This is a genomic window from Duganella flavida (assembly GCF_009857445.1).
GTDB classification, from domain to species: Bacteria; Pseudomonadota; Gammaproteobacteria; order Burkholderiales; family Burkholderiaceae_D; genus Rugamonas; species Rugamonas flavida.
This window is the reverse complement of sequence record NZ_WWCN01000001.1, coordinates 342,821-400,491: the sequence shown is the minus strand read 5'-3', so window position 1 is coordinate 400,491 and position 57,671 is coordinate 342,821. Positions and strand designations below refer to the sequence as shown.

44 protein-coding genes and 1 pseudogene (2 of these 45 running past the window's edge) are annotated in these 57,671 nt (G+C 62.0%); 29 read left to right on the top strand and 16 right to left on the bottom strand.

The window, feature by feature from the left end:
* Nucleotides 1–839: the 5' portion of a response regulator gene (locus GTP46_RS01740; protein WP_161004893.1), read on the bottom strand. It extends 313 nt beyond the left edge of the window; 839 of the gene's 1,152 nt are visible here — the first part of the coding sequence; the start codon lies at nucleotides 837–839; its stop codon lies beyond the left edge, outside the window.
* A 60-nt stretch (nucleotides 840–899) separates the two neighbouring features.
* Complete coding sequence (locus tag GTP46_RS01735) at nucleotides 900–1,517, bottom strand: Crp/Fnr family transcriptional regulator (protein ID WP_229258755.1); 618 nt, start codon at nucleotides 1,515–1,517, stop codon at nucleotides 900–902.
* A 251-nt stretch (nucleotides 1,518–1,768) separates the two neighbouring features.
* Here GTP46_RS01735 and GTP46_RS01730 point away from each other — a divergent pair, with 251 nt between their 5' ends.
* From GTP46_RS01730 to GTP46_RS01660, 15 genes and pseudogenes are all read left to right on the top strand, one after another.
* Nucleotides 1,769–3,376, top strand: coding sequence for a methyl-accepting chemotaxis protein (locus tag GTP46_RS01730; RefSeq protein WP_161004892.1), 1,608 nt, complete (start codon nucleotides 1,769–1,771; stop codon nucleotides 3,374–3,376).
* A gap of 261 nt (nucleotides 3,377–3,637) precedes the next feature.
* Nucleotides 3,638–4,771 carry a methyl-accepting chemotaxis protein gene (locus GTP46_RS01725; RefSeq protein WP_161004891.1) on the top strand — a complete coding sequence of 378 codons (1,134 nt, stop codon included), beginning with the start codon at nucleotides 3,638–3,640 and terminating at the stop codon, nucleotides 4,769–4,771.
* Nucleotides 4,772–4,785: 14 nt separating this feature from the next.
* The gene (locus tag GTP46_RS01720; protein ID WP_092281478.1) at nucleotides 4,786–5,154 is read left to right on the top strand and encodes a response regulator; all 369 of its coding nucleotides are present in this window, start codon (nucleotides 4,786–4,788) and stop codon (nucleotides 5,152–5,154) included.
* A gap of 15 nt (nucleotides 5,155–5,169) precedes the next feature.
* Nucleotides 5,170–5,466 carry an STAS domain-containing protein gene (locus tag GTP46_RS01715; protein WP_161004890.1) on the top strand — a complete coding sequence of 99 codons (297 nt, stop codon included), beginning with the start codon at nucleotides 5,170–5,172 and terminating at the stop codon, nucleotides 5,464–5,466.
* 11 nt (nucleotides 5,467–5,477) lie between these two features.
* Nucleotides 5,478–7,631 (top strand): chemotaxis protein CheA, encoded by a 2,154-nt coding sequence (locus tag GTP46_RS01710; RefSeq protein WP_161004889.1) that lies wholly within the window; start codon nucleotides 5,478–5,480, stop codon nucleotides 7,629–7,631.
* Nucleotides 7,632–7,641: 10 nt separating this feature from the next.
* Complete coding sequence (locus GTP46_RS01705) at nucleotides 7,642–8,199, top strand: chemotaxis protein CheW (RefSeq protein WP_161004888.1); 558 nt, start codon at nucleotides 7,642–7,644, stop codon at nucleotides 8,197–8,199.
* 13 nt (nucleotides 8,200–8,212) lie between these two features.
* Nucleotides 8,213–9,022: a CheR family methyltransferase gene (locus tag GTP46_RS01700; protein WP_161004887.1), complete on the top strand. Its 810-nt coding sequence runs from the start codon at nucleotides 8,213–8,215 to the stop codon at nucleotides 9,020–9,022.
* On the top strand, nucleotides 9,019–9,534 hold the full coding sequence (locus GTP46_RS01695) for a chemotaxis protein CheD (protein ID WP_202414091.1): 516 nt from the start codon (nucleotides 9,019–9,021) through the stop codon (nucleotides 9,532–9,534). Before GTP46_RS01700 ends, GTP46_RS01695 begins: the two co-directional genes overlap by 4 nt.
* Nucleotides 9,531–10,604 (top strand): protein-glutamate methylesterase/protein-glutamine glutaminase, encoded by a 1,074-nt coding sequence (locus GTP46_RS01690; RefSeq protein WP_161004886.1) that lies wholly within the window; start codon nucleotides 9,531–9,533, stop codon nucleotides 10,602–10,604. Before GTP46_RS01695 ends, GTP46_RS01690 begins: the two co-directional genes overlap by 4 nt.
* A gap of 2 nt (nucleotides 10,605–10,606) precedes the next feature.
* A complete protein-coding gene (locus GTP46_RS01685; protein ID WP_161004885.1) occupies nucleotides 10,607–11,875 on the top strand; it encodes an EAL domain-containing response regulator in 1,269 nt (422 codons plus the stop codon).
* 27 nt (nucleotides 11,876–11,902) lie between these two features.
* Nucleotides 11,903–13,585: a HAMP domain-containing methyl-accepting chemotaxis protein gene (locus tag GTP46_RS01680; protein WP_161004884.1), complete on the top strand. Its 1,683-nt coding sequence runs from the start codon at nucleotides 11,903–11,905 to the stop codon at nucleotides 13,583–13,585.
* A gap of 12 nt (nucleotides 13,586–13,597) precedes the next feature.
* Nucleotides 13,598–14,095 carry a chemotaxis protein CheW gene (locus tag GTP46_RS01675; protein WP_161004883.1) on the top strand — a complete coding sequence of 166 codons (498 nt, stop codon included), beginning with the start codon at nucleotides 13,598–13,600 and terminating at the stop codon, nucleotides 14,093–14,095.
* Between the two features lie 8 nt (nucleotides 14,096–14,103).
* Nucleotides 14,104–15,792 (top strand): methyl-accepting chemotaxis protein, encoded by a 1,689-nt coding sequence (locus GTP46_RS01670; protein ID WP_161004882.1) that lies wholly within the window; start codon nucleotides 14,104–14,106, stop codon nucleotides 15,790–15,792.
* Between the two features lie 92 nt (nucleotides 15,793–15,884).
* Complete coding sequence (locus GTP46_RS01665; RefSeq protein WP_161004881.1) at nucleotides 15,885–16,487, top strand: hypothetical protein; 603 nt, start codon at nucleotides 15,885–15,887, stop codon at nucleotides 16,485–16,487.
* Between the two features lie 43 nt (nucleotides 16,488–16,530).
* A pseudogene (locus tag GTP46_RS01660) lies at nucleotides 16,531–17,343 on the top strand (methyl-accepting chemotaxis protein); the annotation flags it as partial.
* Nucleotides 17,344–17,346: 3 nt separating this feature from the next.
* On the opposite strand, the gene GTP46_RS01655 reads toward GTP46_RS01660, so the two are convergent.
* Entirely contained in the window at nucleotides 17,347–18,165 is an 819-nt protein-coding gene (locus tag GTP46_RS01655; protein ID WP_161004880.1) for a class I SAM-dependent methyltransferase, read from the bottom strand.
* 310 nt (nucleotides 18,166–18,475) lie between these two features.
* Between GTP46_RS01655 and GTP46_RS01650 the strand changes: the two genes are divergently transcribed.
* From GTP46_RS01650 to GTP46_RS01605, 10 genes are read left to right on the top strand one after another with little or no spacing between them, the layout of a single operon-like run.
* Nucleotides 18,476–20,113 carry a TldD/PmbA family protein gene (locus tag GTP46_RS01650; protein WP_161004879.1) on the top strand — a complete coding sequence of 546 codons (1,638 nt, stop codon included), beginning with the start codon at nucleotides 18,476–18,478 and terminating at the stop codon, nucleotides 20,111–20,113.
* An 18-nt stretch (nucleotides 20,114–20,131) separates the two neighbouring features.
* Nucleotides 20,132–21,469: a TldD/PmbA family protein gene (locus GTP46_RS01645; protein WP_161004878.1), complete on the top strand. Its 1,338-nt coding sequence runs from the start codon at nucleotides 20,132–20,134 to the stop codon at nucleotides 21,467–21,469.
* Between the two features lie 2 nt (nucleotides 21,470–21,471).
* Nucleotides 21,472–23,109 (top strand): TldD/PmbA family protein, encoded by a 1,638-nt coding sequence (locus GTP46_RS01640; protein ID WP_161004877.1) that lies wholly within the window; start codon nucleotides 21,472–21,474, stop codon nucleotides 23,107–23,109.
* 3 nt (nucleotides 23,110–23,112) lie between these two features.
* On the top strand, nucleotides 23,113–24,450 hold the full coding sequence (locus GTP46_RS01635) for a TldD/PmbA family protein (RefSeq protein ID WP_161004876.1): 1,338 nt from the start codon (nucleotides 23,113–23,115) through the stop codon (nucleotides 24,448–24,450).
* 4 nt (nucleotides 24,451–24,454) lie between these two features.
* Nucleotides 24,455–25,078, top strand: a complete 624-nt coding sequence (locus GTP46_RS01630) for a DUF4159 domain-containing protein (protein ID WP_161004875.1) — start codon at nucleotides 24,455–24,457, stop codon at nucleotides 25,076–25,078.
* A 5-nt stretch (nucleotides 25,079–25,083) separates the two neighbouring features.
* Entirely contained in the window at nucleotides 25,084–26,085 is a 1,002-nt protein-coding gene (locus GTP46_RS01625) for an AAA family ATPase (RefSeq protein ID WP_161004874.1), read from the top strand.
* Nucleotides 26,085–26,984 carry a DUF58 domain-containing protein gene (locus GTP46_RS01620; RefSeq protein WP_229258754.1) on the top strand — a complete coding sequence of 300 codons (900 nt, stop codon included), beginning with the start codon at nucleotides 26,085–26,087 and terminating at the stop codon, nucleotides 26,982–26,984. Before GTP46_RS01625 ends, GTP46_RS01620 begins: the two co-directional genes overlap by 1 nt.
* A complete protein-coding gene (locus GTP46_RS01615) occupies nucleotides 26,981–28,138 on the top strand; it encodes a BatA domain-containing protein (protein ID WP_229258753.1) in 1,158 nt (385 codons plus the stop codon). The genes GTP46_RS01620 and GTP46_RS01615 overlap by 4 nt, the downstream gene beginning before the upstream one ends.
* Nucleotides 28,122–30,152: a DUF4175 family protein gene (locus tag GTP46_RS01610; RefSeq protein ID WP_161004873.1), complete on the top strand. Its 2,031-nt coding sequence runs from the start codon at nucleotides 28,122–28,124 to the stop codon at nucleotides 30,150–30,152. The genes GTP46_RS01615 and GTP46_RS01610 overlap by 17 nt, the downstream gene beginning before the upstream one ends.
* Nucleotides 30,149–31,843, top strand: coding sequence for a hypothetical protein (locus GTP46_RS01605; protein ID WP_229258752.1), 1,695 nt, complete (start codon nucleotides 30,149–30,151; stop codon nucleotides 31,841–31,843). The genes GTP46_RS01610 and GTP46_RS01605 overlap by 4 nt, the downstream gene beginning before the upstream one ends.
* A gap of 38 nt (nucleotides 31,844–31,881) precedes the next feature.
* On the opposite strand, the gene GTP46_RS01600 is transcribed toward GTP46_RS01605, so the two are convergent.
* Both GTP46_RS01600 and GTP46_RS01595 read right to left on the bottom strand, forming a co-directional pair.
* A complete protein-coding gene (locus GTP46_RS01600; protein ID WP_161004872.1) occupies nucleotides 31,882–34,611 on the bottom strand; it encodes a TonB-dependent receptor in 2,730 nt (909 codons plus the stop codon).
* A gap of 175 nt (nucleotides 34,612–34,786) precedes the next feature.
* Nucleotides 34,787–35,422 carry a pyridoxamine 5'-phosphate oxidase family protein gene (locus GTP46_RS01595; protein ID WP_161004871.1) on the bottom strand — a complete coding sequence of 212 codons (636 nt, stop codon included), beginning with the start codon at nucleotides 35,420–35,422 and terminating at the stop codon, nucleotides 34,787–34,789.
* An 84-nt stretch (nucleotides 35,423–35,506) separates the two neighbouring features.
* Between GTP46_RS01595 and pdxR the strand changes: the two genes are divergently transcribed.
* A complete protein-coding gene (gene pdxR, locus GTP46_RS01590) occupies nucleotides 35,507–37,054 on the top strand; it encodes a MocR-like pyridoxine biosynthesis transcription factor PdxR (protein ID WP_161004870.1) in 1,548 nt (515 codons plus the stop codon).
* Here pdxR and GTP46_RS01585 read toward each other — a convergent pair.
* From GTP46_RS01585 to GTP46_RS01540, 10 genes are all read right to left on the bottom strand, one after another.
* A complete protein-coding gene (locus GTP46_RS01585; RefSeq protein ID WP_161004869.1) occupies nucleotides 37,002–39,437 on the bottom strand; it encodes a TonB-dependent receptor plug domain-containing protein in 2,436 nt (811 codons plus the stop codon). The two genes, pdxR and GTP46_RS01585, sit on opposite strands and share 53 nt — an antisense overlap.
* A gap of 269 nt (nucleotides 39,438–39,706) precedes the next feature.
* Nucleotides 39,707–40,483, bottom strand: coding sequence for a spermine/spermidine synthase domain-containing protein (locus GTP46_RS01580; protein WP_161004868.1), 777 nt, complete (start codon nucleotides 40,481–40,483; stop codon nucleotides 39,707–39,709).
* Nucleotides 40,484–40,495: 12 nt separating this feature from the next.
* Complete coding sequence (locus tag GTP46_RS01575; RefSeq protein WP_161005002.1) at nucleotides 40,496–41,818, bottom strand: sensor histidine kinase; 1,323 nt, start codon at nucleotides 41,816–41,818, stop codon at nucleotides 40,496–40,498.
* Nucleotides 41,818–43,182 carry a sigma-54-dependent transcriptional regulator gene (locus GTP46_RS01570; protein WP_161004867.1) on the bottom strand — a complete coding sequence of 455 codons (1,365 nt, stop codon included), beginning with the start codon at nucleotides 43,180–43,182 and terminating at the stop codon, nucleotides 41,818–41,820. The genes GTP46_RS01575 and GTP46_RS01570 overlap by 1 nt, the downstream gene beginning before the upstream one ends.
* Before the next feature lie 38 nt (nucleotides 43,183–43,220).
* Nucleotides 43,221–44,456, bottom strand: coding sequence for an ABC transporter permease (locus tag GTP46_RS01565; protein ID WP_161004866.1), 1,236 nt, complete (start codon nucleotides 44,454–44,456; stop codon nucleotides 43,221–43,223).
* Nucleotides 44,457–44,468: 12 nt separating this feature from the next.
* Nucleotides 44,469–45,785 (bottom strand): ABC transporter permease, encoded by a 1,317-nt coding sequence (locus GTP46_RS01560; RefSeq protein ID WP_161004865.1) that lies wholly within the window; start codon nucleotides 45,783–45,785, stop codon nucleotides 44,469–44,471.
* Between the two features lie 15 nt (nucleotides 45,786–45,800).
* The gene (locus GTP46_RS01555) at nucleotides 45,801–46,499 is read right to left on the bottom strand and encodes an ABC transporter ATP-binding protein (RefSeq protein WP_161004864.1); all 699 of its coding nucleotides are present in this window, start codon (nucleotides 46,497–46,499) and stop codon (nucleotides 45,801–45,803) included.
* Nucleotides 46,500–46,522: 23 nt separating this feature from the next.
* Nucleotides 46,523–47,791, bottom strand: a complete 1,269-nt coding sequence (locus tag GTP46_RS01550; protein WP_161004863.1) for an efflux RND transporter periplasmic adaptor subunit — start codon at nucleotides 47,789–47,791, stop codon at nucleotides 46,523–46,525.
* Nucleotides 47,792–47,929: 138 nt separating this feature from the next.
* Nucleotides 47,930–52,708, bottom strand: a complete 4,779-nt coding sequence (locus GTP46_RS01545; RefSeq protein ID WP_161004862.1) for a chemotaxis protein CheB — start codon at nucleotides 52,706–52,708, stop codon at nucleotides 47,930–47,932.
* Between the two features lie 74 nt (nucleotides 52,709–52,782).
* A complete protein-coding gene (locus tag GTP46_RS01540) occupies nucleotides 52,783–53,178 on the bottom strand; it encodes a response regulator (protein WP_161004861.1) in 396 nt (131 codons plus the stop codon).
* Nucleotides 53,179–53,349: 171 nt separating this feature from the next.
* Between GTP46_RS01540 and GTP46_RS01535 the strand changes: the two genes are divergently transcribed.
* Complete coding sequence (locus tag GTP46_RS01535; protein ID WP_229258751.1) at nucleotides 53,350–54,792, top strand: MutS-related protein; 1,443 nt, start codon at nucleotides 53,350–53,352, stop codon at nucleotides 54,790–54,792.
* Here the strand turns inward: GTP46_RS01535 and GTP46_RS01530 are convergent.
* Nucleotides 54,789–55,430, bottom strand: coding sequence for a TIGR02466 family protein (locus tag GTP46_RS01530; protein WP_161004859.1), 642 nt, complete (start codon nucleotides 55,428–55,430; stop codon nucleotides 54,789–54,791). The two genes, GTP46_RS01535 and GTP46_RS01530, sit on opposite strands and share 4 nt — an antisense overlap.
* Before the next feature lie 112 nt (nucleotides 55,431–55,542).
* On the opposite strand from GTP46_RS01530, the gene GTP46_RS30270 reads away from it, so the two are divergent.
* Nucleotides 55,543–57,141 carry a methyl-accepting chemotaxis protein gene (locus GTP46_RS30270; RefSeq protein ID WP_161004858.1) on the top strand — a complete coding sequence of 533 codons (1,599 nt, stop codon included), beginning with the start codon at nucleotides 55,543–55,545 and terminating at the stop codon, nucleotides 57,139–57,141.
* Nucleotides 57,142–57,238: 97 nt separating this feature from the next.
* Nucleotides 57,239–57,671, top strand: the 5' portion of a protein-coding gene (locus GTP46_RS01520) for a GbsR/MarR family transcriptional regulator (protein ID WP_161004857.1). 95 nt of this gene lie beyond the right edge of the window; only the first 433 of its 528 coding nucleotides appear in the window; its start codon is at nucleotides 57,239–57,241; its stop codon lies off the right edge, out of view.

Sequence of the window (57,671 nt, the reverse complement as noted above, 5' to 3'; positions counted from 1 at the left end):
CTGTAGGCGATCTGCTTGGCCAGCGTGAGGAAATCCACGTCCATGCCCAGCTGCTGCTCGGCATGGGCGATGGCGTCGCGGCCCAGCGTGGTATGGGTCTTCATGATCTCGAATTCTTCCGGCGTGAAGCGGCCCGGCTTGAGCAGAATGGCGTCCGGGATGCCGACCTTGCCGATGTCGTGCAGCGGCGCCGACTTGAACAGCAGCGTGATGTTGGCGTCGTCGAGGAAGTGGCGGAAGCGCGGATGCTCACGCAAGTGCTCGGCCAGCACTTTCACATAGTGCTGGGTGCGGCGGATGTGGTTGCCGGTTTCGTTGTCGCGCGTTTCGGCCAGCGAGGCCATGGCGTGGATGGTGACGTCCTGGATCGCGCCCAGCTCGCGCGTGCGGCGCTGCACTTCGCGTTCCAGGTAGTCGTTCTGGTCGCGCAGGAAATCGGCCGCGTCCTTGACCTTGAGCTGGGTGCGCACGCGCGCCAGCACCACGGGCGGGCTGATCGGTTTAGTGATGTAGTCGGCTGCGCCCAATTCCAGGCCGCGCGTCTCGTCGTCGCTGGAGGACATCGCGGTTAGGAAAATGATAGGGATGCCGCGCGTGCCCGGTTCGGCTTGTAGCGCTTGCGCCACTTCATGGCCGTTCATGCCGGGCATCATGACGTCCAGCAGGATCAGGTCGGGCGGCGGGGTGTCGCGCGCAATGCGCAATGCCTTTTCGCCGTTGTTGGCGGCCTTGACGGTGTAGCTATCTTTCAGCAAGTTAGCCATCAGCAGCAGGTTGTCGGGTGTATCGTCGACCACCAGGATGATGGGTTTGCTGGGCAAGTCGGAAGAAGGATTCATGCCGGCGCTCCAGATAATCTTGTTCAGACTATATCTGAAAGCGCGGCATAAGGGAAAAACTTACTTGCTGCCGTCCTGGCGCAGCAGCTGCGACATGTACTGCGGCGTGATGCCGAGGAAGGACGCCACTACTTTTTGCGAGATGCGCTGTTCCAGGCCCGGGTACTCGCGGCGGAAAGCGGTCAGGCGGCCCTGTGCCGGCGAGGCGTTCAGGTATAGCCGGCGGCTCTGCTCGATGATGCTGTTCTGCGCTGCGGCCAGGTAGTAGTCGCGCAGCTGGCTGTTCTGCTGGTAAGCCTCGCTGACTTGCGCCCAGTCCAGGCGGTAGCCGTGGATGGCGGTTTCGGCTACAACAAAATTCATCGCTGGATGCGCGTCGCGCGAGCGCAGCAAGTCATCGTGCGCCGCGACCGGTTCGCCGTCGGTCTGGAAGTGCAGCGTGACTTCATTGCCGGACTCGGTGATGAAGCCGGTGCGCGCCACACCGCTGTGCAGCCAGTGCACATATTGTGCCGGCGTGCCGATGCGTTGCAGGTACTCGCCCTTGCGCAGGCTGAAGGGCGTGGCGAGCGGCGCCAGCAGGCGCGAAGCTTCGTCGTACAGTTCTGGCGTGACGCCGTAGCGGCGTGACACGACTTCGCGGTATTTCGCGCGGTGTTCTAGGAATGCGTTGCTCATGACTCAGTGGTTTAGGAGTGCGGGATGGCCGAACCAGCAATGTTGTATTTTAAATCCTGCTATGTAAACGGCCGTACAAATTGAAGTTGAAAGTGTAAACGTTTTCACAGCCTATGGTGCAAGATTTGTTGCAGATTAGAATGGAAATTAAAATATATTTCAAACTTCAAGCAGTTGAACAGATGTTGAAGATCTCGCCGTAGCTGCTGGATCGCGTTACTATTGAAGAACAATTCGATAAGGAGACCGGCATGAAAATATCTGATCTCAGCATAGGCAGGCGGATGTCGTTTGGCTTCACTGTCATCCTTGCCATCCTTGTCCTGAACACGGGGCTAGGCATTTATCGATTGCAGGGCGTGGCCGAATCCACACGCGAGATGATGGCGCTGCCTTTGGCCAAGGAACGCCTGATTTCAGACTGGTATCGCACCGTCTACGCCGGCATCCGCCGCACCACGGCCGTGGCCAAGAGCGCTGACCCGTCGCTGGCCACCTTCTTTGCCGAAGAAGCCAAGTCTGGCACCGCCTTCTCGCAAGGCCTGATCAAGAAAATCGAAGAGCTGTCCAGCGACAGCGACAAGCAGCTGATGGGCGAGCTGGTGGAAACCCGCAAGACCTATGTCAGCTCGCGCGACGGCCTGATGAAGGCCAAGGCAGCGGGCGATGCGGACGAAGCCACACGGCTGCTGGAACAAGTCTACCTGCCGTCCTCCAAAGTGTACGAGAGCATGCTGCAACGCATACTCGATCACCAGCGCAAGGAGATCGACGCCGCCGCCGAGAAAATCGAAGAGGTGGCGGTCAGCAGCCGCAACCAGCTGGCCTTGCTGGCAGTGCTGGTGGTGGGCTTTGGCATCAGCTTCGCGTGGTGGCTGACCACCGGCATTACGCGTCCCATTAATGAAGCGGTGGCATTGGCCGAGTGCGTCGCCAGCGGCGACCTGGTCGACCACAGCCACCGCAGCGCCGAGGACTTCAGCAAGGACGAACCGGGCCAGCTGCTGCATGCACTCAACCGCATGTCGTCCAGCCTGGTGACCATCGTTGGTGACGTGCGCAAGGGTACGGACACTATCGCTACCGCCTCGTCGCAAATCGCCGCCGGCAATCTCGACCTGTCGTCGCGCACCGAGGAGCAAGCCAGCTCGCTGGAGGAAACCGCCTCCTCAATGGAGGAGCTGACCAGCACCGTCAAGCAGAACGCCGAGAACGCACGCCAGGCCAACCAGCTGGCGGCCAACGCTGCCGAGGTGGCGCAGCGCGGCGGCGCCGTGGTGTCGGACGTGGTGCAAACCATGGCCTCGATCGATGCTTCATCGAAGAAGATTGTCGACATCATCGGCGTGATCGACGGCATCGCTTTCCAGACCAATATCCTGGCGCTGAACGCCGCCGTGGAAGCAGCGCGCGCTGGCGAGCAGGGGCGCGGCTTCGCAGTGGTAGCGTCGGAAGTGCGCAGCCTGGCGCAACGCTCGGCCAGCGCCGCCAAGGAAATCAAGGTGCTGATCGATGACTCGGTCGGCAAGGTGGAAGCGGGCACGCGGCTGGTGGGGCAGGCCGGCAGCACCATGGAGGAGGTGGTGTCCAGCATCCGCCGCGTTACCGCCATCGTCGGCGAGATCAGCAATGCCAGTGTGGAGCAGACCCACGGCATCGAGCAAATCAATCTCGCCATCTCGCAGATGGACCACGTGACGCAGCAAAACGCGGCACTGGTGGAGCAGGCCGCCGCCGCCGCCGGCTCCATGCAAGAGCAAGCTGGCAAGCTTGCCGAAGCAGTCAGCATTTTTAAACTGGAAGAAGTAGTGCCGCTGCGGCGTCCGGTGGCGTCGTCATCGCGTGCACTGCTAGCGTAGCAACTGCAGCAATGAACTTGATGCGGTTGCGCAACAAGTTACTAGCAATTTGCATCTCGTTGAAAATAAAGGAGTCCTTTGGCGATAAGGCTCGCTGCGATTCGTCTTCACATTTTTTAACTCGCAGCGTGGGCATTTGTGGCCGCTGGGGCATGAAACTACAGCTACAATGGATTTCCCCACCCGCAGTGGTGAGGGGAATATTGGTAGACAAAAACGGAGTGGCATCCAGTGAATAAACAAAGCATTGCAAATAGCAAAATGCTAGTGCCCTTCGGCTTAGCCGGCGCGGGCGCATTGGGCACCGTGGTGGCAGGTTGGGGCAGCTACGGATGGTACACACTGGTCTGGGCAGCGCTGTTGCTGGGCGCCGCCGCATGGCTGACGCGCGACACCGGCTTCGGTACGGTTAGCGCTACCGGTGACAACGCCATGATCGACGACTACCTCGCCGCACGCGAACGCTTCGGCGATACGGTGATGCCGGTGTGGTGCCGCCACATCGAAAACTCGCGCACCCAGATGGAGGAAGCGGTCTCCGACCTGGCCTCGCGCTTCTCCAACATCGTCGACAAGCTCGACAACGCAGTGCACGTCTCCAGTGCCGATTGCGCCGGCGGCGCTTCCATCACCGATGTGTTCAGCCATAGCGAAAAACGGCTTGGTTCGGTGGTGACGTCGATGAAGTCGGCCATGTCCTCCAAGCAGGCCATGCTGGCACAGATCAAAGACCTGGAACGCTTTACGCGCGAGCTGCGCGGCATGGCCGAAGGCGTGGCCAGCATCGCCGCCCAGACCAATCTGCTGGCGCTGAACGCGGCGATTGAAGCGGCGCGCGCCGGTCCTGCCGGACGCGGCTTCGCGGTGGTGGCGCAGGAAGTGCGCCAGCTGTCGATGCGCTCGGCCGAAACCGGCAAGGAAATCACTAACCGCGTGGGCTTGATCAGCAGCGCCATTTTGGCTGCCAGCCAGGCTGCCGACCAGTCGAGCGAAGCGGAAGATAAATCCATGCAGTCGGCCGAAGGCATGATCGACGCGGTGCTCAGCGAGTTCCGCCAGATCACCGATGCGCTGGTGGGGCAATCCGAGCAGCTCAAGCAGAACAGCGTCGGCATCCAGGGCGAAGTGGGCGAGGCGCTGGTGCAGCTGCAGTTCCAGGACCGCGTCAGCCAGGTGATGGCGCACGTGCGCGAGAACATGGAGCAGCTGCCGGCGGTGCTGCGCGAGAACCGTGACATCTACGTGGCCGGCGGCAGGCTGGAAGCGCTCGATCCGGACCGCCTGATGCACGACCTGCAAAAGACCTATGCAATGGCGGAAGAACACGCAGTGCACAGTGGCGCCAAGCTCGCGGCGCCAGCTGCGGCGGAAGCCGACGAGATTACTTTTTTCTGAAGGTAGGTTAGAACATGGCAAAAACCATTATGGTGGTCGACGACTCGGCCTCCTTGCGTCAAGTGGTCGGCATTGCGTTGAAGGGCGCGGGCTACGATGTGATCGAAGGACGCGACGGCATGGACGCACTGTCCAAATGCACTGGCCAGAAAATCCACCTGGTGGTGTGCGATGTGAATATGCCGAATATGGACGGCATCACCTTCGTCAAAGAATTCAAGCAGCTGCCGCTGTACAAATTCACGCCGGTGATCATGCTGACCACCGAGTCGGCGGAAGGCAAGAAGGAAGAAGGCAAGGCAGCCGGCGCCAAGGCGTGGGTGGTCAAGCCCTTCAAGCCGGAAGTGCTGCTGGGCGCCGTCGCCAAACTGGTACTGCCATAATCCACGGAGGCTGCGATGGCTGATGATGTCACCCGGATTGCGATCGACGGCGAGATGACCATTTACCGCGCCGCTGATTTGAAAGTCACCGTACTCGATGCGCTGCGCAAGACGCGCGTGCTGGAGATCGACCTGTCCGGCGTGACGGAGCTGGACACCGCCGGCCTGCAAGTGCTGATGCTGGCCAAGCAGACCGCCGCCGTCGACCAGCGCGAACTGCGCCTGCTGCAGCACAGCCCTGCCGTGGTGGAGATTTTCGAGATGCTCGATTTAGTCGCCTTCTTCGGCGACGCCGTGTTGATACACGCCTGAGGGAGTGCCCCATGAATCTGGACGAAGCGCTACAGACATTCATCGCCGAGAGCCGCGAGCTGCTGGAAGAAATGGAAAACGCGCTGCTCAACGTCGACCTTGCGGGCGACCAGGACGAGGCGATTAACGCCATCTTCCGCGCCGCCCACACCATCAAGGGTTCGGCGGGCTTGTTCAGCCTTGACCACATGGTCGGCTTCACCCACGTGGTGGAAAGCTTGCTGGACAAGGTGCGCGACGGCAGCGTGACGCTGAACGACGAAATGGTGGTGCTGCTGCTGTCCTGCTGCGACTACCTGACCGGCATGGTGAACGGCCTGGCCGCTGGCCAGCACGAACAAGATCCCGATACCGCGCCGGAAGGCGAGATGCTGCAGCAGCAGCTGCGCCGCCACATGGATGGCGAGGCTGCGCCGGCGGCGGTGCCAGTGCTGCACGTGGAACCGAGCGTGGAGCGCATCGACAACGAGCGTGGCGACAGCGACTACTGGCATATCTCGCTGCGCTTCGGCCGTATCGTGCTGCAGAACGGGATGGACCCTATCGCCTTCCTGCGCTACCTGTCCAAGCTGGGGCGCGTGGTCGGCATTGCCACCATTCCGGACGCGCTGCCGCCCGCCGATGAAATGGATGCAGAGCTGTGCTACCTCGGTTTTGAAATCGCCTTCGACAGCACGGCCGACCGCGACGCCATCGCCGGCGTGTTCGAGTTCGTGCAGGAAGACTGCGAGATCCGCATCATCCCGCCGCACAGCAAGGTGTCCGAGTATGTGAATTTGATCCGCGCCTTGCCGGAGCAGGCCGCGCGCCTTGGGGAAATTTTAGTTCGCTGCGGTAGCGTGACCCAGCAGGAGCTGGACGGCGCGTTGCAGCAGCAATCGCACAAAGAGGAAGATGCGCCCGCACAGCAGCTGGGCAGCATCCTGGTTGGCGGCGGCAATGTGCCGCCGGTAGTGGTGGAAGCCGCGCTGGCCAAGCAAAAGCAGGTCAGCGACCAGAAGGCGCAGGAGAGCCGTTCCATCCGCGTCGATTCCGACAAGCTGGATCGACTGATTGACCTGGTGGGGGAACTGATTATCGCCGGCGCCCGCGCCAGCCTGATCGGCCAGAAGATCCACAATGCCGAACTGCTGGAGTGCACCTCCACCTTGACCGGGTTGGTAGAAGATGTGCGCGACGCCGCGCTGGAGCTGCGCATGGTGAAAATCGGCGCCACCTTCAACCGCTTCCAGCGCGTGGTGCACGACGTGGCGCGTGAACTGGGCAAGGACATCGGCCTGATCGTCGACGGCGAAGATTCGGAGCTGGACAAAACTGTGGTGGAGAAAATCGGCGATCCGCTGATGCACCTGGTGCGCAACGCGATGGACCACGGCATTGAACCGGCCGAGGTGCGGCTGGCGGCCGGCAAGTCGGCCAAGGGCATGATCAAGCTGAATGCCTTCCATGAATCGGGCAGCATCGTGATTGAAGTGAGCGACGATGGTGGCGGTTTGCGCAAGGAGAAAATTCTCGCCAAGGCGGTCGAGCGCGGGCTGGTGGACGCCGACCGCAAGCTGACCGACAGCGAAATCTACAACCTGATTTTCGAAGCCGGTTTCTCGACGGCGGAGAAGATCACCAACCTGTCTGGGCGCGGCGTCGGCATGGACGTGGTGAAGCGGAATATCCAGGCGCTGCGCGGCAGCGTGGACGTCAGCAGCAAGGAAGGGCAGGGCACCACCGTCACCGTGCGCCTGCCGCTGACGCTGGCCATCATCGACGGCTTCCTGGTGCAGATTGGATCGTCGGTGTTCGTGATCCCGCTCGACATGATCGAAGAGTGTATCGAGTACGCCACCGAACCGGGACAGGACTACACCAACCTGCGTGGACAAGTGCTGCCGCTGGTGCGCCTGCGCGAGTTGTTCCGCGTCGGCGGTGCGGCCACGCGGCGCGAGAGCATCGTGGTGCTGAAGTTCGGCAACCACCGCGCCGGGCTGGTGGTCGACACCCTGCTGGGCGAATTCCAGACCGTGATCAAGCCACTGAGCCCGATGTTCAGCGAAGTTAAATGCATCAGCGGTTCCACCATCCTGGGCAGCGGCGAAGTGGCGCTGATCCTCGATGTGGCGGCATTGATGAACACTGTGAGCGGCAAGGGCGCCGTGGCGCTGGCCGCATAGAGAGGAAAACATGAGTGCCGCAATCGACGCCAATGTAGTCACCTACGGGAGCAGCGCCATCGTCGCACTGCAAAGCGGTGCTGCGCTGCCTAGCCAGTTCCTGACCTTCATGCTGGGCGAGGAGCAGTACGCGGTCGGCATCTTGCACATCAAGGAAATCATCGAATACGGCAGCCTGGCCACGGTCCCGATGATGCCGGACTGCGTGCGCGGCGTGATCAACCTGCGCGGCGCGGTGGTGCCGGTGATGGATTTGTCGGCCCGCTTTGGCCGCGCGCCAAGCACCATCGGCAAACGTAGCTGCATCGTCATCGTCGAAACCGAGGGCGAAGAGGGCGATTGCAAGCAGGTGCTGGGCATGCTGGTGGACGCGGTCAACGCGGTGGTGGAAATCGCCGCTGCCGATATCGAACCGCCGCCGTCATTCGGCACCCGCATCCGGCCTGATTTCATCGCCGGCATGGGTAAATACAACGGCCGCTTCGTGATCCTGCTCGACATCGAGCACGTGCTGTCGAGCGAGGAAATCGTTGAAATGGCGCGCGGCACCGCCGCCGTCGCGGCCTGAGAGGCGGGATGCTATGCCAGTGGCGATGATCACCGATCGCGAGTTCGTGCAGTTCCAGCGTTTCATCTACGATGCGGCAGGCATCACTATGGCCAATGGCAAGCAGGCGCTGGTCAGCGGCCGTTTGGCCAAACGGCTGGCGCATTACCAGCTCGATAGCTACGGCGACTACCTGCGACTGCTGGAAAGCCGTGCGCAGCCGGCCGAACTGCAAATGGCAGTCGACCTGCTGACCACCAACGAGACATACTTCTTCCGCGAGCCTAAGCACTTCGCGCTGCTGCGCGAACTGGCGCAGGAGGCGCGCGACAAGAACCGCACCTTGCGCGTGTGGAGCGCCGCCAGTTCCAGCGGCGAGGAAGCGTACAGTATCTCGATGGTGCTGGCCGACGTGATCGGCGAGGACGCCGCGTGGGAAGTGCTGGGCACCGACATCAGCACCCGCGTGCTGCAAAGCGCACGCCGCGGCCACTATCCGATGGAGCGCGCCTCGCAGATGCCGCCGGCTTACCTGAAGCGTTTCTGCCTGAAAGGGCAGGGCAGCGAAGCGGGCACCATGCTGATCGAGCGCGGGCTGCGCCAGCGGGTGCAGTTCCAGCATTTGAACCTGAATGCACCGCTGCCCAAGGTCGGCACGTTTGACGTGATCTTCCTGCGCAACGTGATGATCTACTTTAACCTGGAGACCAAGCGCCAGGTGGTGGCGCGCCTGCTGGCGCAGCTGCGTCCGGGCGGCTATTTCCTGATCGGGCATTCGGAGACGCTGAACGATATCAACGACAGCATGACAGCAGTCGCACCTTCGATTTACCGCAAGCCATGAGTGACAAGTTGATCGACATTTTCCTGATGCCGGGCGAGTACTTCGTCGGCGATGCGCAGTATCGCGTGCGCACGCTGCTCGGCTCTTGTGTGTCGATCACCCTGTGGCATCCGGCGCTGCGTATCGGCGCCATGTCGCATTTTTTACTGCCGGGCCATGGCCGCCGTAAAGCCGACCGTCCATCCGACAAGCCGGGCATGTACGGCGCCGACGCCATGCAGCTGCTGGTGGAGGGCATGGCGCAGAACGGCGTGCCGCTGGCGCAGTGCCAAGGCAAGATCTTCGGCGGCGGCGCCATGTTTCCGCGTACCGACAAGGTGCGCGACATCGGCACCCAGAACGGCGATTACGCGCGCAGCATGTTGCAGCAGCACGGCATACACGTGGTGTCCGAGAGCCTGTTTGGCGAAGGACACCGTCATTTGATCTTTACCATCCGCAGTGGCGAGGTGTTGAGCCGTCAGGTTCCACCGGAGCCGGGATGGGGTAGCGCAGGAGCTAAGACCGCATGAGTGAAATCAAGGTCATGATCGTCGACGATTCCGCCGTGGTGCGGCAGGTGCTGAGCGGCCTGCTGAACGCGGCGCCCGGGATTACCGTTACCCATGCGGTGGCCAACCCGCTGCTGGCGATGGAGCGCATGAAGGTGCAGTGGCCGGACGTGATTGTGCTGGACGTGGAAATGCCGAAGATGGATGGCATCACTTTCCTGCGCAAGCTGATGAACGAGCACCCGACGCCGGTGGTGATCTGCTCCACGCTGACCGAGAAGGGCGCGCAGACGTCAGTGGAAGCGCTGACTGCCGGCGCGGTGGCCATCATCACCAAGCCGCGCCTGGACCTGAAGCAGTTCCTGCACGATAGCGCCGATGAACTGGTGTCGGCGGTGCGCGCCGCTTCCGGCGCCCATGTCGGCAAGCTGGCCAACCGTCCGGCGCCGCCGCCGGTGACGGCCAAGCTGAATGCGGACGCCGTCCTGCCGCCGGAGAACGTGCGGCCGATGACCGCCACCACCGAACGGGTGGTCGCCATCGGCACCTCCACCGGTGGCACGCAGGCGCTGGAAGAAGTGCTGACGGCGCTGCCGCGCGTTTCGCCTGGCATCGTGGTGGTGCAGCACATGCCGGAAAAATTCACGGCCGCTTTTGCCGCGCGGCTGGACAGCGTGTGCGAAGTGCGGGTCAAGGAAGCGGCCAATAACGACCGCGTGCTGCAAGGGCAGGTGCTGATTGCGCCCGGCGGAAAACACATGCTGTTGCGCCGCACCGGCGCCCAGTACTTCGTCGAGGTGGTGGACGGCCCGCTGGTGAATCGCCATCGGCCATCGGTCGATGTGCTGTTCCGCTCCGCCGCGCGCGCTGCCGGCGCCAACGCGCTGGGCGTGATCATGACCGGCATGGGCGACGATGGTGCTGCCGGCTTGCTGGAAATGCTCAAGGCAGGGGCGCGCACTGTGGCGCAGGATGAAGCCAGCTGCGTGGTGTACGGCATGCCCAAGGAAGCGGTGAAGAAGGGCGCGGTCGAGCGCTCGGTGCCGCTGAATGCGATCTATCGCGAAATCCTCCAACAACTGCAGTATTGAACATGATGACTACCTCGCCAGATACCGTAGCCGCTGCTGCTCCCGCGTGGAGCGGCCGCCGCGTGCTGGTGGTGGAAGACAGCGTGGTGCAGCGCGGCTATCTGGTCGGCTTGCTGCGCCAACTGAATTTCGGCGAGATCCTGGAGGCGGGCGACGGCAACGAAGCCTTGCGCGTTCTGGAGCAGTTGGCGGCGCCGCCGTTCCTGGTGCTGACCGATCTTGAAATGCCGGGCATGGACGGCATCGAACTGACTTGCCAATTGCGAGAGCGGCGGCTGGCGGAAAACCTGATCGTGATCAGCGCGCGCGATCCGCGCTTGCTGGAGATCATCGAGAGCATGGCCTGCGAAGATGCCTCCATCGGCCTGCTGGGCACTTTGCTCAAGCCGGTGCAGCTGGATTCGCTGACGCAGCTGCTGTGCAAGGCCACCGACCGCGCCGGCGATTGCGCGCCTGTGGCCTACTCTGCGCCGCCGCAAGCGACGCTGGAAGAACTGGCGCAGGCGTTGACGCGGCGCGAATTCGTGCCTTACTTCCAGCCCAAGATCGCCATGCAAAACGGCCACCTGAAAGGCGTGGAAGCGCTGGCGCGCTGGAAGCATCCGCAGCGCGGAATACTGTCGCCGGCCCACTTCATCGATACGCTGGAAGGCCATCCGCTGATGGCCGACTTCACGCTGGAGCTGGTGCAGCAGGTGCTGGAACGTATCCTCGATTGGCAGAAGCACGGCCTGCCGCCGCTGACGGTGTCGATCAACCTGTCGGCCGATAATCTGGCCGAACGTGGCTTCATCGACCGCCTGATGGCGCAGGTGTCCGCATCCGGCGTGACGCCATCGGCACTGGTGTGGGAAGTGACCGAGACCAGCGTAATGCGCCAGCTGTCGCAGGCCTTGACCAATATGGGCCGCCTGCGCCTGGCCGGCTACGGACTGGCGATGGACGATTTCGGCATCGGCTATTCGTCCATGCAGCAGTTTGCGCGCTGCCCGTTCACGGAGTTGAAAATCGACCGCGCCTTCGTCAACGGTGCGGCGCAATGGCCGAACCGCCACATGGTGTTGAAAAGTGCGCTGGACCTGGGCCAGAGCCTGGGCGTGGCAACGGTGGCCGAAGGCGTTGAGACAGTCGAAGACTGGAAGCTGTTGCGCGACCTCGGTTGCGACATGGCGCAAGGGTACTTACTGGCCAAACCTATGCCGGCCGAAGAGCTGGTGGGCTGGATCAGGCAAGACAGGCGCAGATTGCGTGCGCTGGCAGGTGAAGAATAAACATAACCAAAGCTGGAGGGGATTTTAATGCTGTCGACATTACAGGTACGGACCAAGATTTTGATTTTGCTGGGCGTGGCGGTTGCCGCGCTGCTCACGGTGGTACTGATCGCCTTCTCGGGTATGAAGACGCAGGGCCAGATGCTGAGCGAGATCGGCACCAACCGCATGCCCTCGGTGCAGACGCTGTTGACGATTAACGAGGCGCAGACGGCGATCCGCTCGGCCAGCCGCGCCATCGATGCGATGTCGGTGTCGCCGGACGATGTCGCCGCCATCGCCCATGAACTCAAGCGCAAGCAGGAAGGCTGGGCGCGCGCCGAGAAGGCGTGGAAGATCTACGATCCGCTGCCGCAGGAGCCGGAAGAGGAAAAGGTCTGGAATATCTTCGTCAAGCAGTGGGAGGCATGGAAGCAGCGCGATGCGATGATCAGCGACATCGCCAACCAGATCATGCGCGCCGAGCCGGCCAAGCGCAAGGAACTGTTCCAGACCTTGCACGCCACGCTGAAGGAAAACAGCGGTCCATTCCGCGATGCCGAAGAAAGCCTGAATAAGCTGGTGGAGCTGAACATCGGCTACGCCAACGACGGCGTCAAACACGCGGACGAAGCATCAGCCAAGGCGCTCAACACCATGTATCTGGCTTCCGGCGTGTCGCTGGCCTTGCTGGTGGCGATCGGCCTGGTGATCCTGGCCGGCATCATGAAGCAGCTGGGCGGCGATCCAGGCTACGCAGCCGACATCGTGCGCCAGGTGGCGGATGGCGATTTGCGCGTCGACGTGGAGCTGAAAGCCGGCGACACTACCAGCCTGCTGGCGGCGATGAAGAGCATGATCGAAAAACTGTCCTACGTGGTGCAGGAAGTGAACAACGGCGCCGAAGCGCTGGCATCGGCCTCGGAAGAAGTCAGCGCCACCGCGCAGTCGCTATCGCAGGCGGCCAGCGAGCAAGCCGCCGGCACGGAAGAAACCAGCGCCTCGGTCGAGCAGATGACGGCGTCGATCGCGCAGAACACCGAGAACGCCAAAGTCACCGACGGCATTGCCAGCAAGGCGGCGGTGGAAGCGGCGGAAGGCGGCGAGGCGGTCAAGTCGACCGTAGCGGCGATGCAGCAGATCGCCAAGAAGATCAGCATCATCGACGACATCGCGTATCAAACCAACCTGCTCGCATTGAATGCAGCGATTGAGGCGGCGCGCGCGGGCGAGCATGGCAAAGGCTTTGCCGTGGTGGCGGCCGAGGTACGCAAACTGGCGGAACGCAGCCAGGTGGCGGCACAGGAAATTGAACAAGTGGCGTCCAGCAGCGTCGAACTGGCGGAGAAGGCCGGCAACCTGCTGAATGAAATGGTGCCGAACATCCGCCGCACCTCCAACCTGGTGCAGGAAATTACGGCGGCCTCGGAAGAGCAGTCGGCCGGCGTGGGCCAGATCAACGCGGCCGTGACGCAACTGAGCCAGACTACCCAGCAGAACGCCTCCAGCTCGGAAGAACTGGCGGCGACGGCGGAAGAGATGAGTGGCCAGGCGGAGCAGCTGCAGCAGACCATGGCCTTCTTCAAGCTGGCCGGTGCAGGCCATGTGGTGCGCCCGCCGATCGCGATGAAAAAGCCGCCGCGCGGCGGGCGTGCACCAAGCTTGCAGTCGTCGGTACGGCGCATGAATGAAATGAGTGAGCCGGACGAATCGCACTTCGTTAAATTCTAGCGAAAGCGTGCCATGAACACCTTGACCGTAGCTGAACCGCCGCAACTGGCCTCGTCCCAGTACCTGAGCTTCATGCTGGGACAGGACATGTTCGCGATGGGTATCTTGGCGGTGCGCGAAATCCTGGAGTATGCCGGGGTGACGCCGGTGCCGCAGATGCCGCCGTCGATCTGCGGCGTGATCAACCTGCGCGGCACGGCGGTGCCGGTGCTGGACCTGGCGCGGCGGCTGGAACGCGAGCCGTCGGCGATCAGCAAGCGCACCTGCATCATCGTGGTCGAAGCGGAGGGCGAGGAGGGGCCGCTGGTCATCGGCATCCTGGTGGACGCGGTGAACGCGGTGCTGGATATTCCCGGCGCCGACATCGAGCCGGCGCCGCGCTTTGGCGCGGTCAAGGCGGACCTGTTACACGGCATCGGCAAGGTGAGCGGACGCTTCATCTTGCTGCTCAATGTGCAGCATCTGGTATCGACCTTGCACTTGCAGGAGTTCGTCGCGCATATCCCCTAGGAGACATCATGTTCGCAAATATTACCGTCCGCACCAAGATCCTGACGCTGATCGGCGTCGCCGTGCTGGCGCTGTTAATGACCATCCTGATTGCCTTCCAGGGCCTGAAAAAAGAAAGCGAGATGCTGGCCGAAATCGGCAAGAACCGCCTGCCGTCGGTGCAGGCGCTGATGAGCATCAACGAAGCCAAAACCGGCATCCGCTCCGCCAACCGCGCGGCCGACGCCACCGCCATGTATCCGGAAAACGTCGCCGACATCACGCAGCAGATCAAGCGCCGCGCCGAGTTGTCCGGACAGGCCGAGCAAGCATGGAAAATCTACGAGTCGCTGCCGCAGTCTAATGAGGAAGCGGCGGTGTGGAAAGTCTTCGTCAAGGCCTGGGATGCGTGGAAGGCAAAGGACGCCGAGTTTGGCAACCTGCTATCGCAGATCCAGAGTGCGGAGCTGGGCAAGCGCAAGGAGCTGTTCGTCGCGCTGCGTAATAACCTGAGCGACAACCGCACCAACTTCCATGACGTCGAGTCCAACCTGGACAAGCTGGTGGAAATGAACGTCCAGTATGGCGACGACGCGGTCAAGGAAGCCGATGCCGCGTCGACTGCCGCTACTTCGCGCATGTACACCGCATCGGCGATAGCGCTGGTGGTGCTGGTGGCGCTTGGCCTGCTAGTCCTGCACGACATCATGAAGCAGTTGGGCGGCGACCCGGCCTACGCGGCTGGCATTGTGCGCAAGGTAGCGGAGGGCGATTTACGCGTCGACGTCGCGCTCAAGGCCGGCGATACCAGCAGCCTGCTGGCGGCGATGAAGGGCATGATCGACAAGCTGTCGCAGGTGGTGGATGAGGTGAACAATGGCGCCGAATCTTTAGCCTCGGCATCGGAGGAAGTCAGCGCCACCGCGCAGTCCTTGTCGCAGGCCGCCAGCGAGCAGGCGGCCGGCACCGAGCAGACCAGCGCTTCGGTGGAGCAGATGACGGCGTCGATTGCGCAGAATACTGAAAACGCCAAGGTCACCGACGGTATCGCCAGCAAGGCGGCGGTGGAGGCTGCGGAAGGCGGTGAGGCAGTCAAGTCCACCGTGGCGGCGATGCAGCAAATCGCCAAGAAGATCAGCATCATCGACGACATCGCATATCAAACCAATTTGCTGGCGCTGAACGCGGCGATTGAGGCGGCGCGCGCGGGCGAGCATGGCAAGGGCTTCGCTGTGGTGGCAGCCGAGGTGCGCAAGCTGGCGGAACGCAGCCAGGTGGCGGCGCAGGAGATTGAACAAGTGGCGTCCAGCAGCGTGGAGCTGGCGGAAAAGGCCGGGCGCTTGCTGGACGAGATGGTGCCGAATATTCGCCGCACGTCGAACCTGGTGCAGGAGATTACCGCATCGTCGGAAGAGCAGTCGGCTGGCGTGGGACAGATCAACGCCGCCGTCACGCAACTGAGCCAGACCACCCAGCAGAACGCCTCCAGCTCGGAAGAACTGGCGGCGACGGCGGAAGAGATGAGCAGTCAGGCGGAGCAGCTGCAGCAAGCCATGTCCTTCTTCAAGCTGGCCGGATCGCTGCACAAGCCGCACACCCATACGCCTGCGCCGATGAAGCGCAAGGCCGCCAAACCACCGCGCCTTGGCGGCATGGTCGCCAGCCGGCGCATGCCGGAGATGAGCGATCCGGATGAAACCAACTTCATAAAATTCTGAGGTCTACCTTCAGACGCAATGGGCTAACCGTTAATATTGGTGAGATTTGCGCCGGAATATAAGTTCACAATGGCATGGAGGAGGATCACGCCATGCTCAATCAAATGAAAATGGAGACCCGGCTGCACGCCGGCTTTGGCGGCATCGTGCTGCTGGTGGTGCTGCTGGGCGTACTCGCGTTCAGCAGGCTGACATCCCTGCACGATCACTGGAACGACTTCGAAAATATCACGCTGGCGCGCAAGAGCGCCGTGCTGGAAAGCGTGACGGCGCATGGCCGCGCCGTGCGTCACTTTAAAAACTATATCCTCCGTGGGCCGGACAGTAACACCCAGTTCCGTTCCGAGCTGGCCATTATTGAAAAAGAGATGGCGGCCTACCGCGCCGCCGGCGACCTCACGGCGGAAGAGCAAATGCTGCTGGGCGAAGTGCAAGCCGGTGTGAAGAGCTATGACCACAGCATGTCGCAGCTGGAGGCCATGCACGAAAAAGGCATGACGGCGCTGGAGATGGATAAGAACATCAAGGGCGCTGACGAAGCCATCGCTGCCGCCTTCCGCAAACTGCTCAAGGTGAACGATTCGGAAACGCAGAAAGAATCGGCTGCCATGACGGAAGTCACCAACTCGGCCAAGCAGATTATTTTGGCGGTGGACGTGGTGATTGCGCTCTTTGGCAGTGTGGCTGACGCGTAGCCTGTCCAGCATCGTGCGTGATGTGCAGCTGGTGGTGAGCAGCCTGGCTGGCGCGGCGCAGGAGGTGAGTGCGACGGCGCAATCGCTGTCGCAGGCGTCCAGCGAGCAGGCGGCGGGTGTGGAAGAAACCAGTGCCTCCATCGAACAGATGACGGCATCGATTGCGCAGAACACCGAGAACGCCAAAGTCACCGACGGTATCGCCACGCAAGCCGCGCTGGAGGCAGCGCGCGGCGGCGACGTGGTGAAGGCGACAGCATCGGCGATGAAGCAAATCGCCGGCAAGATCGGCATCATCGACGACATCGCCTATCAAACCAATTTGCTGGCCTTGAATGCGGCAATTGAGGCGGCGCGCGCGGGCGAGCATGGCAAGGGCTTTGCGGTGGTGGCGGCCGAGGTGCGCAAGCTGGCGGAACGCAGCCAGGTGGCGGCGCAGGAGATTAGCGCAGTGGCGGCAGATAGCGTGAAGCTGTCAGAGCAAGCGGGCGAGATGTTCGATGCGCTGGCGCCGAATATCCGCAAGACTTCGGACCTGGTGCAGGAGATTGCGGCGGCGTCCGAAGAGCAGAGTTCCGGCGTGCGGCAGATTAACGGCGCGGTGATCCAGCTGAGCGAGACCACGCAAGTGAATGCTGCCAGCTCGGAAGAACTGGCGGCGACGGCGGAAGAAATGAATGCGCAAGCGGACCAGTTGCGGCGCCTGATGGCCGTGTTCAAACAGTACACGACGGAAGAGGGCGCGCCGCTTGCCGTGCGGCGGCCGACGGTGCTGAAACCCGTCAACCGCCCGGCGCGTAATCTTGGCCTGGTGTCGGAACGTTCACCCGACGAGACCAAGTTCACACGTTTCTAGCGCTTAGCCTTTTGGCTTGACGAATTTGAGCGTCATGCGATCGCTCTCGCCGATGGCCTGGTATTGCGCGCGTTCTGCATCGCCGTTGGTGTAAGTCGGCGGCAGCGCCCACACGCCGCCCTTGTGGTCAGCCGTGTCCTTCGGATTCGCATTGACTTCCGACTTGGCGGCCAGTTTGAAGCCCGCCGCTTCCGCCAGCTTGATCACATACTGCTCGTGCATATAGCCGGTGCTGGCCTCCGCATCCTGCGTCTTCGAGGCCGGCAGGCGATGCTCCTCAATCCCCAGCACGCCGCCCGGTTTCAGCACCGTGTACAAGCTGCCGAACAGCTCCTGCATCTTCTGCGGTCCAAGCGGAATCCAGTTGTGGATATTGCGGAAAGTGACCACCATGTCCACGCTATTCGGCTGCGCCATCTCGTACTTGCGGCCCGGCGAGAACACGCCAACGGCCACCTTGTTGTAAGCCTCCGGCTTGGCGTTCAGGCGCGCCAGGAAACGCTCCGCGCCCTTGCGCTCATTTTCATTCGGCGATGCCAGGTCATTGCCGCCGGTGATCAGCTTACCGTTGGCGCGCAGGTAGGGCGCCAGGATCTCGGTGTACCAGCCGCCGCCCGGCGCCAGTTCAATCACCGTCATATCCGGTTTGATGCCAAAGAATTCCAAAGTCTCATACGGGTGGCGATAAACGTCGCGCTTCACATTGTCCGCGGTGCGGGACGGGGCAGCGATAGCCGCCTTGAGCGCATCGTCTGCCAGTACGGCGCCGGTCGCGCCGAACAGCATCGTGGTGGCCAGTGCGGCCAGTACGTATCGTTTCATGCGGTGTCTCCTGAAGTGTTGGATGGGAGCGACGCAGCCGCGCGCCCAGCGCGATGATCTGCCATGCTTGCAGTCCGGTCAAGCAAAATGCAGGCGTCCGCACTACCCCGGTGCGCGGACACTACGCGGACACTCAGCGGACACCGGATCGGACACTGTGGACACCCAAAACAGGTACTTGCACAACATTATCCGATGGCATACATTTTGCAATCTGCTCCGAACGGCAACAGATATTCCGATGTAACGTAAAGTAACAATATAAAAGAAGCTCATGGGCGGCTGGCCCACAAACAACGTTGGAGAGAACATGGAACGACGTGCATTCCTCAATATCAGTAGTCTGGCCTTGGGCACGATGCTGCTGCCCTCGTTCGGCCGCGCAATCGCTGCGGAAGAATTGCTCAAGCCAGTGGACATTAAATTCAAGAAGGCTCTCGCGGATACGGCGATGAGCGCCGCCACCCAGGCCGGCGCGTCTTACTGCGACGTGCGCATAGGCCGCTACCTGAACCAGTTCCTCACCACGCGCGACCTGAACGTCGAGAATGTGGTCAACACCGAATCGGCCGGCGTTGGCGTGCGCGTCATCGCTGGCGGTGCGTACGGCTTTGCCGCCACCAACGACATGACGCCGGACGGCGTGGCCGGCGCGGCGCGCCAGGCGGTTGCTATCGCCAAGGCCAACGCCAAACTGCAAACCGAACCGCTGATCCTGGCGCCGGTAAAAGGCGTGGGCGAAGTGTCGTGGGCCACGCCTATCGTCAAGGACTGGCGCACCGTCGCCATCAAGGAGAAGGCCGACCTGCTGATCGCCGCCAACAAGGCCGGCATGGGTGGCGGCGCAAGCTTCATGCAGTCCTTGCTGTTCCAGGTGAACCAGCAAAAGTACTTCGCCTCCACCGACGGCTCCTACATCGACCAGGACATCCATCGCCTGTGGATGCCGTTCTTCGCGACTGCCGTCGACAAGAAGGAAAACAAATTCCGCACGCGCCAGGGTTTGTCGGCGCCGGTCGGCATGGGCTACGAATATCTGGACGCGCGTCCTGAACACAAGCTGCAGGCAGCAGGCGGCGTCACCACGCTGTACACCAAATCGTATGACCTGATTGAAGACGCGCGCCTGGCTGGCAAGCAGGCCAAGGCCAAGCTGACCGCCAAGTCGGTCGAACCGGGCAAGTACGATCTGGTACTGACGCCTGAGCACCTGTGGCTGACCATCCACGAATCCGTCGGCCACCCGACCGAACTGGATCGCGTGCTGGGTTACGAGGCGAACTACGCCGGCACCAGCTTCGCCACGCTGGACAAGTGGCAGTCGAAGAACTTCAAGTATGGTTCGGAGCTGGTCAACATCGTCGCTGACAAAACCACTCCAGGTTCGCTGGGCGCGGTCGGCTACGACGACGAAGGCGTGAAGTGCAAGAACTGGGACATCATCAAGGACGGCATCCTGGTCAACTACCAGGCCACCCGCGACCAGGCCCACATCATCGGTGAAAAAGAATCGCACGGCTGCTCGTATGCGGACAACTGGGCCAACGTGCAGTTCCAGCGCATGCCTAACGTGTCCCTCAAGGCAGGCAAGAAGAAGCTGACGCCGGACGAAATGATCAAGGACGTCAAGAAGGGCATTTACATCGTTGGCGATGGTTCGTTCTCGATCGACCAGCAGCGCTACAACTTCCAGTTCGGCGGCCAGCTGTTCTACGAAATCAAGAACGGCAAGATCGGCCAGCAGCTGGAAGACGTGGCTTACCAGTCGAATACCCAGGAATTCTGGAACGCCTGCGTGGCGGTCTGCGACGAGCGCGATTGGCGCATGGGTGGCTCCTTCTTTGACGGTAAAGGCCAGCCGCCGCAAGTGTCCATCGTGTCGCACGGCGCATCGACCACGCGCTTCAACGGCATCAACGTTATCAACACTGCCCGCAAAATCGGCTAAGCACTGGAGAGAGATAAGATGAAATTCCTGAGTCAAGAAGAGACCAAGCGTATCAGCGATAAAGTGCTGTCGCTGACCAAGGCTGACCAGTGCGAAGTGACCATCAACGGCGCGCGCAAGGGCAATATCCGCTACGCGCGCAATGCCGTGTCGACCGCCGGTTTGATTGAAGATACGCAGCTGGTGGTGTCGGTCGCTTTCGGTAAGAAGCAAGGCACGGCCACCGTGAATGAATTCGACGAAAAGTCGCTGGAAAAAGCCGTGCGCCGCGCGGAAGATCTGGCACGTCTGGCGCCGGAAAATCCGGAGTTCATGCCAACGCCGACCAAGCAAGAGTACAAGGCCACCGAGACCTTCTTCCAGAAGACCGCCGATATCGATCCTGAATTCCGCGCGCAAGTTGCGGCCTACAGCATCGAGAACTCGCGCAAGAACAAGCTGGTGGCGGCGGGCTTCTTCACTGACGGCACCTCGTTCACCTCCATCGCCAACTCCAACGGTGTGTTCGGCTACCAGCAGGACACGGGCCTGGACTTCACACTGACCGTGCGTACTGAAGACGGCCGTGGTTCCGGGTGGGTCAAGCGCAGCGTGGGCGACGCCAGCAAGTTCGATGCGCGTGCCGCATCTGACATCGCTATTGAGAAGGCTCTGCGTTCGGTGGATGCCAAGGCGCTGGAACCGGGCCGCTACACCGTGATCCTGGAACCGGCTGCGACCTCCGACATTCTGGCCTATATGTTCAACGCCTTCGATGCCCGTTCGGCCGATGAGGGCCGCAGCTTCCTAGCTAAAAAAGGCGGTGGCAATCGCATGGGCGAAAAGCTGTTCGATGAGCAGGTCAACGTCTGGGCCGACCCTTGGGATAAAGATGTCGCCGTGCTGCCGTTCGACACGCGCAGCATGCTGGCGCGCGAGCGTCAGGACATCATCAAGAACGGCAAGATCGCTTCGCTGGACTACTCGCAGTACTGGGCCAAGAAGATGGGCAAGCGCGCTGTTGGCACGCCGGGCAATATCATCATGGCCGGCACCAACAAGTCGACCGAAGAGCTGATCGCCAACACCAAGAAGGGCATCCTGGTCACCCGCACCTGGTACATCCGCATGGTGGATCCGCAGTCGGTGCTGCTGACCGGCTTGACCCGCGATGGTACGTTCTATATCGAGAACGGCAAGATCAAGCACCCGATCAAGAACTTCCGCTTCAACGAAAGCCCGGTCTCGATGTTGAACAACATCGACGAAATCGGCAAGCCGGAAATCCTGTCGGGCGATGAGTCGCAGTTCCAGTTGCTGATCCCGGCCATGAAGGTCCGTGACTTCAACTTTACTTCGCTGTCGGACGCGGTGTAATCATGGAACGCCGTTCATTCCTGAAAATTGGCGCTGCCGCGGGCGGCGTCTTGCTGGTGCCGGTCTTCGGTAACGCCATCGCGGCTGACGAGCTGCTTAACCCGATGGCCGTGCAGTTTAAAAAATCGCTGGCCGACGCCGCCATGAATGCGGCGACCAAGGCCGGTGCCACGTATTGCGACGTGCGCATCGGCCGCTATTTGAATCAGTTCATCACCACGCGTGATTTGAACGTGGAGAACATCGTCAATACCGAGTCCTCTGGTGTCGGCGTGCGCGTGATCGCCAACGGCGCCTATGGCTTCTGTGCCACCAACGTGATGACGTTGGACGCGGTGGCCGACGCCGCGCGCCAGGCAGTCGCTATCGCCAAAGCCAATGCGACGCTGCAAACCGAGCCTGTGATACTGGCGCCGGTAAAGGGCGTGGGCGAAGTGTCGTGGGCCACGCCCGTCAAGAAAGACTGGCGCGCCGTGCCGATCGCCGAGAAGGCCGAGCTGCTGCTGGCCGCGAACAAGGCCGGCATGGACGCGGGCGCGAACTTCATGCGCTCCATGCTGTTCCAGGTGAACCAGCAGAAGTACTTCGCGTCCACCGATGGTTCTTACATCGATCAGGACATCCATCGTTTGTGGTCGCCGCTGACCGCTACCGCAGTCGATAAGGCCAGCGGCAAGTTCCGCACGCGCGACGGCTTGTCGTCGCCGGCCAGCATGGGTTATGAATTCTTCGACTGCAAACCGCAGAACCGCGTGCAGGCCGCCGGCGGCGTCACCACGCTGTACAAGGGCGCTTACGATTTGATCGAAGACGCACGTGCGGCGGGCCGTCAGGCGAAAGAGAAACTGACCGCCAAAACGGTCGAACCGGGCAAGTACGATCTGGTGCTGTCGCCGGAACACCTGTTCTTGACGATTCACGAGTCGGTCGGCCACGCCACCGAGCTGGATCGGGTGCTGGGTTACGAGGCTAACTACGCCGGCACCAGCTTCGCTACGCTGGACAAGTGGAAGACCGGGAACTTCAAGTATGGCTCGGACCTCGTCAACATCGTCGCCGACAAAACTACGCCAGCGTCGCTGGGCCTCGTCGGCTACGACGACGAAGGCGTGGCTTCCAAGCGCTGGGACTTGATCCGCAACGGCATCCTGGTCAACTACCAGGCCACGCGCGACCAAGCCGCCATCATCGGCGAAAAAGAATCGCACGGCTGCTCATACGCGGATAGCTGGAGCAGCGTGCAGTTCCAGCGCATGCCTAACGTGTCGCTGGAAGCGGGCAAGAAGAAGCTGACGCCGGACGAGATGGTGAAGGATGTCAAGAAGGGCATTTACATCCTCGGCCGCGGTTCGTATTCTATCGACCAGCAGCGCTACAACTTCCAGTTCGGCGGCCAGCTTTACTTCGAAATCAAGAACGGCAAAATCGTCAACCAGCTGGAAGACGTGGCCTACCAGTCGAACACGCAAGAGTTCTGGCAATCCTGCTCGGCGCTGTGCGATGAGCGAGACTGGCGCATGGGCGGTTCCTTCTTCGACGGTAAAGGCCAGCCTAGCCAGGTTAGCGCCGTGTCGCACGGTTCGCCGACCACGCGCTTCAATGGCATCAACGTGATCAACACTGCCCGCAAGATTGGATAAACCATGAAGATGCTGACGCAGGAAGAAGCAAAGCGTATCTGCGACAAGGTCATGTCGTTGTCGCGCGCTGATGAATGCCGTGTGCAGATCAGCGGTAACCGCAACGGCAATATCCGCTATGCGCGCAACGCGGTATCGACGGCGGGCCTGATCGAGAACACGCAACTGACTGTGAGCGTGGCTTTCGGGAAGAAGCAGGGTACGGCGTCGATCAATGAGTTTGACGAAAAGTCGCTGGAAAAAGTGGTGCGCCGCGCGGAAGACGTGGCGCGTCTCGCGCCGGAGAATCCGGAGTTCCAGCCTGCGATCAAGCAGCAGGACTACAAGGCTTCGGCGACGTTCAGCGATGCCACTGCCGCCATCGATCCTGAGTATCGCGCGGAAGTGGCTGCGGCCAGCATCAACGCGGCGAAGAAGCAAGGCTTGGTCGCTGCGGGCTTCTTCAGCGATACCACCGGCTTTGAAACGGTGGCTAACTCGAACGGTGTGTTCGGCTACCAGACCTTGAGCAATCTCGGGTTCACGGTCACCACGCGTACCGAAGATGGACGCGGTTCCGGCTGGGTTACGCGCTCCGCTAACGACGCCCGCAAGTTCGACGTGCGCGAAGCTTCCGAAATCGCCATCGAGAAGGCGGTGAAATCGGTGGATGCCAAGGCGTTGGAGCCGGGTCGCTACACAGTGATCCTGGAACCGGCGGCGACCTCGGAAATCATCGGCCGCATGTTCGGCGCTTTCGATGCGCGCCAGGCGGACGAAGGCCGCAGCTTCCTCGCCAAGAAAGGCGGCGGCAATCGCCTCGGCGAAAAGCTGTTCGATGAGCAGGTCAACATCTGGGCCGATCCGTGGAATCCGGAAGTGCCGGTGCTGCCGTGGGATAGCCAGGCCATGCTGGCGCGCGAGCGCGCGGATGTGATCAAGGGCGGCAAGATCGCCTCGCTGGATTACACGCGCTACTGGGCCGAGAAACAAGGCCAGCGCGCGGTGGGCCGTCACGGCAATATGATCATGGCGGGCGGCGGCAAGTCGACCGAGGAACTGATTGCGTCGACCAAGAAGGGCATCCTCGTCACGCGCACCTGGTACATCCGCATGGTGGATCCGCAATCGCTGCTGCTGACCGGTTTGACGCGCGATGGCACCTTCTACATCGAGAATGGCAAGATCAAGCATCCGATCAAAAACTTCCGCTTCAATGAAAGCCCGGTGTCGATGTTGAACAACATCGATGAACTGGGTAAGCCGGTAGTGATCGGCGGCGACGAAGTGCGCTACCAGATGCTGATCCCGCCGATGAAGGTGCGCGACTTTAATTTCACGTCCCTGTCGGACGCGGTTTAACGCCGTGGCTTCGTACGATTTCTATTTCACGCGCCTGACTTACGAGTCGGGCGACTGGGATGTGGATGTCCGCATGCCCAGCAACGTGCTTAATTCGCTGGTCGAGTACACGACTTTGCGAGTCGATCCCGTTGAGCGCATCGTCGCGCTGTCCGACCCCAAGATGCTGGAGGCGCCGTTCTGCTATTTCGCTGGCCACAAGCTGGTGCAGTTCACTGCGGCCGAGCGCAAGAATCTTGAGCGCTACATCAAGGGCGGCGGCTTCCTGTTCGTGGACGACTGCAACCACGACATCGACGGGCTGTTTGCGAAATCGTTCGAGGCTGAAATTGGCCGCATCTTCGGGCCGAAGGCGCTGCACAAGATTCCGAACAATCACGCGATCTATTCGAGCTTCTTCAAGTTTGAAGATGGTCCGCCGAATACCGCCGTGGAGCTGAACGGCTGGGGCGACGATTTGGTGCACGACTATCTGAAGGCGGTCGAAGTGGGCGGCCGCGTGCGGCTTTTGTATAGCAACAAGGACTACGGCTGCGAGTGGGATTACGACTTCCGCAACAAGCGTTTTCTCGCGGTCGATAATACCCGCTTTGCGGTCAATATCATTCAATATGCGTTGGGAGCGTAGTTATTATGGCTGATGGTGCAATCGCCTGGAGCGAACAAGAAATCGGCGAGCTAACCGCCAAGGTGAAGGCGCTCAAGGCCAGCATGGGCCGCGTGATTATCGGCCAGGAGAATGTGATCGATTCGCTGATCATCTGCCTGCTGGCTGGTGGCCATGCGCTGGTGGAGGGCGTGCCTGGGCTGGGCAAGACGCTGCTGGTGAAGTCGCTGTCGCAGGCGACGGAGCTGGACTTCCATCGCGTGCAGTTCACGCCGGACCTGATGCCGTCCGATATCGTCGGCACCGAGATTCTGGAAGAGGACCATGCGACGCGCAAGCGCGAGTTCCGCTTCCAGCAAGGGCCGGTGTTTACGCAGGTGCTGCTGGCGGACGAGATTAACCGCGCGCCACCGAAGACGCAATCGGCGCTGCTGGAAGCGATGCAGGAGCGCTCGGTGACGTTTGCAGGCCAGACGCACAAGCTGCCCAAGCCTTTCTTCGTGCTGGCGACGCAGAATCCGATCGAGCAGGCGGGCACCTATCCGCTGCCGGAGGCGCAGTTGGACCGCTTCCTGTTGCGTATCGATGTGGTGTATCCGACCGAGGAAGAAGAGATTGCGATGGTCTCCGCCACCACGCACGCAGGCTTGAAAGATGCGGAGCCGGTGATGGATGTCGCCACGCTCCTGCGCTTGCAGCAGCTGGTGCGCGATATCGAGATCGGCGATCATCTCTTGGCCTACGCCACGCGCCTGGTACGCGCCACGCGTCCGTCGCTGACGACGGTGCCGGCGGTGAAGAAGCATATCGGCTGGGGCGCCGGCCCGCGTGCCGGCCAAGCCCTGGTGTTGGCCTCCAAGGCGCGCGCGCTGATGCAAGGCCGCCTCGCCGTCACGCGCGAAGACATCGGCGAGATGCTGCTGCCGGTGCTGGCGCACCGCGTGCTGCGCAACTTCGAAGCGGAAGCCGACGGCATCGCCATCGCCGACATCCTGCAAGCCCTGCGCGAGCATATCCGACCTGACTGATGCAAGCTGCCGCCACTACAGCCATGATGGCCCGGACCAAGGATCTGGAGCTCGTGATTCGTCACGTGCTGGCGGGCCTTGGCCACGGCATTCACGCGGGCCGCGAGCGTGGTGCTGGTGTTGAATTCTCTGAGTACCGCGCCTACGCGCCGGGCGACGAATGGCGCCGCGTGGACTGGAAGCTGCTGGCTCGCGCCGACCGCTATTTCGTCCGTGAAGCGGAGCGCGACAGCCACGTCGCCGTCTGGCTTTGGCTGGACGCCACCGCCTCCATGTCTGAACCCAGCCGCGAAATTAACGGCATCGACAAACTTTGGTTCGCGCGCACCGTGCTGGCCTGCGTCGCTGCTATCGCGCAACGTCAGAGCGACGCCTTCGGCCTGCTGGTCTGCACCGACGGCAAAGTCGAATTCACGCCAGCCTCGCGCGGGCCGCGCCAGTTGCAGCGCGTGCTGGCGGCACTGGCCAAAGCCGAACCGCGCGGCCAGCTGCCATCCGCCGAAACGCTGCGCGCCAGCTTGCACTTCGCGCGTGCACCGAGCATGATTTTCGCTGCCAGCGATTTCCTCGACTGGCCGTCGCCGCTGAGTGAAGCCTTGCTCCGCCTGCGCAATATGCGTCACGACGTGCGCTTGCTCACCTTGCGCACGCAGGCTGAAGTCGACGCCAGCTTCAAATCTGGCGCTGGTTATCGCGACCCTGAACAAGTGGATGGACTGCATCGCATGAGCAATGCAGACCGCGAATCGTACAAGCAGCAAAGCCGCGCGCACTTCGATAGTGTGGCAGGCAGCTGCCGTAAAAATAATATCGTCCACTACGAGGCGCGCATCGAGCAGCCTCTGAGTGGCGTCTTGCGCAGCTGGCTACAGCTGGCGGGAGCGCGGGCTACCAAATGATGCTGAGTTCTTATCCCTTGTGGTGGTTGGCGCTGCCGGTACTATTGCTGCCGATATGGTGGCATCGCCAAAAACGCCAGCGCGTGAAAGCTGAGTCGCTGGCGACAGCGCGCTTCTTACCATCCGCACCTCCGGAACAGCTGCGCGTCTGGCAGTGGCGCGACAAGCTGTTGCTGGTGGTGCGCTGCCTGATGCTGGTAACGCTGATTGCCTGGCTGGCCGCGACCATCCTCCCGTGGCGCGGCGATACCGTATTGATCGACTCCGGCGCCGATCCAGCGTGGGTAGAAAAAGAAATCGCCGCAGCAGGCTTCAGCACCGCCACGCGCATGCCGCTGCCAGACGACGCACTGCAATGGCTGCGCACAAATGAACGCGATTGGCGTAGCGACGCCAAACTGCTTCTCATCGCCCGCGCCGGCCAAATCGCCATGCCTGCCCGCGTGCCACAGTTCAGCCACCAATTATCCATCCGCACGCAGCTTGCCGCCGCACAGGAAGCACCCATCGCAGCGCTGCGCGCAGCCGCCACCGACAAGGCCGAGACGCACATCGCGCTGGCGGCACCAGCGACGCGCGTGACCGCGTGGCGGTCGCTGTTCGCCGCTTTCGATAGCGTAGGCGACGCCGCTCGTCACTACAAGCTCACCTCCGAGCCGGACGCCCGCACCACGCTAATCGTCTGGGACACTCAAAACGCCGAACCACCACCTACGTGGCGCGCCGCCGACTGGTGGATTGCCGCCGCCTCGCCGCTCGCCGCAGCACCCTCGCCAGTCGACGCAGTGCGAGTCTCCGCCGCCTCGACGCCCGCCGCTCGCGCTGCGCTGGCAACATTCCCGGAGCTGGCCAACGCTTCGACGCTGACAATCAATGGCCTCACGCTGAAATACACCGATTCGCCGCGCGGCCGCTTATGGACTTCGGACGTCTTTCCGCCGCGTGATGCCGACACTGCGCGTGCGCTGTACGAAGCCTGGCAACTGCTGGCCGCAGCGCCAGCGCCGGCCTACGCCACGCCATCGCAAATTTTCACTGCCGCTCGCAGCACGCTGCCCGCCATTGCAGACGCCAAGCCTGCAAGCTGGCTCGCCTTCGCCCTGCTGGCCCTCTTCATGATCGAACGGATACTTGCCCATGCCCGGCGCCACTGACCATCTGCGCAGCCGCCTCTGGACTGCCATCCTGCGTCGCCGCGCATCGCAATGGCTGCTCGCCCTCGCGCCGCTCGTACTGGCCGCCTATCTGCTGGCTGCCAGCAGCCTCGCCGCAGCCGTCGCCATCTGCGTCATCTGGATCATTGCAGACGCCTTGCGCTGGCGCCGCCGCATCGGGCAGCAATGGCCATCCTGGCTGAACGCCGCCATCCCTCAACTGGAAGACAGCAGCACCCTGCTAGCTGAAGACGCCAAAACGCCAATCGCCAAACTTCAACAACAGCGCTTGCACGCCCGTCTCGCTGAAGTTCTCACTGACGCCGACTACCAAGCGATTGCACGCGCACGCAGCAAGCTCGCGATCCTGCCGCTCGTCCTTAGCCTGGCGGCCACCGGTGCAGCCGCCGCGTGGCACGGCAAGCAAACCACTGCAGCGCCGCCGCCGGCCACCGCGCAAGCCAACAAGCCTATCGTAGACGGCGAAGTCCACCTGCGCGTCACACCGCCTGCGTACACTGGCGTGGCGCCATTCGAAACCGGCGCCCGCGACATCCAGATCCCGCAATACTCCGAAGTCCGCTGGTGCATCAACAACCCGCGCGGCGCGCAAGCAGCGGTCGAACTGGGCGACGGTCAGACACTGGCGATCGACAAAGACTGTGCCAAACTCCGTGTTGAAGACTCGCTGTTCTGGCGCGTACGCGGCGTTGCGTCCACCCGCTACAACATCCGCGTCACACCGGACCAGGCACCGCAAGTCACCATCATTGAGCCGACTGAGTTAATTCATCTGCTGCCCAAAGACGCCAAGTCCGTGCAGCTCGCCGTCAGCACCAAAGACGATTACGCCATCGTCCGCGCCAGCCTGCATATGACCTTGGCACGCGGCAGCGGCGAAAACATCCGCTTCAGCGACAAGGAAGTCCCGCTGCCACAATCCACCGATCCGAAATCGCGTAGCTGGAAAAAGCAGTGGACGCTGGCGGAACTCGGCATGGAACCGGGCGATGAACTCTACTTCTTCCTGCGCGCCACTGACAACGCACCAAGCCCGCATACCGCGCAATCGCCGACCTACACGCTGCGCTTGCCCGGCCCGGACGCCGAGAGCCTGGAATCGACCGCACTGCCATCAGCGGTCAAGCCGGAAAACCTGCGCAGTCAACGCCAGGTCATCCTCGACACCGAACAGCTGCTGGCCGACCTGAAAGCGCATCCCGACATGCCGCAAGCGACACTGCGCAACCGCAGTGAAAACATAGCCTCCGACCAAGCCAAACTGCGCCTGCGCTACGGCCAATTCCTTGGTGAAGAATCCAGCCTGTTCGGCGACGAAGAGCACGAAGAACACGAGCATCACCAAGGTGCGGGCGGCGCGCAGCCGGGCAGCGAAATCGCCATCATGAAAGAATTCGGTCACGCCCACGACCAGGAGGGCAATGCCACCATCTTCGATCCGCAAACCAAGGCAGTCCTGAAGCGCGCCTTGGCCGCGATGTGGGACGCCGAGAAATCCCTGCGCACCATCTCGCTCAAGACCGCGCTGCCGCCGGAGTACAAGGCGCTGGATGCGATTAAAGAGTTACAAGCCGCAGAACGCGTCTACCTTCACCGCACCGCCTTCGTGCCGCCGGCGCTGAAAGAAGAGAAGCGCATGACTGGCGACATGGTCGGCGCCATGAGCTACAAACGCGCGCAAGGTGTTGCCAGCGACACCGTGCCGGCTGAAGTGCGCGAGCTGGTACAAGCCTTGTCGCAAGACGGTGTGCTGCCCGCATTGTGGAGCAAGGCCGCGCGTGATGCCATCACCGCGCGCATCACCGACCAAGAACAGAAGTTGAGCGCCCAGCGCGCAGTGCAGGATGTGCAGGACGGCTGCGTGCCTTGCCGCGCCGAGTTGCGTGCATGGCTGCGCGGCACGCTGGCCGATGCGCCGGTGCTGCTGCAAGCGCGTCCATCGGCGGATACGCCGTTCAGCAAGGCGTGGAGCAGCAAGGAGCAGGCGAAATGATGATATCTACCGATCTTGCTTCGATCGCGCCGCCGTTGGCCGCCGTTGCCACCGGCGTGGTGAGCGCGGCGCTGTATGGCCGTAAAAAGCAGTGGCGTAACGCCGCCCTTGCTGGCGTGGCCGGCGTTACGCTGGCTACGGCGCTTGCCGATATCCGCTTGCCCGCCGCCGCTAGCGCTGCGCCGCTGTCGGTCAGCACAGAAGCTGGCCGCATCAGTGATGCAGACCGCCAGGCGATTCCCAACGCAGCCAGGCTCGCATTGAGTGGCGACGGCGTACGTGAAGCGGAGTGGCGCGACCTGCCTGCACGTCCGCTGCAATGGAAGCCTGCCGCTGCCGATTTGCTATGGCTCGATTTCCCGCGTTCGATGTCGCTGGGCCGCATCTTCACATTGTCGGCGCGGCGCTCGCCGGCGCAAGCAGGATGGCGCTTACAGCTGCTGGCCGAGAACAAGCAGGTGTTGGCGGATTCCGGTGTGTCGTCAGCCGCGCAGTTGTCGGTGCAATGGCTGCCACCGGTGGCGGAGACGATGGTGCTGCAAGCGCGCCTGCTCGATGCGAACGGCAAGATTATTACGCAAGGTCCGATACCGCTGCAAGTGAAAGATCCGGTGCCGCTGCAAATACAAGGCCGCTTTGATGCGCCGTCGTTTGATGCGCGCACCTTGAACCAGCTGCTGTCCGATGGCAGCGCGATCCTCGACTGGAATGTCGCGCTGGGCAAAGCAATCACGCGCAGCGAGACTGCACGTGAGCCGTTGTCGGCGCCGAATGCGATGTTTGTGGATGCGGCCTACGTTGAGCACCTGACGCCATCGGCGCGGGCTTCGCTGCTGGCGCAGACTGCGCAGGGTGTGCCACTGATTGTCCTCGGTGGGAATGCTGCGGATGCCGCTGCGTGGCAGCGTGATTTCGGTCTGGCCCTGCACCAGCAGTCGCCGACTACGGAGAAGGAAGATGTGCGGCAGTTTGGCGCCGCCTTGTCCATGCCGCCGGCAGGTTTGAATCCGGCTGATAACGCAGCCGAGCCGTGGTCGGTGCTGGCGCGCGACAGCAAGAAGCAGCCGTGGATGTGGCAGCGTAGTGTGGGCCAGGGACGCGTGGTGTGGATCGGCGTGGCGGATTGGCATAAGCATGCGATCAGCGAGCCGCAGCAGCTGACTTTGTGGTGGCAGTCGGCGATGGATCGCATCGCGCTGGATAGCGTGCAGAAAACTGTTTGGCAGATGAGTAATCCGATGCCGGTGCCAGGATTGCGCAGCGAGGTATGCGCGCAGGGCGTGAAGGCTGGGACGGCGCTGGCGGTGGATGGCTACGCGCCGATGCAGCTTGCCGCGCGCGTGGACAAGGCAGATGGCGTGTGTGCGGCGCTCTGGCCGCAGAAGGCGGGATGGCTAAAGTTCAACGCAGAAGGAATGGCAGGGCAGGGCGCGCAATACGTCTACGCAGCGAACGACTGGCCCGCGTGGCAGCGCGCGCTGCGCCGCGATGCGACGGCGCTCTATGCCGCGCGCTCAAACGCGGCGGGAGCGGTGGCAAGTGCGGCGGACGTTGCCCGCGCGGGCGGCGGCACAACGGAGCGGCCGTTGCCGGGCGCTCCGTTTGGTGTGCTGTTCGCGTTGTGCATGCTGGCCCTCTGGTATCGTGAACAAAGCGCCCAAAAAAGCCCTGCGAGCGAATCGCAGGGCTAAAGCCGGCCCAGACTTCGGGCCGGCGTCCTTGGAAGGACTTAGAACTTATAGTTCAGCCCAAACAAGACAGTGCGGCCATACTTCGCATACTCCAGCTGACGATCCTTGCTGTTTGCGTAGGTCTCATACGCTTCGTTGGTCAGGTTATTCACCTGCAGCAGCACGCCCAGACCTTTGTACGTACCTTCGTTGAAGGTGTAGCCGATCTGGAAGTCGACCGGATGATCGCCCACCACATAACGCAGTTGGCGGTCACCGGCGAAGTTGCCGATCTCGCCCACATAGTCCGAACGCTTGCGGGTGCTCACACGGGTCGAGAAGCCCGATTTTTCATAGTACAGCGTCAGGTTGGTGACGTTGCGCGATAGGCCAGGCAGCGGAATCTTGCCGATGGTGGAATTGACTTCCTTGATGTCGATGCCACTCTCGGTGTACGAGGTCGATGCCAGCACGCCGAAGCCGTCCAGTGTATGCGACACCATTTCAAACGGCACCGATACCGACAGCTCAGCGCCTTTCAGCGAACCGCCATTGCCGTTGTAGGCCGTGGTGTACTGGCCCATGTTAGTGATGGCGATGGTGCCCGGCGTGTACTGCGAGAAGTCGCGTGTTTCCGAGAAGGTGTAGATGTAGGTGTCGAGCTTTTTGTAGAAGCCCGCCAGTGCTACGTAGCCCTTCTTGGCGAAGTACTTCTCCCACGAGATGTCGAACGCCTTGGCCTTCCACGGATCCAGCTTGGCGTTGCCGCCGCTGCCGCTCGGCAGGCGGGTGCCGGTATCGACGGTGAAGTTGAAGCCTGCATTCAGTTCGTCCACACGTGGGCGAGCGATTTGCTTGGCCAGCGATACGCGCAAGGTCTGGTCGCCCGGCAGGCCGAAGGCCAGGTTCATGCTAGGCAGGACATCGTTGTAGCTCTTGCCGTCGCTGATCGGATGGGCCACGCCGCCGTTATCAGCGTACAGCGATTCCGACGACTGGTCGGTATGCACCAGCTGCGCGCCGACGTTACCGCGTACTGATACGCCACCCCAATCCGCATCAATGTTGGCGCGGGCGAAGCTGGTGGTGATCTTCTCGGTCACGTCCCATGCGCGGCTGATGGTGCCGGCGTTGTTGGCCAAGCTGTAGTTGATCGGATCGAAGTACTTGGCGATCACCGCTGGCACATTCCACGACGGGACGATGCCCGAACCGGCAAAGCCCAGGTCCACCGGCGCGTACAGCAAATCGCTGGAGATGGTCGGATTCCCTTTGGCGAACAGTTGGCCCGAAGGCTGGCGTTTGGTCTTGGTGCGGTCGCTGTGATTGATGCCGACGTCGATGTCGTGCAGGTAGCTGTCCAGCGCATCCGGCACTGGCAGCGTGGCCACCAGCTTGAAGCTCTTCAGCGTGTCCTTCAGGTGCGGCGAGTAGGTGCTGCCGTAGCCGTAGATCGAGTTGCCGGTGAACAGTTTGGTGGCATCGCTGTAATTCAGTTTGCCGGAGATGGTGGCGAAGTTCCCGGTGGACCAGCCGACCGTCATCAGCGGATCGTTGAAGGCGCCGCCGGTAGCGCTTTGCAGCTGCAGGTTGTTTTCGAGGTAGGTCTCGTCACGCTTGGCCTGCGAGTAGTTGGCGTCGGCCAGCAGCGACCAGCTGCCGAAGTTAAAGCGGTTGGCCCAGCCGGCAGTGCGGATCTCGTCCTTGCGGTTGTTGTACTGGCCGCGCACCAGCGGGTAGGCGCCGGTGGCGGTACCGCCCAGCAGCGTGCCGTTGGCGATGTTGACGCTGGAGTAGTTGAAGCCCGCCGGGTTGTTGCTGCCGTTGTAGCCGCCCAGGTTCACCTCGAACTGGTTGTTGGTGTCGACCTGCTTGAATTCCGACGCGAAGACGTCAATGGTGCTGGTCCACATTTTCGATGGGCGGAATTCCAGCACGCCGATCAAGCCAGTGCGTTTCAACACGCCGCTCTTGGCCAGCGACTTCACACCCGCCGTGATGTAAGTGCCGGCAGGGACGCCCGATACGCTGCTTTGCGAGAACGGCTCGTAGGTGCCGGTTTCGTGATCGAGGATAGGCGATTCAAGGTGCGCGATACCCAGCGCCACGCCGATCGTGCGGTCCGCAAATTGGTCGATGTAGCTGGCGCTGATGCGGTGGCCGGTGTCTTTGGCGTTGGCGATTTTGCCGAGCGAGTTTTGTTCGCCGCGCACGTTGAGCGAGAAATTGCGGCCGCTGAATGCCAGCGGGCGTACGGTCTGCATGTCGATGGTGCCGGACAGGCCTTGGCCGACCAGGCTTGCGTCCGGAGTCTTGTAGACGGTGACGCCGCTCAACAGCTCCGACGGATACTGGTCGAACTCTACGCTGCGGTTGTCGCCGGTGCTGACCTGCTCACGGCCGTTCAGCAGCGTGGTGGCGAAGTCCGGCGACAAGCCACGGATCGAAATCACTTGCGCGCGGCCGGCCACGCGTTGCGCGGCGAGGCCTGGCAGGCGTGCGATTGATTCCGCGATCGACACGTCCGGCAGTTTTCCGATGTCTTCGGCGGAGATGGTTTCAACGATGGAGGTCGCGTCTTTCTTGACCGAGATGGCGTCCTCGATGCCGCGGCGGATGCCGGCCACCACCACCGTGGTGGGTTGCGCTTCAGCGGCTTGCGGTGCGCCGGCCGCTTCGGCGGCGTAGCTTGGGGCGGACAGGGCGGAAATCAGCACCGCGCAGGCGGCGGCAACAGGGCTGAGCGGGAGCACGGCACGCAGGCCGCGCTCTTGTTGATTGAGCTGCATTGTAGTCTCCAGAGTAGTCGAATTGGGCGCTCTTGCGACGCTTGAACTCGATCTTGTATTAAAACTAGAATGCTAGTCAAACAAAGTTTACTGAAATGCCACCGGAAATTGCCTGTTTTGATGCTGTTTTCGCTATGAGAGTTGATCTGGTTGTATTTTTACTACACGGCAGACATCATCGATGTAGCTGAACTACATAGTCAGGAATCGGCAGCGTGCAGTCGTCTGCGGTTTGTGGTGGCAGCGGCGTGCGTGCCCACGGCAGCACGCCAGCCCATACTGGCCAGCTGAGGTCTTCCTCGTCGTCGTTCGGGCCGCCGGTGCGGACTTTGCAGGCCGCTTCGGCCAGCGAGATGCGCAGCACGGTGGTGGCGGCGTATTCCTTGTCGGAGCCGGGACGAACCTCGGCCTGGCGGCCGGGTACCAGCTTTTCCATGAACGCTTCCATCGCGCGCCGCGCGGCCTCGCCTTCCACCACTTCGAACACGCCATAGATCATGGCCGAGCGGTAGTTCATCGAATGATTGAACGCCGATCGCGCCAGCACCAGTCCATCCAGGTGGGTAATGGTCACGCAGCATTCGCTGTCGAGCAGGCGCTTGACCATGCGGCTGCCGTTGGAGCCGTGGATGTACAGGTAATCACCTTCGCGCCAGCTGGCGGTTGGGATGCAGTGCGTGCTCTTGCCGTCGCTGAAGGCGATGTGGCAAAGGTAAGCGTCATCGATGATGGCGTGCAGGGTGGCAGTGTCGTACTGTGCGTTGGTGGCGCCGCGGCGGACACGGGTGCGATCGGTTGGTGGCTGGTTCATGCTTCCCTTTCATAAAAATCAAAATATAATGGGATGCTGGTTCTATCAGTAGATCCAGTGGATGTAAATTTTATGGAGCCATGAATGGATTTTTCGCTGCTCATAAACAGCTATGAAGAACAGCACCGGCATCGCAACTGGCCGCGCCAGCGCATGCTGCATGAATGCCTGCGTGCGGCGATCCGCAACGGCACGCTTGCAGCAGGAACAAGGCTCGCTGCCTCGCGCGCGCTGGCCGAAGAGCTGGGCGTGGCGCGCAATACCGTGCTGTATGCGTACGAACAGCTAGCCAGTGAAGGCTTCGTGACCAGTGACCGCAGTGGCACGGTGGTGGCAGCGATGGTCGTTGCGATAGCGCCGGTGCGCGCACGAGCCGTCAAAGCAGCGGCATCGCTGGCCGGCCTGTCGCAGCGCATGCGCGAATTGCGGCCGGTGCCGGGACCTGCCGACCGCATGGGCGCTTTTGTGCCCGGCGTGCCGGCGCTGGAGCAGTTCCCGATGGCGTTGTGGCGACGCTTGCTGGAGCGCGCGCTGCGCAGCATGACGGTGGCGCAGCTGAACTACGGCGATACCGCCGGCGAGCCGCTGCTACGCGCCGCCATCGCCGACCACCTGCGTGCCTCGCGCGGCGTGGTGTGCGAAGCATCGCAAGTCTTCATCACCGACGGCACGCAGGCCAGTCTTGACCTCTGCATGCGCGCCTTCGCCGACGAAGGCGACACCATCTGGATCGAGAATCCCGGCTACGGCGGCGCAATGGCCGCCGCACGCGGCGCCGGCCTTGCAGTACAAGGCATTGATGTCGACGACGATGGCATGTCGCCCCAGCAGGACGACTGGCTGCTACGCCCACCACGCCTGGTCTACACCACGCCATCGCACCAGTACCCAATTGGCAGCGTACTCAGTTTGCGTCGCCGCCTGGCCTTGATCGAAGCCGCACGCGCTGCCAGCGCATTAATCATTGAAGACGACTACGACAGCGAATTCCGGCACGACGGCGCACCGCTGCACGCCATGCAAGGCCTGGCGCCCGATGCGCCGGTGGTCTACCTCGGCACCTTCAGCAAAACCATGTTCCCCTCGCTGCGCATCGGCTTTGTGGTGGTGCCCGCAGCGCTGGCTGACGCCTTCGCCCAGATGCGCGCGCAATCCGCATCTCGCGGCCGTGTGGCCGAGCAATTGGCCTTGGCCGAGTTCCTGCGCAGCGGCCAATTCCTCGTGCACCTGCGCCGCATGCGCAGGCTGTATCGCCAGCGCCGCGATGCACTGGTAGCAGCCTTGGAAAAGCATCTGGGATCGATCGCCACGGTACACGGCGGTACGGCAGGCATGCACCTCTCACTGCGCTTCAATGATGAACGCATCGACGACGTGAAGATTGTGGAACAGGCGCAGGAGCACGGCATCGCCGTCAATGCGCTAAGCACGCACGCAACGCAGGGCGATTCGGGATGGAGGGGATTGATGCTCGGCTATGCACAAGTGCCCGCCGAGCAGATGGAAGGACTGGTCAAACAGTTGGCCGCATTGATCCACCTTGCGGCGTATGCGGCCAACCGCTCAACTAACAACCCAATTAAAACGCCGTATCAGCACGCACGTAGAACGAGCGGCCGTTCACGCCGATAGGGCAGGTTTCCCAGCAGCGGGTGAAGCCCAGTTGCGGGAATACGCCGCCGTTGGTCCATTCCGATGGCAGTTGGTTGAACACGTTGTTCACGCCCACGCTCAGGAAGGTACGCTTGCTGAAAGCGTAGCGCACCGATGCATCGACCAGCCAGCGCGAATCCCACTTCTGCAGAGGGCTGAAGTTTTCAGCATAGACTGGACCGAAGTAGTTGGCGCGGGTGTTCACGTTCCATGCACCGACGGTGTAGTCTGCCGCCACCACGTGGTGCTGGCGCGGCTGGCCGCGTTCAATCAGGGTCACTTGCGACTGGTCGAACAGCTGCGCGCCGGTCAGCACCGAGGAAGTCGAGTGACGCTTGGTGACTTCCGTTTTGTTGAAGCCCAGTTGGCTCGACAGCACCAGTGTGGAAGCATCAAACTTGGTGGTGTGCTCCGCTACGATGTCCAGGCCGCGGGTGCGGGTGTCGACAGCGTTGGTGAAGAACTGTGCCTGGCCTACGCCCAGCGGTTTCAGGATGTTGGCGATCGGGCCGCCACCAGCTTCCGGTGCGATCTCGCTCGAGAACACGATGCGATCCTTGATCTTGATCTGGTACGCATCGGCAGTCAACGACACGTTCGATGCTGGACGCAGCACGATACCGCCACTGAAGCTGGTCGAGGTTTCTTCCTTCAGCGGCTTGATGCCGAAGGCCTGCGTGACAGCGCTGCCTTGACGTGCGGTCAGGGTCTCGGTCAGCACGCCGTTATTCAGGTTGGTTGACACGGAGCTGTAGAACTCCTGCTGCACGCTCGGTGCGCGGAAGCCGGTCGATGCGCTGGCGCGGAAGCCCACTTGTTTGCTTGGGTCGAAACGGGCGCTCAGCTTACCGGTGACGGTGTCGCCGAAGTCCGAGTATTTTTCGTAGCGCACTGCGCCGCCCAGGGTCAGCTCTTGCACCGGTTTGGTTTCGGCGTCGAGGAACAGGGCGATGTTGTGGCGGCCCGAGTCCACGGCGGTGCCTGGGGTGTAGCCCGGGAAGCCTTGGGTGCCGGCTGCGGCGGTGGCGCCGCTCGGAGTCTTGATCACGATGGCAGGGTTGTTGGTGCGGCCGTACTGGTAGGAGATCGGATCGCCGGCGACGATCTGGTAGTTATCCTGGCGGTACTCAAAACCAGTGGCCAGCGATACTTCCGTGTCGCCCACTTTGACCGGACCTTTAACGTCGGCGTTGAAGGTCAGCTGGTTGAATTTCAGCGTGCCGGTATCGGCTTCGCGCGCCGATTCAGCGTAGATGCCGCCGCCCGGTTTCGGCTCGTACCAGTAGGAGACGTTCAGCGTGTCCGATTCGTGGAATTTCAATTCGCTGGCGCCGTAGTTGATGCTGATGTCGGCCTTCCAGTCGCCCACCAGGTCGCGGCGATAGCCGAAGGCGAACGATGCGTCCTTGATGTCGGTGTGGATCGATGGCAGGAAGCCGTTCGGGTACACGGCTGGCACGGTGCGGTCGTCGCCGGCCGAACGGAAGAAGCCATACGAATCGCTCTTGCGCTGCGAGATGCCGCCGAAGGCGTAGAACTCACTTTCCTTGTCGATCGGCAGCGCGCCGTTCCACCACAGGTAGCCGTCCTTGGTGTTGCTGTCGCCGATGTGCTGGGTGACGCGCGGTGGGTTCACGCGCAGCGTGTCCGGGCCGGCGCGGTTGGTTTCGCCGCGCTTGCGGCCTTCCGCCGTCAGGTTCAGATAGCCGCCGTTCTCGCCCAGCGCAAAGCCGCGATTGACGCTGGCCGAATACATATCGCCGTCGCCTTCCGAAGTGGTGCCCAGCTGGCCGCTGACCGAGGTCTCGCCGATGTTCGATTTGAGGACGATGTTGATCACGCCTGCAATCGCGTCCGAGCCGTATTGGGCTGCGGCGCCGTCGCGCAGGACTTCAATGTGGTGAATCGCCGCCAGTGGAATGGCGTTGATGTCAGTACCGGCCGAACCGCGGCCAATGGTTTGCTGCACGTTGACCAGCGCTTGCTGGTGGCGGCGCTTACCGTTGATCAGCACCAGCACCTGGTCAGGACCCAGCGAACGCAGGGTGGCAGGACGGATCGAGTCGGTGCCGTCGCTGATGAAGGTGGTGGAGAAGTTGAACGACGGGTCCAGCGTTTGCAGCAGCTTGCCCAGTTCCAGCGGGCCGGCGGTCTGCAGGTCTTTCAGGCCAATCAGGCCTACCGGCGACGAGGTATCGAGTGCGGTCTTGGCGACCGAGCGCGAACCCAGGACCACGACGGTTTGTTGATCATCGGCCTTGGCGCTGCTGTCGGTAGACGATTGCGCGAAAGCGCTTTGCGCAGCCAACAGCAGGATAGCGCTGGCCAGCAAGGTGCGTTTGAATTGAGGTGCTCTTTGCATTGTGTTTTCTCTCTTGGTATTTGAAAACGGCCAGCGGGGTAGGGCCGTTACTAAAAATACTAAGGGTTGCACGCGAAGAGCGACAACGCGGCATGCACCACAATGTTGCGGAATATGCACATTTATCAATATTCCGTGCTTTGTAACTCAATGTATCGTAAAGTTACCGGCGGCCCGGAACGATCATGGTGCAAGGGTGCACAAAAGTGTGGCGCGCCTGCATCGGTATGATGCGGACGCATATCGATATGCGCAAAATGTTCCGGCAGTTACTGGTGGTCGCGCATCCAGTTTTTCAAGCCGTTGACCCAGTTTTTGGCCGGTAAATTCAAGGTCTTTTTGATTTCACCGGCACGCTCATACAGCTCGCTGAAGTCGAGCGACGGCGCGTTTTTAAACGCGATGACGACGATATTCGCATCGTGTACTTCCGGCAGCCAGACCACTGCGTCGAATACCAATTCCATCGTTTGCAAATTCTTGTCGTAGTTGGTGAAGTCGTCGCCGAAGACGTTGGTGGTCATCATGCCGCCGTCGCGCAGTACGTCGGCGCAGCCCTGGTAGAACTCCTGCGAGTCCAGCACCGGGCCGCGCGCGGCTTCGTCGTACAGATCTACCTGCAGGATGTCCACTGTGTTGCGGTTGGCCGGATCGAGCACGAAGTCGAGCGCATTCATCTCGCGCACGTTGAGGCGCGCATCGTTGGGCGGCAGCGCAAACTGCGCCTCGCACATGGCGATCACGTTGGGATTGAGTTCGATGGTGGTCACGCGCGCCTGCGGCAGGCGGCGGTAGCAGAACTTGGTCAGCGCGGCGCTGCCGAGACCCAGCTGCACGATATGCTGCGGCTGGCCGTTGAAGAGTAGCCACATCATCATCATCTGCACGTATTCCAGCTCGATGTTATCGGGCTTGGCGATGCGCATCGCGCCCTGCACCCATGAGGTGCCAAGGTGCAGGCTGCGCACGCCCTGGAATTCGGTGATGGTGGCCGGCGGGTGGCCGGGCTGGTCGAAACGGACGGCGGAGGGAGAAGACTTGGACATGCCGCTAGTTTATCAGGCCAGCGGCAGCAGCATGGTCACGGTCAGGCCGCCGCCTTCGCGATTGGTAAGGGTGATGCGGCCGCCGTGGGCTTCAGCGATTTCGCGCGCCAGGGCCAGACCGAGGCCGGTGCCGCTGCGTTTTGTGGAGTAGAACGGCACCAGTGCGTTGGTCAGCACGGTGTCGCTCATGCCGGGGCCGCGATCTTGCACGTCGATGCGCACACCTTCGTGCAGGCGGCGTACTTCGAGCGTGACTTCTTCCGCAGGCGATCCGGATTCGTGGGCGTTCTTCAGCAGATTGAGTAAGGCTTGCTCCAGTTGCGCGGGATCGAAGGCGCACGGTTCGGCAGGCGCGTCGCCGATCTGCTGGAAGATGACTTGTTCGCCTAGTTGCGTGAGAAAGGCTTGCCAGTGCTGGGCTTCCAGCCGTGGCGCCGGCAGCTTGGCGAAGCGCGCGTAGCCAAGGATGAAGCTCTCCAGATGGCGCGTGCGTTCTTCGATGGTGCCGAGGATTTGCGGCAGGCGTTCCGTTTGACCGCGCCGCACCAGTTCCGCGCCGGAGTGGGCCAGCGAGGTCAGTGGCGCCAGTGAGTTATTCAGTTCGTGGCTGATTACACGGATCACCTTCTTCCAGGTTTGTACTTCCTGCCGCCGCAGTTCCATTGTCAGTTGGCGCAGCAGCAGCAGTTCGTGTTTGCGGCCATTCAGGTTGAAGCTGCGGCGGGCGAGGTGGTAGACGTCTTCTTCTTCGTCGCTGCTGGTGGTGAACAGGCCATCACCGCCACGCGCCAGCGCTTCCAGTAAGGCGGGGGAGGCGTCGGCCAGCACGTCGTCCAGTTTGTGGCCTTCCAGCTTGCGGCCTTGATGCAGCAACTGGCGCGCGGCTACGTTGGCGTAGACGATGGGGCCTGCCTCGCTCACCAGCAGCATGGCAACCGGCGTGTTTTGCACCATGGTGTCGAGCAGCAGCTCGCGTTGCACGAGGTCGAGGCGCTGCTGGCGCAGCACGTCGCCCAGCGCGTTGTGGGCGGCAACCAGGTCGCTCAGTTCATCGTTTTGCGGCCAGTGCAGGCTGAAGGAAAAATCGCCGTCCTTGTAGCTGGTGACGGTGCCGGTGAGGGCGCGGAACAGCGACAGCATGCGTTCCAGTTCCGCGCGGATGGTGATGATGGAAATCGGCAGGACGCACAGCAGGCAGACGCCCAGCACCAGGCCGGGATTCTTGGGGAAGAAGTGATCAGTCGCCAGCGCGATCAAAATGCCGACCGTGAGCAGCGTGCCCACCAGCGCCGTCCAGCGCGTGAGCAGCGAGAGCCGCAGGCCGCGCCGTTCCATCACGGACGGACGATGCCAAGCCGCTCCATGCGGCGATACAGCGCCTGGCGTGACAGGCCGAGTTCCGCTGCTGCTTGTGCGACTACGCCGCCAGCACGGCTCAGCGCGAGGCTGATGGCGTCGCGGTCTGGCTCGCGGATGTTGTCGTCGACGGCCGCGCCGCCGCCGAAACCGCCGATGCCGTTGCTGGCAGCAGGCAGGCCAAGATCCGCCACCTTGATCACATCACCACTGGCCAGCAGGCCCGCACGCATCATCACATTTTTCAGTTCGCGTACATTGCCCGGCCATTGGTGTGCCAAGAGCGCCGCCTGTGCATCGGCGTGCAGCTGTTTGCCTTCGCCGAGGAAGTTCATGGCCAGCGGCAGGATATCCATCGGCCGCGCGGCCAGTGGCGGCAAGCGTAGCTCGATCACATTCAAGCGATAGAACAAATCTTCGCGGAAGGTGCCGGCCCGTATCATGGCCTGCAAATCCGCATTGGTGGCGCTGACCACGCGCACTTTCACCTGCCGCTCGCGATTGGAGCCGAGCCGCTCGAAGCGTCCCGTCTCCAGCACGCGTAGCAGCTTCATTTGTCCGGCCAGTGGCAGGTTGCCGATCTCGTCGAGGAACAGCGTGCCGCCATCGGCTGCTTCAAACTTTCCTTCGCGCGCCTTGGATGCGCCGGTGTAGGCGCCCGCATCGGCGCCGAATAATTCAGCCTCGATCAATTCAGAAGGAATCGCACCGCAATTGAGCACCACGAACGGCCCATTGCGCACCGAGGAATTGGCCTGGATGATTTCCGCAATCCGTTCTTTGCCGGTGCCGTTAGGACCGGAGATCAGCACCGGCACGTCGGCGCGCGCTACCTGGCAGGCCAGGTGTATCACACGCTCGGTGGCCGGATCCTGGAACACCATGCCGCGCAAATCGTGGCCGCGTTCCAGTTCGCGGCGCTGGCGTAACTCGCCCTGCACGCGCTGCTGCAAGGCGCGCTTGGCTTGTCCCAGCTCGATCAGATTATTCACAGTGGCGATCAGCTTGTGATCGTCCCACGGCTTGGCCAGATAGTCGGCCGCACCGGCCTTGATCAGGTCTACCGCTGCGTTGAGATGCGTCCACGCGGTCAGCAGGATCACCGGTAGATCCGGATGGCGTTCGCGGATCGCCTTGAACAGCGCCGTGCCTTCCTCGCCCGACGTGGTGTCGGCGGTGAAATTCATGTCCTGGATGACCAGGTCCACGCTGTGCTGTTCCAGCATGGCCAGTCCGGCATCGGGCGACGCCGCGCGCAGCGCCTCGATATCGTGCAGCGAAAACAGCACGTCGAGGGCCACGGCAACGGCGGCATTATCGTCAATGATTAATACGGTAGGCATGCCGCAAGCATAACATCATGAAGGCCCATGTCTATTGACTACGCACTGCGTGTGGCGGTGGCTGGCGAAATGCTGGCAGCGCGCCACGCCGGACCGTACACCGCAATCACGCCCAGCGCCCAGAAGATACCGGCGCCGCCCAGCAGGTAGCCGGCCGGCAGGCGCGGCATCTCCAGCTGGCTGACCAGCAGCTGGTTCAGGCCCAGTGCCAACAGCAGTCCGGTCACCACGCCGGCGCTGGTGATCATGAAGTTCTCGGTGATGAAGTAGCGCAGGATGTCGACGCGGCGCGCGCCCAGTGCGCGGCGTACGCCGATTTGCTTGCGGCGCTGCGTCACCCACAGGCTGGCCATGCCGACGATGCCGCTGGCGGTGATCAACAGCAGCAGCACGCTGACCGTCACCAGCATCCATGCCAGCGCATTATCGGCGCGATAGCGTTTGGTGCGGTATTCGTTCATGCTTTTGCTGCGTACCACCACCGGCGACGAGGAGGCGCTGCGGACCGCTTCTGCGGCTTCTTTCATTACGCGGTCCAACTGCCCCGGTTCTGCGCGTGCCGTGTAGTTTATTACTTCGTTGCCGGTCAGGCGGGCTGGCGTCACGATCGAGTATTCGCCGGTATCGTCGATTTGCGCGCCTGGAGTTTGCAGCCGGTTCACCACACCCACTACCTGCACGCTGCGCGCCTTGTCGCCGATGCCGAAGTAGACCGTCTTGCCGACGTAGCTGCTCTGGCCGGGCCACATTTTCTCCGCCAGTACGCGGCTGACGATGGCCACTTTGGGAAATTCCTGGCTGGTAAGGGTGTCGATTTCCGGCGCTTCATTCGGATAGAAATCACGGCCTTCCACCAGTTGCAGGCCCCACGTCTTGACCAGCGAATCAGCGCTAAAATAGCTGGTCGATTGCACCGTGGTGCGGGTCTGCTTGCGATCGACCGCCAGGCCAGTATAGTTACCGGAGCGTGACAGCGGCATCTGGCTGGTCTCTGACACCGATAACACGCCCGGTACGGCGCGCAGCGCGGCGGTATCGCGGCGTTGCGTGGCCAGTTGCTCTTCGTGGCCGCCTTGTTTCAGGTGGCGTACCGATAGCACGAAGATATCTTCTTCGCGTTCCAGCCCGGTCGGCCGGGCCGATACAGCTTGCCGCACCTGCACGATGTGCAGCGCGTTGGCCAGGATGGCGAGGCTGAGGGCGACCTGCACGGCCACCAGTATCGGGCCGGTTTTACTGCGCAGCAGCGCAGACAGGATAGGACGAATTTCCATAATGGCGCTCGCTTATTGGGATTTGAGTTGCAGGGCCGGCGTCACCTGGCAGGCACGCCAGGTCGGCAGCAGGCCAGCCAGGATCGCCGACAGCACGGCCAGTCCGAAGGTGGTGAGCAGCATGATCCAGTCCATGTGCGCCACCAGTGTCAGCGCCTTGGACTGCATGGCGATCAATGCCAGTGCTCCGAAAGCCAGCAGCAGGCCAAGCACGCCGCCGACCAAACCGACCACGGTGGTCTCGATCAGGAACTGGGTAAAGATCTCGCGGCGCGATGCGCCCAGCGCGCGGCGGATGCCGACTTCCGCCGCGCGCACCGAGAACTTCGCCAGCAGCAGGCCGATGGTGTTCACCAGGCACAGGGCCAAGAAGCCGAAGGCTAGCCATGCAGACAGCTTGTTATCGTTGCCGACCACCTTCATGTAGTCCAGCCATTCGCGCACGTTATACAGTTTGTTCGGCGCGGCACGTTTCAGGCGCCCCAGCTTGCGCTGTTCGATTGCGTAGGAGTCGAGGAAGCTTTGCAGCTCGGCGCGGTCAGAGGCGCTACGGGTTTCGATCCATGCCTGGATCCAGGTGCACTCGGAGTCGAGGAAAGCCTGGAAGCCGGGAGCGATGTCGTCGTAGCAGCTGGTGCTGCCGTTGCGCTGCATCTCATGGCGGATGGCGCTAGAGAAGGGAATGAACATTTCGTCTTCTTCGCTAAATGCGCCGTCGTTGCTGCCGATAATGCGGTGGTAGCGCGGCACCACGCTCCACTTATCCAGCACGCCGACAACCTGGAACTGGATGCCGCCGGCGGTGATGCGCTGGCCGACCGGATCGGTATCGCCGTACAGTTTTTCAGCCAGCTCGCGGCTTAACACAATCACGTCGGCGCCACTCTTGTCGTCAGCCGGGCTCCAGCCCTGGCCATAACGGAACGGTGCTTCGAACATGTTGAAGAAATCGCCCGCGGTGGCCAGGCCAGCGGCATTGAAGGCGCCGATGTCCTTGCGCGCCGGCTCAAATGCCAGCGAAATGCCGAAGATGGCGGTGCGGCGCTCGCCGGCTTTGCTGTTCAAGATATTGGTGGCATCGCGGTAGCTCATCTGGCGGTCGTCGATATCGTCGCCGGGCTTGTAGTTTTCGGGCTGGCCGTTGTCGATCAGCGGCACGAACAAACGGTCGCTCTTGTGCGGAATCGGGTCGCCCGACATCACGTGCAGGATGGTCAGCGTAGCGACGCTGGCTGCCACGCCAATGGCCAGCGTCAGCACCATCAGCGCCGTCAGTGCCGGGTTGCGGCGCAAGCTGCGCACGCCCAGCAGGAAGTAGTATTGGAACATGCTGCGCTCCTTGGCTTAGGCGACGTTGGACAGCGACGGCGACTTGCGCACCAGGTCAGACACCTGGCCGTCGATGATGTGGACATTGCGCTGGGTGCGCACCGCCAGTTCGGGATCGTGGGTCACCATCAGGATGGTGGTGCCCTGGGCGTTGATCTCTTCCAGCAGCTCCATCACGCCGCGCGCCATTTGCGTGTCGAGGTTACCGGTTGGTTCGTCGGCCAGCAGCAGTTTGGGCGAACCAGCCAGCGCGCGCGCAATCGCCACGCGCTGTTGCTGGCCGCCCGACAGTTCGGCAGGATAGTGCTTCATGCGCGAAGCCAGGCCGACTTTCGCCAATGCGTCTTCGATGCGCTCCTTGCGTTCGGCGGCGTTGAAGCCGCGATAGCGCAGCGGCACGTCGACGTTATCGAACAGCGACAGGTCGGGAATCAGGTTGAAACCCTGGAAGATGAAGCCCAGCTTCTCGTTGCGCAGGCGCGAACGGGCATTGTCGTCCATGCCTTTGACGTTGATGCCGTCCAGGATGTACTCGCCGTCGGTGAATTCTTCCAGCAGACCGGCGATGTTGAGGAAACTGGTTTTGCCGGAGCCCGAAGGACCGGTGACGGTGACGAATTCACCTTGCTTGACGTCGATCTCGAAACCGCGCAGCGCGTGCGTTTCGATCATGTGGGTACGATAGACTTTGCTCAGGTTTTTCATGCGCAGCATGGAGGGCCTCTTGATAAAGTTATTTATTGGTTGATCGAGACGCGTTCGGCGTTCTCAAAGGTTTCAGTACCGGCTACAACAATCTTGTCGCCTTGTTTCAGGCCGCCGAGGATTTCCACGGCGGAGACGCTGGTGGCGCCCAGCTTGATCGGAGTGCGGATGGCGATGCCGTCGCGGACCACGTAGGCATAACGGCCGCCTTCCGATTCCACGAACGGGCCGCGCTGCACCATCAGGGTGTTCGGTTTTTCGTCGATCAGCAGGCGCGCGGTGAGGCGCTGGTTCTGGCGCAGGCCGGCCGGCTGTGCGCCGTTAAAGCGCACGCGCGCCAGCACCTGGTTCTTCACCACTTCCGGCGACAGCGCGGACAGCTTGCCGGTGGTGGTGCCGGTGCCGTAGTTGACTTCCGCATTCATGCCAAGGCCGATGTCGGCGACGTAGGTCTCAGGGACTTCCAGCTCCACCTCAAGGCGCGACAAATCGACCAGCGTCATCAGCGGCGTGTTGGCCGGGACCACGCTGCGGTCAGCCACGGACAGGGTGCCGATGAAGCCATCGACCGGCGCGCGCACCGTCAGTTCATCGACGCGGCGCTGGGCGTTGGACAGCGTGCTGCGCTGCTGGTCCAGCTGCTTGATCTTGGATTCCAGCTCCAGCGCCACGTTGTCGTTTTCCAGCGCGGAGGCTTCGGTGGCGTGCTTGGCGCGGATCACGGCGGAATTGACCGCGTCCTTGGCGCGCTGGTATTCGATCTTGGCGACCGCCCCTTCGTTGGCAACGGCGTCGTAGCGTTCCAGCGTGCGCTGGGCCGAGACGCGGTCGATTTCGGCGGTGTCGGCGTCGCGCTGGGCCAGCAGTTTTTGTTTGCGCGCGAGGATGCGCTGGCGGGCGACGTCGGCTTCGGTCTGGGCGTAGGCGGCTTGTTCGCGTTTCAGCGCGTCGGACAGGTCGGGCGATTCCAGCACGGCGAGGACGTCGCCTTTCTTGACGGTGTCGCCGGCGTGGACTTTCAGCGTGACGGTGGCCAGCGACGGTGCATACAGCGTCGGACTGACGGCAGCCACCACGCGGCCATTGACGGCGGCGTCGCGGATCAAGGTGCCGCGTCCGACTTCGGCGATGCGCAGGCGTGAGGCGTTGACGGAGTGGTCGCTGCCGCGCCAGGTATGGATCACCGACCAGCCGGCGGCCAGCAGCACCACGGCAGCGGCAGCGATGACGATGCGGCGCTTGGTGAACTGCCCCTTGGGGGCGGCAATGACGGCGTCTTGAGAAGAGGTGTCGCGTATCATGGATTGCTCGTTGGTGAGTAGACGAGCAAGCTTATGCAGAAAGCGTGCCACACGCTAAGTGCTTGATTTGTATGGGATGTTCGCCCCTGTCCGCTGTCCGTCCAGCGTCCGCCCTGTCCGCGCTGTCCGGCGCGGACGTCAGTGTAGCGGCAGCATCACCGTGAAAACGGCGCCTTTGCCAGGGCCATCGCTGGCCGCCTGAACGGTTCCTCCGTGCGCCGCGATATTGGCTTTGACGATAGACAGGCCGAGGCCCAGGCCGCCGAATTTGCGCGTCACCGATGAGCTGCCCTGCTCGAACGGCTCGAACAAGCGCTGTTCCACGCCGGGCTCGAAGCCAACGCCGTTATCACGCAAGGTGATCACGGCGCGGTGGTCGCTAAACTCGACCGCAACGCCGATCGTGCCACCCACGGGCGTGAATTTCGACGCGTTTTTCAGCAGGTTCCAGAACACCTGCTGCAGCAGTTTGGCGTCGCCGCGCATGCCGTCTTCACCATCTGCCATGCGGAGCTCCAGCTGTTGCTGCTTCGCGTCGAGGTCGGGCTTGGAAATGTCCACCGCACTTGCCACCACTGCCCGCACCGAAACAGGGGCTTGCTCAGCGACCAGTTTGCCGGTGGCGATGCGGGTCACGTCGAGCAAGTCGTCAATCAGCTGCGCCTCCAGCCGGCCGTTACGATGAATCACATCCACTGAGTGCCGCGCCGCCGGTGTCAGCGAGGGGTCGCGCTGAAGCTGATAGATGGACAGCATCAAGGGGGTGAGCGGCGTCCGTAACTCATGCGACAACGCTGCCAGGAAATGGTCTTTTGCCTTGCCTGCTACCTCGGCTTCGTCGCGTGCCTGCTCAGTTTCCGCTAATGCCTGCTTCAACTCTTGCCGGCTTTGTTCAAGGGCGTTCTTGGCATGCAAGACTGCAGTCTGGTCACGAAAAATCTTGAGCAGCCCGATCACCGAGCCACTGGCATCGCGCATCGCATGCATCATGCCCGAGCCCCAGAAGATGCTGCCATCCTGACGTATATGCCAGCGTTCATCCGTCGCCTGTCCGTGCGCCAACGCTTGCATAGCTTCGTTCTCCGGTGCACCGGCAGCGCGGTCTTCTGCAGTGAAAATCAAGTCGGCGCAGTGGCCAAGGATCTGTTCCGCTTTGTAGCCCAGGATGTTTTCCGCACCGGCGTTCCAATTGGTGATGCGGCGGTCTTTATCCATCGCGATAATCGCGTACTCGCGCGCGTTGGCGACGATCAGTTGCAGACTCTCCCGGCTTTGGCGCAAGGCTTCCTCGCTTTGCTTGGCGTCGTTGACGTCGGCCAGCACGCCACTCATCTTGACCGGTTTGCCATCGCTATCGGCTTCGACCACCCGGCCGTAGCCGCGCATCCAGCAAACGCTGCCATCACTGGAGCGCAGACGGAATTCCAGCTGGAAAACGTCACCGGAACGGAGTGCGCGTTGTAATTCACTTTGCACGTGCTCGCGGTCGTCGGGATAAATATTCTCGAAAAACGCCTGCAACGACAGCGGTTCCTGCTGTGGCGCCAAGCCCAGAATCGTGAAATAGCGTTCATTCAAAACAAATTCGTCGGCGTCTACCAGCCATTCCCAGGTGGCGAAATCGGAGGCCTCGACGGCCAGCCGGAAGCGGGCGTCGGCGCGCCGCAGCGCAGTCTCGGCGCGCGTGCGCTCTTCGACTTCCTGATAGCGCGACACAATGATGGCAGCAACGCGCGCGATGCTCATGGCGAATTCCAGGTCTTTCGGGCTGGCCTCACGCGGCGCATCGAAATACATGGCGAAGGTGCCGATGACCTTGTGCTCAGTCTCAATCGGGAACGACCAGCAGGCGCGATAGCCGTGCTTCTCCGCCAGCCAGCGCCAGGGCGCCCAGCGCGGTTCCTGCAGTACATCGGCCGTGATGACTGGCCGCTTGCTGGTCACGGCCAGGCCGCAGGCCAGCGAGTCCTCGCCGACCGGGAAGCCGTCCACGCATTCGGCATACGCCGCCGACATGCCGGCCACGTGGGTCAAGCCGGTACCTGCCGCATCGACCAGGTAAAAAGCACTTTGGATGTCGGACTGTTGCGAAGCGGCTGCGATGTGTACCAGTGGCGCCAGCGCGGAGGACAGCGGCACGTCGCGCAGTGCCGCCTGCAGCGCTTCGTTCTGGCCCTGCAGCCACGCCTGATTGGCGCGCAGTGCAATTTCTGCCTTGCGTCGTTCGCTGATATCGATGAAGGTCAGCACCACGCCGGCAATATGATCGTCGACCGTGCGATAGGGCAGCACGCGCGACAGGAACCAGCGGCCGTTTTCATGCAGCTCGCGTTCGACCGGCATCAGGCTGCTCAGCACTTGTTCGGCGTCGGCGCCGAGTTCGGGATAATCCAGTTGCCGGTGCAGGTGCGCAATCGGTCGGCCGATGTCGCTTGGAATCAGGTTGAACAGCGGCGCTGCCGGCGGCGTGTAGCGCTTTACCTGCAATTCGCGATCGAGGAAGATCGTTGCGATCTGCGTCGCGCTCATCAGGTTATGCAGGTCGGAGTTGGCGCGCGCCAGTTCTTCCACCCGCGTTTTCAGTTCGGAATTGACGGTGGTGAGTTCTTCATTGACGCTTTGCAGCTCTTCGCGCGAGGTTTCGAGCTCTTCCGCAGCACTGCGCAGCTCCTCGTTCATGGCCTGCAGTTCTTCGTTGCCGGCCTTTAGCTCCTCGGTGGAGGCCTCATACTGTTCCACGGTGGCGCGCAGCGCGGCGTTGGTGCGGTTCAGTTCCCGCTCCAGATGCAGCACGGCGGCAGAGTCCATCGGGTCGCCATGACTGATCAGTTCATCGCCCGGCAATTCGGAGTCGCTTTCGGTAAAGATCACCAGCAGGGCGCCCTGTGCCAGATCACCGGCCGGCGACGCCTGGATATTTACAATCCGCTCGCCATTGGGTAGCTCCACCCGCCGCCGTGGCATCTCGACAGTCTGTTGCGACTCGACGGCCCGCAGCAAGACACTGCGCAGCTCGACACGCAGTCGCGGCTGGACCAGCCGCAGCAGGTTGCGCGAGGGCTCGCCTTCCGGCATCTTGAGATAGCGGTTGGCGTTTTCAGACAGGTGCAGGATATCGTATTCGGCGTTGACGATGATCGAGGCCGGGCCATAGCGGCCAAGCAGCTTGAAATGCAGTTCATTGACCGGCATGTCGCGCTGGTCGAAACCCGACCATGGCAGCGATGGCGCCAGTGCATGCGGTATGACGGGCCGATCTGGCGGCGTCATGACGGCCAGTTTCAGGCGCTCGTGCTGCTCGATCACGCGGTGCAGCGCGGCTTCACCGGCGCCGCTTGGCAAGGTCATGCTGACGCGGCGCGCCGGCCGGTGCTGATACAGGCGGTACTTTTTGTGCACCGGAACGAACAGAGTGTTGCGTTCCTCCACCGATTCCGAGGTGCCGAGAAACAGCAGCGCACCTGGCTTCAAGGCGAAATGGAACAGATCGAGCGCGCGGGCCTGGGCATCGCGGTTCAAATAGATCATCAAGTTGCGGCAGGAAACCAGATCCATGCGGGAAAACGGCGCATCGCGCAGCAGATCGTGCGTGGTAAACAGCACCATCTCGCGCAACTCGCGCCGTACCCGCCAACCGTTCGGCTCTTTGATGAAGAAGCGGCGCAGCCGTTCTTCCGAGACGTCGGCAGCAATCGTATCCGGATACAGGCCAGCGCGCGCCACCTGGATCGCTTCTTCGCCCAGGTCGCAGCCAAACACTTGCAGCATCGGTGGCGCAGTCATCTCGCGCGCATGCTCCAGCAGCAGCATCGCCAGCGAATACGCTTCCTCGCCGGTAGCGCAGGCGGCGCACCAGACCCGCACCGCGTCGCCGGGCGCCTTGCCGCGGAACAGATGCGGTATATGTTCCTGCAATTGCTCAAACGCGCTGCGGTCACGGAAGAAGTTGGTGACCGAGATCAGCATATCGTTGACCAGTGCAGCGGCCTCACCGGGATGCGTGCGTAAATGGTCGAGGTAAGCAGTGAGTTCCGGCACGCCTGTCACCAGCATCCGGCGCGAAATGCGCCGCACGATGGTGGCCCGCTTGTAATAGGTAAAATCGCTGCCGGTGCGGGTGCGTACGTAGTTCAGCACTTCATTCAGCAGCACCGCCGAGTTGTCGCCCAGCTGATCAAGTTCGGCCGGCTCCTGCTCTGCCTCCGGCGGCAGCCGCAAGCGGTCTTCGTTCTCATAGTAGGAGACAATCCGCTGCGCCATATGGGACACGGGCAACACCCAGTCGACCATGCCAGTGCCGATCGCCATCGTGGGCATGCTGGGATACTCGGCTTCCTGCGGGTCTTGCACGATCGTCAGTCCACCACGCTCCTTGATGCGTTTGAGGCCTATCGCGCCGTCGCCATCGGCGCCACTCAATACCACCGCCGTGGCATGGGCGCCATGCGAATCAGCCAGTGAGCGGAAGAACAGATCGACTGCCACCCGCTTGCCGGGTTCATGCTGCAGTTCCTGTAGCCGGATGTGACCGTCGTCGGCCAGCACATAACTCCCCTGTGGAATGACGTACACGTGATCGGCTTCGAATTTCATCCCGCTCTGCGCGGACCGGACCGGCATGGCGGTATGCCGTTGCAACAGCTCAGGCATCGTGCTTTCGTGGGTCGGATCCAGATGGAGCACGACGACGTAAGCGAGGCCGCCGTTGCTTGGCGCGGTATCAAAGAATTTGCGCAGCGCGGCAATGCTGCCGGCCGATCCACCCAGGCCCACTACCGGCAGCATGCCATAGCCCCTGCTGGGCACGGCATCGTCCATGCTGTCGGCGGATTCGGTTTCAAGAAAGTCCGGCGCCAGCTCGGGCAAGCCACTGGTATCGTCATGTGGCTCTTGGGGGGAAACGTCGGGACCGCTCATTGAAATATCCTAAAAATGCATTGGGCGTGCAAAATCTTTGCAGCAAGGCTTTATAGTTGAGGGATGGGCTGTGGTCAATGCTTGTTCAGCGGTATTGTTTCAAGCAGGTGCGCGAGCCGGTCAAAATCGAAGGGCTTGACAAGGTGGTGTCTGAAGCCGGCCGCCATGCTTGCAGCACGGTCGGCGGCAGAACCAAAGCCACTCATGGCGATCGCATACGGCGCCTCGCCACGGTCCCGCAGCTGACGCATCAGGTCTAGCCCTGACCCATCAGGCAATCCCAGGTCCGTTAGCAACACATCATTCGCACTCAAGCTGAATTCGTCCAGCGCGGCCTGGACGGATCCTACGGCATGGACTTGGTGACCATCACCTTCTAGAATTATTGCTACTACTTCCCGCGTATCCTGATTGTCCTCGACCAGAAAAATTCTGAGTTTTCTATGCCGGGCATCCTCCGCTGCTTCCATTTGCATCCCCCTTGGTATCAGCAAAACTTTCCAGTCATTAATAAATTGCTACTGTTGTAGGGGATTATGCGCCTTCGTGGACCGGAAGGTAGCAAGCTTTGTCGCGAGTGTTGTTATTCCAGTCTTCGGGGCGGACTTGAAAAAATGGCAATCGTCGCAACTTGGCTGTCCATGAATGATTATCCTTTTGTGCCGAGCGATGTCGCCCTCTATCGTCGCATGGTGTCCAGCGCGGACTGCGTGATGGATGAACAGACCTGGAACGATTTACTGCTGCCTGCCTACAGCGCTGAACTGGCGCGCGAGACCAGCATCTTCGGCCAGCAGGAACTACACCGGCGTTTGTATGCGGCGTCGGCCGGCGAGGTGTCCGCCTCCGCCGGCCGCGTGCGCGGCTTGATGGTGGACGATGCGGAGCGCCAGCAACTGCAAGGCGCCGCCGCAGACCTGCGCCGCGCCGACTGCGACATCAGCGGGACCCTGTTCGGTCCTGCGCTGCCATCATCGCCGCGCTGGCTGCCGGTGCTGGGCTGGTTGCCGATCGCCTTCCTGCTGTCCGCTGGCGCCGCGCTGGGCATGGGCTGGCTGCCCTTGTGGATGGTGGCGCTGGCTTTGTGGCTGGTGCTGATCGCGATACAGGTCCGCTATCACGAGCGCGTGCAGGAGTGGGGACGTATCCTCGACAGCACGCAACTGATGCTGCGCGCGCACTCGCTGCTGCCGTGGGACGACGCGGCGCAAGCGGGCAAACTCAATCGCCGCCTGAGCCGCTCGCTGATGGCCGGCATGCCGGGCGTGAGCGAATACAGCGACTGGCTGTTCCTGCAAAACGTCCGCCACTACTTCCGCAGCCGCGACGTGATGCGCGAAAACATCGGCTTCCTGCGCGCCAGCTTTGAGCGCGTGGCGACGCTGGATGCGGACCTTGCGCTGGCGCGCCACCTGTCGCGTACCGCGCATTGCTGGGCGGAGCAGGGTGATGTGGTGGAGATGGCGCAGGTAGTGCATCCGCTGCTGGCCGACGCGTCGTCGCTGGACTTCGGCATGGCGCAGCAGGGTATCTTTATCTCTGGGCAGAACGGCGTCGGCAAAAGCACCTTGCTGCGCACCGTTGGCCTGAATCTGGTGACCGCGCGCGCCTTTGGCTTTTGCTACGCAGCGCGCGCGGTGACGCCGCTGCTGCCGGTCTATTCCAGCATGCAAAATGAAGACGCGCTGGGCGCAGGCGAAAGTTTTTACATGGCCGAACTGCGGCGCGGCCAGGAGCTGCTGGCATTGTCGGCGCAGCGCCCGGCCATCTTCATCATCGACGAAATTTTCCGCGGCACGAACTACCTGGAATCGGTATCGGCAGCAGCAGCGGTGCTGCACACGCTGGCCGTGCAGGGACGCGTTGTCGTGGCGTCGCACCACCTGGTACTGGCATCACTGCTATCCGACTGCCTGCAACCGTGGTGCGTGCGCCGCGAGGACGGCCGCCTGCAACTACAAACCGGCGTCCTGCAAGCCACCAACGGCATCGCCATGCTCACAGAACGCGGCTTCGATCCTGCGATCATCGAAAAGGCCGGCCATATTCACGCTCGTTTGATGGCGCATGCGGCGCAGGTTTAAACGCCCGGCGTGCCGAAATTGAAGGCGACGGACACGCGCGGGCGGGTGCCGTGGAAGGGATCAACGGCATGCAGCAGCCATGAGGGGAAGATCACCAGCAGGCCTGATTGCGGCGTCACCTTTTCCGTGTAGCCGGCGGTGATGCAGCCTTCGATGCGGAAGCGCAGCAGCGGGTCGTGCATCGCCGGCAGCAGGCCGCGCGGATCGTGCAGGAATAGTTCGCCGCCGTTGTCGCCGCCGGCGTCGCCATCATCCACGTAGTAGACGGCGGACCAGAACGCGCCCGCATGGCCGTGCGCGACGTTGCTGGCGCCCGGCGGGTTGACGTTGACCCACGCGTTCATGCGCAGCGCCACCGTCGATTCCACTAGCCCGCCCGGCGTGTAGATCGCGGTGGCGGAATTCACCACCTCGGTCACGGCTTTGCACAGGCGCTGGGCCGCCGGCAATTCCAGCGTATGGAAGTTATCGCTCGACTGCCAGCCGCCAAGGTTGGTCAGCTGTCGCCCGATTTCTGCGCCGGCTTTCGGCAGGAAGTATTCCAGTAGTTCGCGGTTGATGTTTTCTGCGTCATCCAGAGTGGTGAGCAGGAGCGGTGTGCTGAACAACTTGTGCACGGTGAGTTCGGATGTGGCCATGTGATGATTATTCGCGTCGCACGGCAGCAGCGTCAATCGCTCTCAGGTAAAACAATGTAAAGAGCGTATAATTTCCTGTTGGTAACTATACTTAAAGTAACAGGAGATTAGCGTGAAGAATGTCACAGTGAAAAGCAGCCTGCTGGGCGTATTGGTATTGTTTGCGTTGATGCTGCTGGTCGGCGCCGGTTTGGGGATCTTCTCCTTGCAAAAGTCGAACCGCTCGATCGCAGAAGTACATCAGATTTCAACGCAGGTCATCGCGATTAACGATGCCTACAAAGACACCACCCGTACCCGCTCGGCGCTGACCCGTGGCTACGCTGCGCTGAAAGAGAGCGACAACAAGGTTGAACGCGACTCCGCGCTCGCCAACGCTAAAAAATCCTACCAGCGCACGCTGGATTTCCTCGATAAATTTGAAAAGACGCCTGACTATCCGGGCCAGGATGCGCAGTTGAAGAAGGATCTGGTGGAAGCGGGCCGTAAGCTGTCTGTGGTGCTGGATCGCGCCTCCGCCGCGCTGGCCAAGGACGACACGGCCGCCTACTCCGCCATCAATGCCGGCGAGCTGACGCCGACCGGCGCGGCGTTTTCGCAGCTGCTGGAAAAATTCCAGAAGCTGGGCGATGAACAGATCAACGAACTGGCCAGCAAGCGCGCCAGCGAATACTCGGTGGTCATGTGGCTGGTGGCCTTTGGCCTGTTGATTGCGCTGGCCGTGGTGTTCGGCGCGCACCTGCTGTTGCGCTCCACCGTGCTGCTACCGCTGGAAGGCGCGGTCGCGCAGCTCGACCGCGTGGCCAGCGGCGACCTCACCGCGAACATTCAGGCTTCGGGCGACAACGAAATCCAGCTGCTGTTGAAGGCTATCCAGCGCATGCAGCGCGATTTGCTGTCGACCGTGTCACGCGTGCGCAGCGGCGCGGATGTGATCAGCACCGGCTCGCAGGAACTGGCCGCCGGGAATATGGAGCTGTCCTCGCGCACCGAAACGCAAGCTAGCTCGCTGGAAGAAACCGCGGCCTCGATCGAAGAACTGACCAGCACCGTCAAGCAGAATTCGGAAAACGCCCAGCATGCGCGCAAGCTGGTGGAAGGCGCGTCGGCGACGGCAGTGCAGGGCGGTACGGTGATGCAGCAAGTGGTCAGCACCATGAACGATATCAACGATGCGTCGCGCAAGATTGTCGACATCACCGGTGTGATTGACGGCATCGCCTTCCAGACCAATATCCTGGCGTTGAACGCGGCGGTGGAAGCGGCGCGTGCCGGTGAGCAGGGCCGTGGCTTTGCGGTGGTGGCGACTGAGGTGCGCAATCTGGCGCAACGCTCGGCGGCGGCAGCCAAGGAGATCAAGGTGCTGATTGATGATTCGGTACAGAAGATCCAGCTCGGTACCAATCTGGTTGAGCAGGCCGGCACCACCATGACCACGCTGGTGGGCGATGTGCATCAGGTGACGCAGATCGTCGGCGAGATCGCTGTCGCCAGCCGCGAGCAGAGTGAGGGCATCGATCAGGTCAATCAGGCTGTGGCGCAGATGGATCAGGTCACGCAGCAGAATGCCGCGCTGGTGGAGGAGGCGGCTGCTGCCACGCAATCGCTGCAGGACCAGGCCAGCGAGTTGCAGCAGACCGTCAGTGTGTTCAAGATCGGCGATGCAGGTGGCCATGGCTCAACCGTCAAGCAACGGTTGGCGCTGCGTTAAAGATGCCTTACTGAAGCAGGTAGGGCGGATCAATCATGATTGACTTCGCCCAAAACCCGGCCTATTATTTCTGTGTTGACAGAAATTAGAGGAAACCATGAACCTGACGCCGACGATTCAAAAGTACATCCTGCACTGGGGTGAGATGGGCGCGCGCTGGGGGGTTAATCGCACGGTGGCGCAAATTCATGCGCTGCTGTTTTTGGCGAATCAGCCGCTGCACGCAGAAGAAATCGCCGAGACGCTGAATGTTGCGCGTTCGAACGTCAGCAATAGTTTGAAAGAACTGCAAAGCTGGGGACTGGTACGCATCACGCATGTGAGCGGCGACCGCCGCGATTACTTCCTCGCCTTGCAGGATGTGTGGGAAATCTTCCGCGTCATCGTCGAGGAGCGAAAGAAGCGCGAGATCGATCCAACCCTGACCGTGCTGCGCGCCTGCGCCGTGGAGGCGGAAAACGATCCCCAGTTGGAACCGGCTACCAAGGTCAAAATGGATCAAGTACTGGACTTCCTCGAAATGCTCACCG

What these genes read in the sequence shown, in the direction of transcription:
- pdxR (WP_161004870.1), top strand. Translation starts at nt 35,507, where the DNA reads ATGGATTTTTCGCTGCTCATAAACAGCTATGAAGAACAGCACCGGCAT.
- GTP46_RS01670 (WP_161004882.1), top strand. Translation starts at nt 14,104, where the DNA reads ATGTTCGCAAATATTACCGTCCGCACCAAGATCCTGACGCTGATCGGC.
- GTP46_RS01550 (WP_161004863.1), bottom strand. Translation starts at nt 47,791, where the DNA reads ATGATACGCGACACCTCTTCTCAAGACGCCGTCATTGCCGCCCCCAAG.
- GTP46_RS01620 (WP_229258754.1), top strand. Translation starts at nt 26,085, where the DNA reads ATGCAAGCTGCCGCCACTACAGCCATGATGGCCCGGACCAAGGATCTG.
- GTP46_RS01725 (WP_161004891.1), top strand. Translation starts at nt 3,638, where the DNA reads ATGCTAGTGCCCTTCGGCTTAGCCGGCGCGGGCGCATTGGGCACCGTG.
- GTP46_RS01730 (WP_161004892.1), top strand. Translation starts at nt 1,769, where the DNA reads ATGAAAATATCTGATCTCAGCATAGGCAGGCGGATGTCGTTTGGCTTC.
- GTP46_RS01705 (WP_161004888.1), top strand. Translation starts at nt 7,642, where the DNA reads ATGAGTGCCGCAATCGACGCCAATGTAGTCACCTACGGGAGCAGCGCC.
- GTP46_RS01615 (WP_229258753.1), top strand. Translation starts at nt 26,981, where the DNA reads ATGATGCTGAGTTCTTATCCCTTGTGGTGGTTGGCGCTGCCGGTACTA.
- GTP46_RS01680 (WP_161004884.1), top strand. Translation starts at nt 11,903, where the DNA reads ATGCTGTCGACATTACAGGTACGGACCAAGATTTTGATTTTGCTGGGC.
- GTP46_RS01690 (WP_161004886.1), top strand. Translation starts at nt 9,531, where the DNA reads ATGAGTGAAATCAAGGTCATGATCGTCGACGATTCCGCCGTGGTGCGG.
- GTP46_RS01700 (WP_161004887.1), top strand. Translation starts at nt 8,213, where the DNA reads ATGCCAGTGGCGATGATCACCGATCGCGAGTTCGTGCAGTTCCAGCGT.
- GTP46_RS01710 (WP_161004889.1), top strand. Translation starts at nt 5,478, where the DNA reads ATGAATCTGGACGAAGCGCTACAGACATTCATCGCCGAGAGCCGCGAG.
- GTP46_RS01695 (WP_202414091.1), top strand. Translation starts at nt 9,019, where the DNA reads ATGAGTGACAAGTTGATCGACATTTTCCTGATGCCGGGCGAGTACTTC.
- GTP46_RS01580 (WP_161004868.1), bottom strand. Translation starts at nt 40,483, where the DNA reads ATGTCCAAGTCTTCTCCCTCCGCCGTCCGTTTCGACCAGCCCGGCCAC.
- GTP46_RS01610 (WP_161004873.1), top strand. Translation starts at nt 28,122, where the DNA reads ATGCCCGGCGCCACTGACCATCTGCGCAGCCGCCTCTGGACTGCCATC.
- GTP46_RS01585 (WP_161004869.1), bottom strand. Translation starts at nt 39,437, where the DNA reads ATGCAAAGAGCACCTCAATTCAAACGCACCTTGCTGGCCAGCGCTATC.
- GTP46_RS01605 (WP_229258752.1), top strand. Translation starts at nt 30,149, where the DNA reads ATGATGATATCTACCGATCTTGCTTCGATCGCGCCGCCGTTGGCCGCC.
- GTP46_RS01665 (WP_161004881.1), top strand. Translation starts at nt 15,885, where the DNA reads ATGCTCAATCAAATGAAAATGGAGACCCGGCTGCACGCCGGCTTTGGC.
- GTP46_RS01595 (WP_161004871.1), bottom strand. Translation starts at nt 35,422, where the DNA reads ATGAACCAGCCACCAACCGATCGCACCCGTGTCCGCCGCGGCGCCACC.
- GTP46_RS01555 (WP_161004864.1), bottom strand. Translation starts at nt 46,499, where the DNA reads ATGCTGCGCATGAAAAACCTGAGCAAAGTCTATCGTACCCACATGATC.
- GTP46_RS01720 (WP_092281478.1), top strand. Translation starts at nt 4,786, where the DNA reads ATGGCAAAAACCATTATGGTGGTCGACGACTCGGCCTCCTTGCGTCAA.
- GTP46_RS01600 (WP_161004872.1), bottom strand. Translation starts at nt 34,611, where the DNA reads ATGCAGCTCAATCAACAAGAGCGCGGCCTGCGTGCCGTGCTCCCGCTC.
- GTP46_RS01675 (WP_161004883.1), top strand. Translation starts at nt 13,598, where the DNA reads ATGAACACCTTGACCGTAGCTGAACCGCCGCAACTGGCCTCGTCCCAG.
- GTP46_RS01640 (WP_161004877.1), top strand. Translation starts at nt 21,472, where the DNA reads ATGGAACGCCGTTCATTCCTGAAAATTGGCGCTGCCGCGGGCGGCGTC.
- GTP46_RS01540 (WP_161004861.1), bottom strand. Translation starts at nt 53,178, where the DNA reads ATGGAAGCAGCGGAGGATGCCCGGCATAGAAAACTCAGAATTTTTCTG.
- GTP46_RS01635 (WP_161004876.1), top strand. Translation starts at nt 23,113, where the DNA reads ATGAAGATGCTGACGCAGGAAGAAGCAAAGCGTATCTGCGACAAGGTC.
- GTP46_RS01735 (WP_229258755.1), bottom strand. Translation starts at nt 1,517, where the DNA reads ATGAGCAACGCATTCCTAGAACACCGCGCGAAATACCGCGAAGTCGTG.
- GTP46_RS01625 (WP_161004874.1), top strand. Translation starts at nt 25,084, where the DNA reads ATGGCTGATGGTGCAATCGCCTGGAGCGAACAAGAAATCGGCGAGCTA.
- GTP46_RS01715 (WP_161004890.1), top strand. Translation starts at nt 5,170, where the DNA reads ATGGCTGATGATGTCACCCGGATTGCGATCGACGGCGAGATGACCATT.
- GTP46_RS01685 (WP_161004885.1), top strand. Translation starts at nt 10,607, where the DNA reads ATGATGACTACCTCGCCAGATACCGTAGCCGCTGCTGCTCCCGCGTGG.
- GTP46_RS01650 (WP_161004879.1), top strand. Translation starts at nt 18,476, where the DNA reads ATGGAACGACGTGCATTCCTCAATATCAGTAGTCTGGCCTTGGGCACG.
- GTP46_RS01575 (WP_161005002.1), bottom strand. Translation starts at nt 41,818, where the DNA reads ATGGAACGGCGCGGCCTGCGGCTCTCGCTGCTCACGCGCTGGACGGCG.
- GTP46_RS01545 (WP_161004862.1), bottom strand. Translation starts at nt 52,708, where the DNA reads ATGAGCGGTCCCGACGTTTCCCCCCAAGAGCCACATGACGATACCAGT.
- GTP46_RS01560 (WP_161004865.1), bottom strand. Translation starts at nt 45,785, where the DNA reads ATGTTCCAATACTACTTCCTGCTGGGCGTGCGCAGCTTGCGCCGCAAC.
- GTP46_RS01565 (WP_161004866.1), bottom strand. Translation starts at nt 44,456, where the DNA reads ATGGAAATTCGTCCTATCCTGTCTGCGCTGCTGCGCAGTAAAACCGGC.
- GTP46_RS01570 (WP_161004867.1), bottom strand. Translation starts at nt 43,182, where the DNA reads ATGCCTACCGTATTAATCATTGACGATAATGCCGCCGTTGCCGTGGCC.
- GTP46_RS01655 (WP_161004880.1), bottom strand. Translation starts at nt 18,165, where the DNA reads ATGAAACGATACGTACTGGCCGCACTGGCCACCACGATGCTGTTCGGC.
- GTP46_RS01530 (WP_161004859.1), bottom strand. Translation starts at nt 55,430, where the DNA reads ATGGCCACATCCGAACTCACCGTGCACAAGTTGTTCAGCACACCGCTC.
- GTP46_RS01645 (WP_161004878.1), top strand. Translation starts at nt 20,132, where the DNA reads ATGAAATTCCTGAGTCAAGAAGAGACCAAGCGTATCAGCGATAAAGTG.
- GTP46_RS01535 (WP_229258751.1), top strand. Translation starts at nt 53,350, where the DNA reads ATGAATGATTATCCTTTTGTGCCGAGCGATGTCGCCCTCTATCGTCGC.